General features: G+C 58.3%; 57 protein-coding genes, 1 tRNA gene and 1 pseudogene (1 of these 59 running past the window's edge). 26 read left to right on the top strand and 33 right to left on the bottom strand.

Going from position 1 to position 56,450, the window contains the following annotated elements:
• The 5 genes from GV827_RS16350 to GV827_RS16330 form a co-directional block, all read left to right on the top strand.
• On the top strand, positions 1-172 hold the 3' portion of the coding sequence (locus GV827_RS16350) for a hypothetical protein (RefSeq protein WP_204325936.1). It extends 35 nt beyond the left edge of the window; the window shows 172 of its 207 coding nt (coding positions 36-207); its start codon lies beyond the left edge, outside the window; its stop codon occupies positions 170-172.
• Positions 120-839, top strand: coding sequence for a helix-turn-helix transcriptional regulator (locus tag GV827_RS16345; RefSeq protein WP_164354886.1), 720 nt, complete (start codon positions 120-122; stop codon positions 837-839). The genes GV827_RS16350 and GV827_RS16345 overlap by 53 nt, the downstream gene beginning before the upstream one ends.
• A 169-nt stretch (positions 840-1,008) precedes the next feature.
• A complete protein-coding gene (locus GV827_RS16340; RefSeq protein WP_164354885.1) occupies positions 1,009-1,644 on the top strand; it encodes an acyl-homoserine-lactone synthase in 636 nt (211 codons plus the stop codon).
• A 51-nt stretch (positions 1,645-1,695) separates the two neighbouring features.
• Positions 1,696-3,231 (top strand): ATP-dependent DNA helicase, encoded by a 1,536-nt coding sequence (locus GV827_RS16335; RefSeq protein ID WP_164354884.1) that lies wholly within the window; start codon positions 1,696-1,698, stop codon positions 3,229-3,231.
• On the top strand, positions 3,228-3,926 hold the full coding sequence (locus GV827_RS16330; RefSeq protein ID WP_164354883.1) for an SDR family oxidoreductase: 699 nt from the start codon (positions 3,228-3,230) through the stop codon (positions 3,924-3,926). The genes GV827_RS16335 and GV827_RS16330 overlap by 4 nt, the downstream gene beginning before the upstream one ends.
• 92 nt (positions 3,927-4,018) lie before the next feature.
• Here the strand turns inward: GV827_RS16330 and GV827_RS16325 are convergent, their stop codons facing one another.
• The 12 genes from GV827_RS16325 to GV827_RS16270 all read right to left on the bottom strand — a co-directional run bounded on the left by GV827_RS16325 (position 4,019) and on the right by GV827_RS16270 (position 14,240).
• The gene (locus GV827_RS16325; RefSeq protein WP_164354882.1) at positions 4,019-4,777 is read right to left on the bottom strand and encodes a TIGR02186 family protein; all 759 of its coding nucleotides are present in this window, start codon (positions 4,775-4,777) and stop codon (positions 4,019-4,021) included.
• Complete coding sequence (locus GV827_RS16320; protein ID WP_164354881.1) at positions 4,777-5,691, bottom strand: sulfite exporter TauE/SafE family protein; 915 nt, start codon at positions 5,689-5,691, stop codon at positions 4,777-4,779. The genes GV827_RS16325 and GV827_RS16320 overlap by 1 nt, the downstream gene beginning before the upstream one ends.
• A 133-nt stretch (positions 5,692-5,824) precedes the next feature.
• The gene (locus GV827_RS16315) at positions 5,825-6,793 is read right to left on the bottom strand and encodes an ABC transporter permease (protein WP_164354880.1); all 969 of its coding nucleotides are present in this window, start codon (positions 6,791-6,793) and stop codon (positions 5,825-5,827) included.
• Complete coding sequence (locus tag GV827_RS16310; protein WP_164354879.1) at positions 6,793-7,923, bottom strand: ABC transporter permease; 1,131 nt, start codon at positions 7,921-7,923, stop codon at positions 6,793-6,795. The genes GV827_RS16315 and GV827_RS16310 overlap by 1 nt, the downstream gene beginning before the upstream one ends.
• Before the next feature lie 39 nt (positions 7,924-7,962).
• Positions 7,963-9,600, bottom strand: coding sequence for an ABC transporter ATP-binding protein (locus GV827_RS16305; RefSeq protein ID WP_164354878.1), 1,638 nt, complete (start codon positions 9,598-9,600; stop codon positions 7,963-7,965).
• Positions 9,601-10,599: a BMP family lipoprotein gene (locus tag GV827_RS16300; protein ID WP_164354877.1), complete on the bottom strand. Its 999-nt coding sequence runs from the start codon at positions 10,597-10,599 to the stop codon at positions 9,601-9,603.
• 101 nt (positions 10,600-10,700) lie between these two features.
• Complete coding sequence (locus GV827_RS16295; RefSeq protein ID WP_164354876.1) at positions 10,701-11,156, bottom strand: GNAT family N-acetyltransferase; 456 nt, start codon at positions 11,154-11,156, stop codon at positions 10,701-10,703.
• Positions 11,153-11,863, bottom strand: coding sequence for a tRNA (adenosine(37)-N6)-threonylcarbamoyltransferase complex dimerization subunit type 1 TsaB (tsaB, locus tag GV827_RS16290; protein ID WP_164354875.1), 711 nt, complete (start codon positions 11,861-11,863; stop codon positions 11,153-11,155). The genes GV827_RS16295 and tsaB overlap by 4 nt, the downstream gene beginning before the upstream one ends.
• A complete protein-coding gene (locus tag GV827_RS16285; protein ID WP_164354874.1) occupies positions 11,856-12,416 on the bottom strand; it encodes a NifU family protein in 561 nt (186 codons plus the stop codon). Before GV827_RS16285 ends, tsaB begins: the two co-directional genes overlap by 8 nt.
• Positions 12,417-12,526: 110 nt before the next feature.
• The gene (locus GV827_RS16280) at positions 12,527-12,985 is read right to left on the bottom strand and encodes a universal stress protein (protein ID WP_164354873.1); all 459 of its coding nucleotides are present in this window, start codon (positions 12,983-12,985) and stop codon (positions 12,527-12,529) included.
• A 131-nt stretch (positions 12,986-13,116) separates the two neighbouring features.
• Positions 13,117-13,992 (bottom strand): branched-chain amino acid aminotransferase, encoded by an 876-nt coding sequence (locus tag GV827_RS16275; protein WP_164354872.1) that lies wholly within the window; start codon positions 13,990-13,992, stop codon positions 13,117-13,119.
• Between the two features lie 8 nt (positions 13,993-14,000).
• Positions 14,001-14,240 carry a hypothetical protein gene (locus GV827_RS16270; RefSeq protein WP_164354871.1) on the bottom strand — a complete coding sequence of 80 codons (240 nt, stop codon included), beginning with the start codon at positions 14,238-14,240 and terminating at the stop codon, positions 14,001-14,003.
• 126 nt (positions 14,241-14,366) lie between these two features.
• Between GV827_RS16270 and GV827_RS16265 the strand changes: the two genes are divergently transcribed.
• A complete protein-coding gene (locus GV827_RS16265; protein WP_164354870.1) occupies positions 14,367-15,083 on the top strand; it encodes a M48 family metallopeptidase in 717 nt (238 codons plus the stop codon).
• Between the two features lie 8 nt (positions 15,084-15,091).
• Here GV827_RS16265 and GV827_RS16260 read toward each other — a convergent pair whose 3' ends face one another.
• A complete protein-coding gene (locus tag GV827_RS16260; protein ID WP_164354869.1) occupies positions 15,092-15,367 on the bottom strand; it encodes a CBU_0592 family membrane protein in 276 nt (91 codons plus the stop codon).
• Positions 15,368-15,485: 118 nt separating this feature from the next.
• On the opposite strand from GV827_RS16260, the gene lfb1 reads away from it, so the two are divergent.
• Positions 15,486-15,845 carry an LIC10280 family protein gene (gene lfb1, locus GV827_RS16255; RefSeq protein WP_164354868.1) on the top strand — a complete coding sequence of 120 codons (360 nt, stop codon included), beginning with the start codon at positions 15,486-15,488 and terminating at the stop codon, positions 15,843-15,845.
• A 3-nt stretch (positions 15,846-15,848) separates the two neighbouring features.
• Positions 15,849-16,235: a YigZ family protein gene (locus tag GV827_RS16250; RefSeq protein WP_204325935.1), complete on the top strand. Its 387-nt coding sequence runs from the start codon at positions 15,849-15,851 to the stop codon at positions 16,233-16,235.
• Here GV827_RS16250 and trhA read toward each other — a convergent pair.
• From trhA to rimO, 5 genes are all read right to left on the bottom strand, one after another.
• Complete coding sequence (gene trhA, locus GV827_RS16245) at positions 16,197-16,820, bottom strand: PAQR family membrane homeostasis protein TrhA (RefSeq protein ID WP_164354867.1); 624 nt, start codon at positions 16,818-16,820, stop codon at positions 16,197-16,199. The two genes, GV827_RS16250 and trhA, sit on opposite strands and share 39 nt — an antisense overlap.
• Before the next feature lie 47 nt (positions 16,821-16,867).
• Positions 16,868-17,239 (bottom strand): thiol-disulfide oxidoreductase DCC family protein, encoded by a 372-nt coding sequence (locus GV827_RS16240; protein ID WP_164354866.1) that lies wholly within the window; start codon positions 17,237-17,239, stop codon positions 16,868-16,870.
• Between the two features lie 38 nt (positions 17,240-17,277).
• Positions 17,278-17,646 carry a hypothetical protein gene (locus GV827_RS16235; RefSeq protein WP_235930404.1) on the bottom strand — a complete coding sequence of 123 codons (369 nt, stop codon included), beginning with the start codon at positions 17,644-17,646 and terminating at the stop codon, positions 17,278-17,280.
• 275 nt (positions 17,647-17,921) lie between these two features.
• Complete coding sequence (locus tag GV827_RS16230) at positions 17,922-18,698, bottom strand: hypothetical protein (protein ID WP_164354865.1); 777 nt, start codon at positions 18,696-18,698, stop codon at positions 17,922-17,924.
• The gene (rimO, locus tag GV827_RS16225; protein ID WP_164354864.1) at positions 18,695-20,068 is read right to left on the bottom strand and encodes a 30S ribosomal protein S12 methylthiotransferase RimO; all 1,374 of its coding nucleotides are present in this window, start codon (positions 20,066-20,068) and stop codon (positions 18,695-18,697) included. Before rimO ends, GV827_RS16230 begins: the two co-directional genes overlap by 4 nt.
• A gap of 56 nt (positions 20,069-20,124) precedes the next feature.
• Between rimO and GV827_RS16220 the strand changes: the two genes are divergently transcribed.
• From GV827_RS16220 to GV827_RS16200, 5 genes are all read left to right on the top strand, one after another.
• Positions 20,125-22,059 carry an AsmA family protein gene (locus GV827_RS16220; RefSeq protein ID WP_164354863.1) on the top strand — a complete coding sequence of 645 codons (1,935 nt, stop codon included), beginning with the start codon at positions 20,125-20,127 and terminating at the stop codon, positions 22,057-22,059.
• Between the two features lie 380 nt (positions 22,060-22,439).
• Entirely contained in the window at positions 22,440-23,672 is a 1,233-nt protein-coding gene (gene trpB, locus GV827_RS16215) for a tryptophan synthase subunit beta (protein ID WP_164354862.1), read from the top strand.
• A gap of 213 nt (positions 23,673-23,885) precedes the next feature.
• Positions 23,886-24,629 (top strand): hypothetical protein, encoded by a 744-nt coding sequence (locus GV827_RS16210; RefSeq protein ID WP_204325934.1) that lies wholly within the window; start codon positions 23,886-23,888, stop codon positions 24,627-24,629.
• 75 nt (positions 24,630-24,704) lie between these two features.
• Positions 24,705-25,301, top strand: a complete 597-nt coding sequence (locus tag GV827_RS23430; RefSeq protein WP_204325933.1) for a hypothetical protein — start codon at positions 24,705-24,707, stop codon at positions 25,299-25,301.
• 30 nt (positions 25,302-25,331) lie between these two features.
• Positions 25,332-25,865 (top strand): helix-turn-helix transcriptional regulator, encoded by a 534-nt coding sequence (locus GV827_RS16200; protein WP_164354861.1) that lies wholly within the window; start codon positions 25,332-25,334, stop codon positions 25,863-25,865.
• Here GV827_RS16200 and GV827_RS16195 read toward each other — a convergent pair.
• The 4 genes from GV827_RS16195 to pth all read right to left on the bottom strand — a co-directional run bounded on the left by GV827_RS16195 (position 25,856) and on the right by pth (position 29,207).
• Positions 25,856-26,230, bottom strand: a complete 375-nt coding sequence (locus GV827_RS16195) for a DUF2237 family protein (RefSeq protein ID WP_164354860.1) — start codon at positions 26,228-26,230, stop codon at positions 25,856-25,858. The genes GV827_RS16200 and GV827_RS16195 overlap by 10 nt on opposite strands.
• 6 nt (positions 26,231-26,236) lie before the next feature.
• Positions 26,237-27,400, bottom strand: coding sequence for a serine hydrolase domain-containing protein (locus GV827_RS16190; RefSeq protein ID WP_164354859.1), 1,164 nt, complete (start codon positions 27,398-27,400; stop codon positions 26,237-26,239).
• Positions 27,401-27,468: 68 nt separating this feature from the next.
• Positions 27,469-28,509: a DUF2332 domain-containing protein gene (locus GV827_RS16185; protein ID WP_164354858.1), complete on the bottom strand. Its 1,041-nt coding sequence runs from the start codon at positions 28,507-28,509 to the stop codon at positions 27,469-27,471.
• The gene (gene pth / locus GV827_RS16180) at positions 28,506-29,207 is read right to left on the bottom strand and encodes an aminoacyl-tRNA hydrolase (protein WP_164354857.1); all 702 of its coding nucleotides are present in this window, start codon (positions 29,205-29,207) and stop codon (positions 28,506-28,508) included. The genes GV827_RS16185 and pth overlap by 4 nt, the downstream gene beginning before the upstream one ends.
• A gap of 248 nt (positions 29,208-29,455) precedes the next feature.
• Between pth and GV827_RS24010 the strand changes: the two genes are divergently transcribed.
• Positions 29,456-30,826 (top strand): DUF4214 domain-containing protein, encoded by a 1,371-nt coding sequence (locus GV827_RS24010; RefSeq protein WP_164354856.1) that lies wholly within the window; start codon positions 29,456-29,458, stop codon positions 30,824-30,826.
• A gap of 77 nt (positions 30,827-30,903) precedes the next feature.
• Here the strand turns inward: GV827_RS24010 and GV827_RS16170 are convergent, their stop codons facing one another.
• Positions 30,904-31,575 carry a 50S ribosomal protein L25/general stress protein Ctc gene (locus tag GV827_RS16170; RefSeq protein ID WP_164354855.1) on the bottom strand — a complete coding sequence of 224 codons (672 nt, stop codon included), beginning with the start codon at positions 31,573-31,575 and terminating at the stop codon, positions 30,904-30,906.
• A 148-nt stretch (positions 31,576-31,723) separates the two neighbouring features.
• Between GV827_RS16170 and GV827_RS16165 the strand changes: the two genes are divergently transcribed.
• Positions 31,724-32,866, top strand: coding sequence for an MFS transporter (locus GV827_RS16165; protein ID WP_164354854.1), 1,143 nt, complete (start codon positions 31,724-31,726; stop codon positions 32,864-32,866).
• Here GV827_RS16165 and GV827_RS16160 read toward each other — a convergent pair.
• The 3 genes from GV827_RS16160 to trpA form a co-directional block, all read right to left on the bottom strand.
• Entirely contained in the window at positions 32,863-33,483 is a 621-nt protein-coding gene (locus GV827_RS16160; protein ID WP_164354853.1) for a hypothetical protein, read from the bottom strand. The genes GV827_RS16165 and GV827_RS16160 overlap by 4 nt on opposite strands.
• 23 nt (positions 33,484-33,506) lie before the next feature.
• Positions 33,507-34,673, bottom strand: a complete 1,167-nt coding sequence (locus GV827_RS16155; RefSeq protein ID WP_164354852.1) for an alpha-hydroxy acid oxidase — start codon at positions 34,671-34,673, stop codon at positions 33,507-33,509.
• 222 nt (positions 34,674-34,895) lie between these two features.
• Entirely contained in the window at positions 34,896-35,687 is a 792-nt protein-coding gene (trpA, locus tag GV827_RS16150) for a tryptophan synthase subunit alpha (RefSeq protein ID WP_164354851.1), read from the bottom strand.
• Positions 35,688-35,902: 215 nt separating this feature from the next.
• On the opposite strand from trpA, the gene ychF reads away from it, so the two are divergent.
• The gene (gene ychF / locus GV827_RS16145; RefSeq protein WP_164354850.1) at positions 35,903-37,000 is read left to right on the top strand and encodes a redox-regulated ATPase YchF; all 1,098 of its coding nucleotides are present in this window, start codon (positions 35,903-35,905) and stop codon (positions 36,998-37,000) included.
• Between the two features lie 314 nt (positions 37,001-37,314).
• Here the strand turns inward: ychF and GV827_RS16140 are convergent, their stop codons facing one another.
• Positions 37,315-37,611, bottom strand: a complete 297-nt coding sequence (locus GV827_RS16140) for a hypothetical protein (protein ID WP_164354849.1) — start codon at positions 37,609-37,611, stop codon at positions 37,315-37,317.
• Positions 37,612-38,249: 638 nt separating this feature from the next.
• Between GV827_RS16140 and GV827_RS16135 the strand changes: the two genes are divergently transcribed.
• Positions 38,250-38,339: transfer RNA gene (locus GV827_RS16135), tRNA-Ser, on the top strand.
• A 352-nt stretch (positions 38,340-38,691) separates the two neighbouring features.
• On the opposite strand, the gene GV827_RS16130 is transcribed toward GV827_RS16135, so the two are convergent.
• Together GV827_RS16130 and GV827_RS16125 are read right to left on the bottom strand one after the other, a co-directional pair.
• Positions 38,692-40,392: a recombinase family protein gene (locus GV827_RS16130; protein ID WP_328823171.1), complete on the bottom strand. Its 1,701-nt coding sequence runs from the start codon at positions 40,390-40,392 to the stop codon at positions 38,692-38,694.
• Positions 40,389-40,793: a DUF2924 domain-containing protein gene (locus GV827_RS16125; protein ID WP_164354847.1), complete on the bottom strand. Its 405-nt coding sequence runs from the start codon at positions 40,791-40,793 to the stop codon at positions 40,389-40,391. Before GV827_RS16125 ends, GV827_RS16130 begins: the two co-directional genes overlap by 4 nt.
• 412 nt (positions 40,794-41,205) lie before the next feature.
• On the opposite strand from GV827_RS16125, the gene GV827_RS16120 reads away from it, so the two are divergent.
• The 6 genes from GV827_RS16120 to GV827_RS16095 all read left to right on the top strand — a co-directional run bounded on the left by GV827_RS16120 (position 41,206) and on the right by GV827_RS16095 (position 49,054).
• Complete coding sequence (locus GV827_RS16120) at positions 41,206-42,519, top strand: site-specific DNA-methyltransferase (RefSeq protein WP_164354846.1); 1,314 nt, start codon at positions 41,206-41,208, stop codon at positions 42,517-42,519.
• On the top strand, positions 42,516-42,941 hold the full coding sequence (locus GV827_RS16115) for a DUF5681 domain-containing protein (protein WP_164354845.1): 426 nt from the start codon (positions 42,516-42,518) through the stop codon (positions 42,939-42,941). Before GV827_RS16120 ends, GV827_RS16115 begins: the two co-directional genes overlap by 4 nt.
• Positions 42,931-44,346 carry a phage terminase large subunit gene (terL, locus tag GV827_RS16110; RefSeq protein WP_204325932.1) on the top strand — a complete coding sequence of 472 codons (1,416 nt, stop codon included), beginning with the start codon at positions 42,931-42,933 and terminating at the stop codon, positions 44,344-44,346. Before GV827_RS16115 ends, terL begins: the two co-directional genes overlap by 11 nt.
• A 574-nt stretch (positions 44,347-44,920) precedes the next feature.
• Positions 44,921-46,357: an alginate export family protein gene (locus tag GV827_RS16105; RefSeq protein ID WP_235930403.1), complete on the top strand. Its 1,437-nt coding sequence runs from the start codon at positions 44,921-44,923 to the stop codon at positions 46,355-46,357.
• The gene (locus GV827_RS16100) at positions 46,338-47,678 is read left to right on the top strand and encodes a serine hydrolase domain-containing protein (protein ID WP_164354843.1); all 1,341 of its coding nucleotides are present in this window, start codon (positions 46,338-46,340) and stop codon (positions 47,676-47,678) included. Before GV827_RS16105 ends, GV827_RS16100 begins: the two co-directional genes overlap by 20 nt.
• Positions 47,678-49,054, top strand: a complete 1,377-nt coding sequence (locus GV827_RS16095) for a mechanosensitive ion channel family protein (protein ID WP_164354842.1) — start codon at positions 47,678-47,680, stop codon at positions 49,052-49,054. Before GV827_RS16100 ends, GV827_RS16095 begins: the two co-directional genes overlap by 1 nt.
• A gap of 247 nt (positions 49,055-49,301) precedes the next feature.
• Here the strand turns inward: GV827_RS16095 and GV827_RS24115 are convergent, their stop codons facing one another.
• Positions 49,302-49,550, bottom strand: coding sequence for an META domain-containing protein (locus tag GV827_RS24115; protein WP_386332114.1), 249 nt, complete (start codon positions 49,548-49,550; stop codon positions 49,302-49,304).
• Positions 49,551-49,564: 14 nt separating this feature from the next.
• On the opposite strand from GV827_RS24115, the pseudogene GV827_RS16085 reads away from it, so the two are divergent.
• Positions 49,565-50,014: pseudogene (locus GV827_RS16085) on the top strand (transposase); the annotation flags it as partial.
• Between the two features lie 205 nt (positions 50,015-50,219).
• On the opposite strand, the gene GV827_RS24110 reads toward GV827_RS16085, so the two are convergent.
• The 3 genes from GV827_RS24110 to thpR form a co-directional block, all read right to left on the bottom strand.
• Positions 50,220-50,423, bottom strand: a complete 204-nt coding sequence (locus GV827_RS24110) for a LysR family transcriptional regulator (RefSeq protein WP_164354840.1) — start codon at positions 50,421-50,423, stop codon at positions 50,220-50,222.
• A gap of 156 nt (positions 50,424-50,579) precedes the next feature.
• Positions 50,580-54,038, bottom strand: coding sequence for an adenylate/guanylate cyclase domain-containing protein (locus tag GV827_RS16075; RefSeq protein ID WP_164354839.1), 3,459 nt, complete (start codon positions 54,036-54,038; stop codon positions 50,580-50,582).
• 339 nt (positions 54,039-54,377) lie between these two features.
• Entirely contained in the window at positions 54,378-54,926 is a 549-nt protein-coding gene (thpR, locus tag GV827_RS16070) for an RNA 2',3'-cyclic phosphodiesterase (protein ID WP_164354838.1), read from the bottom strand.
• 418 nt (positions 54,927-55,344) lie between these two features.
• Here thpR and GV827_RS16065 point away from each other — a divergent pair, with 418 nt between their 5' ends.
• Positions 55,345-56,217, top strand: coding sequence for a tyrosine-type recombinase/integrase (locus tag GV827_RS16065; RefSeq protein WP_164354837.1), 873 nt, complete (start codon positions 55,345-55,347; stop codon positions 56,215-56,217).
• A 12-nt stretch (positions 56,218-56,229) separates the two neighbouring features.
• Positions 56,230-56,450 (top strand): transposase zinc-binding domain-containing protein (locus GV827_RS16060; protein ID WP_204325931.1); only part of this gene is annotated, 221 nt, incomplete at its 3' end.

Raw genomic sequence — 56,450 nt, 5'->3', positions numbered from 1 at the left:
TTTGAAAACTTTTGCCTTGTCCATCGACCTGCCGGTTTTGGCCGAGCAGCTGGATGACACAGCAATCGTTGCCCTGGCCGAGATCGCCTCACGCGAAGAGAGGATGCAAGCGCAGGCGCATGGGAACGACAGGTCGATTGGACTGCATTCTGGAGAGCTTGGAGCAAGCTAATACGCTCGACGGATTGCAGACCGCAAGCCTGTCGCTGCGCGACCATCTGAGGGTTGAACATATTGCGTACCACTGGGTCGATTCTGCCGGGGACCAATACGGCTGCGGGACCTATTCGCTTGCGTGGCAGGAACGCTATATCTCTCAAAATTATCAACGTATTGATCCGGTCGTTATCGGATGCTTCCAACGCTTTCACCCCGTAGACTGGAAACAGCTCGACTGGTCCTCCAAGGCAGCGCGCGCATTTCAGCTGGAGGCGATTGAACATGGGATCGGCAATCAGGGTTTTTCAATGCCGGTGCGTGGGCCCAACGGCCAGTTTGCCCTCTTTACGGCGAACGATAGCTGTGATGACAACACATGGGCGACCTTCACTGAACGGCACCGGCACGAATTGGTACTAATCGCGCATTATCTGAACGAAAAGGCGCTTGAGATTGAACCGGGCCGGACGCCTGAGATCGCACCAGCACTTTCCCCGCGCGAGGTAGATGCAATGACCCTTCTGGCCATTGGCTATAGCCGGGCACAGGTGGCTGAGCAGCTATCAATCTCGGAACACACCCTGAGGGTCTACATTGAAAGCGCCCGGTTCAAATTGGGCGCGCTTAACACGACCCATGCAGTCGCAAGGGCATTAAGCAGAGGACTGATCGTCGTCTGACGGCGGCAATGACTTTCATCTCCGAAATTCTGGATCAGCAAGCGCGCAAACGTCGCAGGCAACGTTTGCTGTTGCGCGCCAGCAGGCAGGGCCGCGCGATGGTTTTTGGCGGCGTTAACGGGCGGAGAGGTAACCACTTGGTCATACCTTTCCCAGCCCGGAGACCTGCATGCTGCGCTATCTTTACGCCGACCAACTGCACCGCCACCCTCTGCTTGCCCGTCAAATGTTTCGCGACCGTGCCGACCAGTTCAAGACGCGGCTTGGCTGGGCGGTGGAAGTGGACAGCAATGGCGAGGAGCGCGACTGCTACGATGCGATGAACCCGCTCTACGTGATCTGGGAAAACGTTGATGGGAGCCATGGCGGTTCCATGCGGTTCCTGCCAACGACGGGGCCTGTGATGGTGAACGACCATTTTGGGCATTTGATCCAAGGTCCAGTGCGCAGTCCTTTGATCTGGGAATGCACTCGTTTTTGTCTCAAACGCCGGGCAGGCGCGCATGTCGCGGCCGCTTTGATGCTGGGTGGGGGGGAGATCATGCAAGGGTTTGGCGTCAAACACTTTGTTGGGGTCTTCGATGCGCGCATGGTGCGAATATACCGGATGATTGGGTCGTCGCCAGAAGTGCTGGGCAGTAGCGGGACGGGCCGCGACCAGATCTCTGTTGGTCTATGGGACTTCAGCCCCGAAGCACAGTCACAGGTCGCCGCGCGCGCGGGGGTCACGCCGGAACAATCGCGTTTTTGGTTCGATCAGGCGATGGGCGGTCTGCGTCATCACCCTGGGGCGAAAACCGCCTGAACGGACGCAATCGCGCTGGCCCCGGCACCGGCCTTTCCTTAGACAGGGGGCATGACCACCGCGCTTACCTACTCCGACGATCAGGCCACCGCATATGACCGCGTGGCCGAGATGCTGCGTGGCGCGGGAATTGATCTGGAAGACAGCCTGCTGATGCCGCCCCCCGGCGGGGCGGATCAAGTAATGGCAGTCACGGGGAAGGCCGGATCAGGAAAGACGCTGCTGTTGGCGGAACTCTACAAGGCGCTTGAAAACGCGGGCGTTGAAGTGGTCTCAGGCGACTATGAGAGCCGCAAGCGCAAAGACAAACGCACTCTGGCGATCCTTGCCCCAACGAACAAGGCGGCGAGCGTGCTGCGCCTGCGCGGGGTGCCTGCAACAACAATCCACCGCATTCTTTACACACCGGTTTATGACCCTGAATACGAACGCATTGCCGAATGGCTGGCAGGCAGCGGAGAGCGGCCCGAGATCGAAGGGCTGACCGATCAGTCACTGGACCGCGCTGCCGCGTTTTATGCAGGCAACAAGTCCATTCCGGGCGCGTTGGCGGCGGCTGGCCTGCGGGGGTCGGACTTTATCACCGGTTGGAAACGGCGGGAGGAACCGCTGGACATCGGCTTTGTCGACGAAGCCTCGATGTTGGATGACAAGCAGTTCGAAGATCTCAAGGAAATCTTTCCCACGTTGCTGCTTTTTGGTGACCCGGCGCAGTTGGCCCCGGTGAACCAGTCCGGCACGATGGTCTTCGAGAAGCTGCCAGAGAAGCGGGTGCTGAACCTCAACCGCATTTTCCGGCAGGACGCCGACAATCCTATCCTTGATCTGGCCCATGCCCTGTCAGACCCGGATCTGAGCTTTGAGCAGTTTGAACGCATGATCGAAGACAAGGCGCGTCAGGACGACCGTGTGGTCTGGGGGCAGCGTGTTGAGGTCGACTTGATGGCGCGCTCACCCGTGCTGGTTTGGCGGAACGCCACGCGGATCAGATTGATCAACGCCTTCCGGTCAGTTCACGGCGCACCGGAGGATGCGTTGCTTTCCGGTGAGCCGCTCATCTGTGACGGGATCGAGCTGCCGCTGAAGCACCGCAAGAAACGGCTGGATCTGGAGGCGCGCGGCCTGATCAAGGGCGCGCAGGTGATCTTTCTGGGAGACGGGCGCAAACCCGGCTTCAGCCGCTTGCACGTCATGGGGGCGGAAGATCCGCAGGTCAGCGCCGCGTCGATCGTCAAGATCGAAAAGCCGGATGAGGAAGAACCCTTCATCCCTTTTGCTGCACGCATGGGGGCGACATTCCTGCATGGGGCCGCAGTCACGATCCACAAGGCACAGGGGAGCCAATGGGAGACCGTGCAGGTCTTTGCCCCTGACCTATATGCCGCCGCCCGTATGGGGCGCATGGAGGCGGGCCAGCCCTTGTGGAAGCGGCTGGCGTACGTCGCAATCACCCGCGCGCAAGAACGGCTTATCTGGGTGGTGCGCAATCGGTTGTCCAAGCCAACGGGGCCGCTGGTGATTGATGACCTGAGGGCGGTGCCTGCCGCACCCCTGACACTGGATACAACAACGGAGGACGTGGGATGAAATCGATCTTGATCACCGGGGCAAGTGCCGGCATTGGCCGTGCGACGGCAGAGCTGTTTCTGGCGGAAGGCTGGCGCGTCGGATTGGTTGCGCGCAGTGCCGAAGCGCTGGAAGAGATGGCGGCGGCGCACGCGCATGCGGTGGCGCTGCCCGCCGACGTGACGGATGCGTCAGCACTGGAAGCCGCATTTGATACCTTCGGTGATCTCGACGTGCTCTTCAACAACGCGGGCATGTTCGGCCCTTCGGCCCCGATTGACGAGATTGCGATTGCGGATTGGGAGCAGGTGATGATGGTCAACCTGCATGGTATGTTCCTTGCCGCGCGGCTGGCCTTTGCCCGGATGCGCGCGCAGGGCCGGGGCGGCAGGATCATCAATAACGGATCGATCTCTGCCCATACCCCGCGTCCAGGGTCTGTCTGCTATACCACGACGAAACACGCGATCACCGGGCTGACGAAATCACTCTCTCTGGATGGTCGGGATCTGGACATCGCCTGTGGTCAGATCGATATCGGCAACGCCGAAACGGACATGGTCGCGAACCTTAAAAAGATGAACCCGGACACGCAGACGATGCGGGTGGAGAACGCGGCGAAATCAGTCCTGCATATGGCCGACATGCCAAGGGGTGCCAACGTGTTGTTTATGACTGTAATGGCGAACAAAATGCCATTCGTCGGGCGCGGATGAAGCGCCGGACGCGCACAGGATCAGCGCCGAGCAAAAGCACAGTGGTTGCTGATTCTATGAAACTTGGCAGGAAAATGAGCGGGTCAGGCTTGTTATCGCCGGAACACGCTGAAGACGGCCGAAGCGGCCCAGCCCGCCGCGATTGCGATGGCGAGCGACATCAAGCCATACAAGAACGCATTCTCGCGTGACAGATTAAACAGCCAGCGCTCCATCCCCACCTTGCGGACAAAGATGCTCGTCTCGTATTTCGACACAACTTCGCCGCCACGCGTCAGAAAGATGCGTGTCTGGTAATCGCCTTCAGTCAGTGCGGCAGGCAGCTTGATCGCGGTGCGAAACAGGGTCTGTTCATCGACGCTGACCGTACCTTCGTTCAACTGATACTGCCCAGAGTTCATCTTGATACGGATCAGCGCCTCAGAGAAGCTTTCGCTGTCCGTGATGTTCATCGGTGCCCCGACAGACCGGATGGCGCGGGGTATTGAGACCTTATGGCGGATGTCTTCCGTTTCGGTCAGGGACAGACCCAAAAGTGTGCTGGTGGAAATGGCATAGAAGCTTGGCGCGCGGTCCACCTCGACGGCATCGGTGTTTACCCAGATGCCCAAACGCTTTTCCTTGCGCCGCACCGTGACCCGTTCGGACGGACCCGATACGGTGACGATGACCTGCAGGCGGGGTTCATCGGGAATTCTTTCCTCGCGCTTGACCGCGCCAAAGATCAGGATTTCCGACCCATCGAAGTTGGTGTTGATGGATACCGTGTCCTTGGACAGTCCCAGCACGATCTGTTCTGCCATGGCGGGCAATGTCATCAGAAATGCGAAGACGAGGATGAGGGCCCGCATCAATGCCCCCCTGCCGCACCAAGCGAATACAACTCAGTCGGTTGCAGCAGCAGATCGAGCGCAAGCTTTCCACAGACCGCCAGCACCATGATGGCCAACAGGATGCGCAGCTGTTCTGCTTTCATCTTGACCCCGATCCGTGTCCCGATCTGGGCGCCGATCACACCGCCGACCAACAGCAGGACCGCCAGAACCACATCCACGGTATAGTTGGTCGTGGCGTGCAGCATCGTTGTGAAGGCGGTGACAAAAATAATCTGGAAGAGCGATGTGCCCACGACGACCTTGGTCGGCATACCAAGCAGATAAATCATCGCAGGGACCATGATAAAGCCGCCGCCTACACCCATGATCGCCGCAAGGATACCAACGGTCACGCCAACAATCAGGGGGGGGATTACAGAGATATAGAGCCCGGAGACACGAAATCGCATCTTGAGCGGAAGACCGTGAATCCAATTGTGCTTCTTACGCGCTGGCGCTTTGCCCTTTTTGACGTTTCGGATCGCGCGCAGTGATTCCAGAAACATCAGCCCGCCGATCACGCCCAGGAAAACGACATAGCAAAGCTTGACCAGCAGATCGACCTGACCCAGCGACTTGAGGTAGTTGAACACCATCACACCAAGTGCCGCACCGATCAGACCCCCGATAAGCAACACCGTGCCCATCCTGAGATCCACCGTTTTTCGTTTGAAATGGGCTAAAACGCCGGAAAAAGAGGAGGCAACGATCTGGTTCGCCTCGGTCGCCACGGCCACGGCCGGAGGGATGCCGATGAAGAACAAAAGGGGCGTCATCAAGAAACCGCCGCCCACGCCGAACATACCCGAAAGCACGCCCACAAGCCCGCCAAGTCCTAACAAAAGGAACGCATTGACCGATACTTCGGCGATGGGCAGGTAGATTTGCATGGGATCCCTTAGCGCGGTGTGCGTATCAAATCAACGGCTCTCCCCGTATTGACATGCGGAGGACTGATCTGCGGGCTGAAACTGGTCTTATCCGCAGCATAATTAGGCGGTGGTATCCGGCGTGCCCTTTGGGTCAGCGCTCCTTCACATAGGGCTCTCCGCCCGCACGGGGCGGAATTGCCTTGCCAACGAAGCCGGCAAGAATGATCACTGTCATCACATAAGGCAGTGCGCCCAGCAGCTGCCCCTGAACTTTCATACCGATCACGGCCTCAATCACATCGGGCCGTGTTTCAAGCGCCCCGAAAAGACCGAAAAGGAGGGTCGCCCAAAGCGCGTACCACGGACGCCACTTTGCAAAGATCAGCGCGGCCAAGGCGATAAAGCCGCGCCCGGCGGACATGTCTTTGACAAAACCCGCCTGAAGCGCGGTGCTCAGATACGCTCCGGCGATACCGCAAAGCACGCCGCAGATGCCGACAGCTGCAAAGCGCAGGCCAATGACAGAAACGCCCGCTGTGTCGACGGCGGCAGGGTTTTCCCCGACCGCGCGCAGGCGTAGGCCAAAACGCGTGCGGTAAAGCACCCACCACGTCAGTGGCACGGCGGCAAGAGCCATGTAGACCAGGATGGAATGGCCCGAGATCAGTTCGGAGTAGAGCGGGCCAATGATGGGGACATCAGCGATAGCATCGGCGAAGGGCAGGGTGATCCCCTCAAACCGCGCGCCCCCCATCAAGGATGGTGTGCGGCCGCCCTGTTTAAACCAGTCCTGCGCAATGAGGACGGTCATCCCGGCGGCGAGGAAATTGATCGCCACGCCAGAAATCAGCTGATTGCCACGAAAGGTAATCGAGGCGATGCCGTGAAGCGCGGACAGTGCGACAGACGCACCGATGCCCGCCAAAAGGCCAATCCAGACCGAACCGGAAAGAGATGCAACAGCAGCAGAGAAAAATGCGGCGGCCAGCATCTTGCCTTCAAGGCCGATATCGAAGATGCCAGCCCGCTCACTGAACAACCCCGCAAGGCAGGCCAGCAAAAGGGGCGTGGCAAGACGCACGGTAGAATCGAGCAATTGGATAAGTGTGGCGTAGTCCATTATTCAGCCGACTCCACCGGTTTACGTTCGGGTTTCGGAGCCCGCGCGCGCCGAACGGCGAGAAAGATTTTCTCCAAGGGCATCCGAACCATGTTGTCGAGCGCGCCAGTGAACAGGATCACCAGCGCCTGAATGACAATGATCAGCTCGCGCGGGATCGAGGTCCAAAGGGCAAGCTCTGCCCCGCCTTGATAGAGAAATCCAAAGAGGATGGCGGCGAGGAACACACCAACAGGATGAGAGCGACCCATAAGCGCCACGGCAATGCCGATGAAACCCGCACCTTCGGTTGAGTTAAGCACCAGTCGCTCTGCCTCACCCATGACGTTGTTGATGGCCATCATGCCTGCCAGCGCACCAGAGATGATCATCGTGATCATGGTGATTTTGACCGGGGAAATGCCAGCGTATTTCGCCGCTGACTCTGAGTGACCATAAGCGCGGATTTCGTAGCCCAGCCGCGTGCGCCAGATCAGCAACCACAGCACGAAGCATGCCGCGATCGCGACAACGAAGGATACATTGGCTGGCGCGGCCTTGGAAAACGCGATCCCGAAGGGGGCCAGAATATCGTGCAACGTCGGCAGGTTCGTTGCCTCGGGGAAGCGCGCGGTTGCCGGGTCCATCTGTCCCTTTGGGCGTAACAGATTGACCAGCACATAGTTCAGCAGCGCTGCTGCGATGAAGTTGAACATGATCGTCGTGATCACGATATGGCTGCCTCGTTTGGCCTGCAGCCACGCCGGAACAGCAGCCCAGGCAGCGCCCAACAGCCCGGCCATCACCGCCGCGCCGATCAGCGCCAGTGACCAGTGGGGCCACGGGATAAACAGGCACGCGATAGCGACACCAAGGCCGCCCAGCATGGCCTGACCTTCACCACCGATGTTGAACAGCCGTGCATGAAACGCAATTGCGACGGCCAGCCCGGTAAAGATGAAGTTCGTCGCATAATAAAGCGTATAGCCCCAGCCGTAGGTGGAGCCCAATGCACCTGTGATCATCAGCTTCACCGCCGCAACAGGGTCTTCGCCAATGGCAAGGATCACCAGCGCCGAGATAACTGCGGCAAGCAAGAGCGAAATCAGCGGGACGAGGACCACCTCGGCCCATTTGGGCATCACGTCCATGGGTCGCCTTCCGACCTGTGTATGGTTGGATCATCCATATCAGATCTCCTTATGCGGATCGCCGTGGGTATGGGCGAGGTTTTCTTCGATCTCCTCAACCGAATGCGGTGTGTCGGTGTCGGTGATCCCGGCCATCAACAGGCCCAGTTCTTTTTCGTCTGTCTTATCAGGCAGGCGTTCGCCCATGATCTTACCATCAAACATCACCGCAATTCGGTCACTCAGGGCAAGGATCTCTTCCAGTTCGACCGAGACAAGCAGGATGGCCTTGCCCTGATCGCGCAGTGCCACGATCTGCTGATGGATGAATTCAATTGCGCCGATGTCCACGCCGCGGGTCGGCTGACCAATCAGCAGCAGATCTGGGTTCCGCTCGATCTCGCGGGCCAGTACGATCTTTTGCTGGTTGCCGCCGGAAAAATTCTTGGCCGCCAGCTTGGGATTCGGTGGGCGGACATCGAACCGTTCCATTTTCTCTGCCGTGTCTTCCCGGATCGCGGCGTTGTTCATGAGGATCCCGGCGCGGTAATGAGGGTCGTGGTGATAACCAAAGGCGGTGTTTTCCCACGCCTGATAGTCCATGATCAGCCCTTCACGCTGCCGGTCCTCTGGCACATGGGCAATGCCGCGATTTCGCCGCGACTTCCCGTCAGAGTGGCGTCCTGTAAGGTCAAGTGGCTTTCCGTTCAGCGTGACGGTACCAATGCCATCGGCATAGCCGCCCAAGACTTCAAGCAACTCTGACTGTCCGTTTCCAGCCACCCCTGCGATGCCCACGATTTCACCTGCGCGCACTTGCAGATCAATGCCGCGCAGCCGCTCGACGCCTTTGTCGTCGACAACCTTCAGCCCTTTGATATCCAACACCACGTCACCCGGTGTCGCGGGCTTTTTGTCCACACGCAACAACACTTTACGACCCACCATAAGCTCCGCCAGTTCGGGCGGAGAGGTCTCGGATGTCTTGACCGTCGCAGTCATTTCGCCGCGCCGCATGACGCTGACGGTGTCGGTGATCTCCATGATCTCGCGCAGCTTGTGGGTGATCAGGATGATCGTCTTTCCTTCTGACCGGAGCCGTCCCAGAATTCGGAAAAGCTGGTCGGCCTCGGCGGGGGTGAGCACGCCTGTCGGCTCATCCAGAATAAGGATATCTGCCTGCCGGTAGAGCGCCTTGAGGATCTCCACACGCTGTTGCATCCCCACGCCAATGTCCTGCACCAGTGCGTCAGGCTCTACGTTCAGCCCATAGTCTTCGGCCAGTTCAATCAAGGACCGCCGTGCTTTGGCCAATGACGGCTTGAGCAACCGCCCGTCTTCAGCGCCGAGAATTATATTCTCAAGCACTGTGAAATTCTCAACCAGTTTGAAGTGCTGGAACACCATCCCGATGCCCGCTGCAATCGCCGCCTGGCTGTCGGGGATTTCAGTCTTTGTACCGTTGATCCAGATCTCGCCCTTATCGGCCTTGTAGAAGCCGTAGAGGATCGACATCAGCGTCGATTTGCCCGCACCGTTTTCACCGATGATCCCATGGATCGTGCCGGGCATGACGCGGATCGAAATGTCCTTGTTGGCCTGCACGGGGCCGAAGGATTTGGAGATGCCCTTCAGCTCGATCGCAGGCGCAACAGGAGCGGCAGTTGCCTGCCGCTCCAATGTCGCTTCATTGCTCACTTAGAAGTCCAGTGCAGGGCAGCTGTCGTTCGCGTAGTAGCTGACGACTTCCAGCTCACCGTCGATGATCTTCTGACGTGCATCATCCACGGCCGCTTTCATCTCATCCGAGATCAGCGGCTGATTGTTCTCATCCAGCGCATAACCGACGCCTTCTTCGGCCAGACCAAGGGTGAAGACACCTGTTTCAAGCTCATCACCTGCCGCCAGCGCGTCATAGACAGCCACGTCCACACGCTTGAGCATGGAGGTCAGGACCTTGCCGGGGTGCAGGTAGTTCTGATTGCTGTCGACACCGATCGAGAGAATGCCCTCGTCCGCAGCGGTTTGCAGCACGCCTACACCGGTGCCACCCGCAGCAGCATAGACCACGTCAGCGCCCTGAGAGATTTGCGCCTTGGTCAACTCGGAGCCCTTTACCGGGTCGTTCCATGCTGCCGGCGTTGTGCCGGTCATGTTGGCGATCACAGTGGCGTCCGGCTTTACCGCCTTGACGCCCTGCGCATAGCCGCAGCCGAAGTGACGGATCAGGGGGATGTCCATCCCGCCGATAAACCCGACAGTGTTGCTCTCTGAGGCCATCGCGGCCAGCATACCGACAAGGTAGGAACCTTCGTGTTCGGCAAAACCGATCTGGCGAATGTTGGGGATATCGAGCCATGTCACGTCGATGGCGACGAAATTGGTGTCCGGATAGTCAGGAGCGACAGACGACAGCGGATCGGCCATTGCGAAACCCATAGTGATGACCGGATTCGCACCGGCTTCGGCAAAGCGGCGGAGGGCCTGTTCGCGCTGTGCTTCTGACTGAAGCTCGATCTCGCGATATGTGAGGCCGGTTTCGTCGAGCCAGCGCTGTGCGCCGTTGTGTGCGGCTTCGTTGAACGACTTGTCGAACTTGCCGCCCAGATCGTAGATCAGTGCAGGCTCGGCCAGCGCAGTACCGGCGCTGAGCGCCATGGCAGCCGCGGCGCCCATGAATTTGGTCATAAGGGTCATGTGGTATCTCCCAGTTTTTGCATTTGGGGCGATGCCAGCAGCGGTCATTCGCCCAAGATCAGGTGATCAGCGCCAATTTAGGGGCCAGCAGGGGGGCAGGGTCAACCGATTTCTGGGGTTTGGGTGTTGGTTTCACCGCTATGACCAAAGGTCAGGCGGCGCTGCATGAGGATGGCGTTTGCCGCGGGCGCTCCAGCGCGGGCATAATAGCCCTTGCGCAGGCCGCATGGCGCAAAGCCCATGACCCGGTAAAGCGCCAGCGCAGGCTCATTATCCGACGCCACCTCAAGAAACGCGATATCGGCTTTGCCTTCGCAGTGCTTCAACCAGTCGAGCATCAGCCCGCGTCCGATCCCGTGCCCCTGATGGGCCGGATCGACGGCGAGCGTGAGCAGTTCGGAGTCACCGGCGACCGTGCGGCAAAGCGCAAATCCATGGGGCCGGTCAAAGAGTGTCACGAGCGGGCTCTCGAGCAGCGTCTCGAACTCTCGCGCCGTCCAGGGGCGTTCCCGCCCGAAAGCGGCGCGGTGAATCGCGGAGAGTGCGCGCGGGGTCACGGCAGAATGGCGGGCGCCTGGTCGCGCGCGGGGGCAGCATCCGGTGGCTTGATGTAATCGGGTACGGGCCTTGGTGGGAAAGCATCGGCCTCACAGTATTTCTGTTCGATCAACTCGGCCATGCGCGCCGCATCGGGTGCGTAGTGTTCGTCGATGCCCCGCGCCCCCGCGTGCGCCGCGATTTCGCGCGCGCGATGTCCGTGGACCCGCATGCCTGCGGACAGCTCGAGCTTGGGGGGAGGGGCGCCGGGGTCGATCAGCAGCCCGGTCCCGCAGGCCTGTTGCCCGCCTGCACCGAAACCGCGCACATAGGCCATATTTCGTGGAGCCGGGATCGAAACCAGCGTGCCGGGGTCAACCGGTATCGTGCCGTAGGCCAGCTCGAACTGGCTGATCCCGAACACGGGAATGCCAAGGGCAAGGCCCAGGCCACGTGCGGCGGAAACGCCGATACGGATGCCAGTGAAATTGCCCGGACCCACGGCCACGCCGATCACATCGACCTCCGACCAAGTCCAACCACAAGATGCGAGCGTGTCCTCGATGGCCGGAAGCAGGGCTTCGGCCTGACCGCGCGGCATGTTCAGCACATTGCCGCCTGAGTAGCTCTCGAAAGCCCACCCCACAGACACGAATGGCCCGGAGGTGTCGAAGGCGACGACCTTGGGCCATTTCTTGCGGTTTTCGGGGTAGACCTTGTCAGGCAACAGGGCGGACTTCGGTCACTTCGGGGATGTAGTGCCGCAGCAGATTCTCGATCCCCATCTTCAGCGTCAGCGTGGACGAGGGGCAGCCCGCGCAGGCACCTTGCATGTGCAAATAGACGACGCCGCGGTCAAAGCCATGAAAGGTGATGTCTCCGCCGTCCTGCGCCACGGCAGGGCGCACGCGGCTGTCGAGCAGTTCCTTGATCTGGCCCACGATCTCGCCGTCCTCGCCATCGTGATCGGCGTGGCCTGAGCTGGCTTTGTGGTCCTCGCCCATCACGGGCTGGCCGGACTGGTAATGTTCCATGATCGCGCCCAGCAGCGCGGGTTTGATATGATCCCACTCAATGGCTTCTGCCTTGGTGACAGTGACAAAGTCCGTGCCAAAAAACACGCCTGTGACACCGTCCACGCCAAACAGACGCTGTGCCAGCGGGGAGCCGCCTGCGGCATCTGCGGTGGGAAAGTCGGCAGTCCCCATTTCGAGAACGGACTGGCCCGGCAGGAACTTTAGCGTGGCGGGGTTCGGCGTAGATTCGGTTTGAATAAACATGGCAGGTCCTTTGTCTGGCTCAGGCAGATATGCGGATCGGCAATCCGGCTTTCAAGTCTTGGAACCATTCTAAACTGCTTGGGCGGATGGGTCCAGCCGTCAACGTCGGGCTACGTGATGGCTTCAAGGCGTTCCTTGCTCAGATCACCAGGCACGATGGTCACAGGTACCGGCAGCGACCCCGATGCGCGGGTCATCTGGGTGACCAGCGGTCCGGGCCCCTTATTCTTGTCAGAGGACGCTCCCAGTACCAGAACGCCAATATCGGGATCATCCGCGATCTGTGCGATGATTTCGTCCACAGGGACCCCTTCACGGATCACCAGCTCTGGGTCCACGCCTTGCTTGTCGCGCATCCATTTCGCGAAAACCTCGAAATGAACCTCGATCCGCTCGCGGGCTTCTTCGCGCATAATGTCGCCTACGCCGATCCAGTGATTGAATTCATCTGGCGGAATCACGGCCAAGACTTCAACGCCGCCACCCGTATGATTGGCCCTCAAAGCTGCAAATCGCATCGCATTCAGGCATTCGGTGCTGTCGTCCAGCACAACGAGGAACTTACGCATCTTGGGTCTCCCTATCGGACGGGATCATGGCGCGAACGCATCGTCCGCGCAATCTCAATTCTACCGATCCGCATATCGGAGATGCCAAGGCGCTTGAGGCTGGACAGCCCGGAGTGCCACACGGTGCCACATCACCGTTCCGAGGCGGCCCAGTCCCAATACATTTCGCGCACCCGGCGGGTGACTGGATTGGCGTTGGCACCAATCTCGTACGTGGTGTCATCGAATGCGGCGACGGGGGTGACCTTCATCATGTTGCCGGACAGGAAAACCTCGTCCGCATCATGGAAATCATCGAACGACAGCACGGTTTCATGGATCTGCAGCCCGTCAGCGTTCATGTTGATCATGTGCCGTTCGCGCGTAATACCCGCAAGGAAGGTCCCATTTGGAATCGGGGTGAAAACCTCGCCATCCTTCACCATGAAAACATTTGCCGACGCGCTTTCTGCAACATTTCCCATCGCGTCAGCCACCAGCGCATTGCCAAAGCCCTTGGCGCGGGCCTCGGCCATCATGCGGGCGTTGTTGGGATAGAGACAGCCCGCCTTGGCGTTCACGACGTTGTCCTCAAGCACCGGGCGGCGAAACCGGGTACGCGTGAGCGTCGTCGCGGCCTCTGGCGGGGCCATGGGAATTTCCTCAAGGCATACGGCAAAGCCAGTCGCACCGGCGCGCGGCACGATTCCCAGCTCATCGCCGGCAAGCGCCCAGTACATGGGCCGGATATAGACCGGTTGATCACGGCCATAGCTTTCCAGCCCTTCGCTGATGATGTCGATCATATCCTCTGTGGTCACGGTCGGTGTGATCATCAGCGCCTCGGCAGAGCGGTTGATGCGCGCGCAATGCTTGTCGAGGTCCGGTGACAGCCCATCAAAAAGCCGGGCCCCGTCAAAGACGGTCGTACCAAGCCAAGACCCATGATCTGCCGCCCGCATGATCATCTGGTCGCCGTCGTGCCATGTGCCCTCGTAGAAGGTCTTGATATTCGTTCCGGTGGCCATTGGTGATCCTATTTCTTTTGCGGCGCGCTGCGGTAAATACCTTCGGGCAGGTTCAGCGCTGCTGTCAGGTCCCTGAGCTGTTCTGGAGAGAGCGTGATCTTCGACACTGTGTCCGTGCGAGGATCCCATTGCTCGAAAGTGATTTCGGTGTCGAAGGCCGAAACCGTGACGTCCTCGCGCAGCGGGGTCTCACCTTCATCGACGAGGGTGATCACGGAGGCATCGAATTCGTGTTCTATGGTAAACATGAAACAGAACCTGAGCCTTTCGGCGGATCTTTGCAAGAGGAGCGCGGCAAAGTGATGTGTTCTGACTGGCTCCTCCGGTCCCTTGTGCTAAATTACCGGGGTGCGTGCAGATCTGAAGGACGTGACATGATCAAGAATACCCTTTGCGCTTTTGTCGCGATGGCAACGCTGACAGCCTGCGATGTGGCTCCGGTCGGCCAAACCCCATCCGCACCGGCGACCCCGGCGTCCGCCAGCACGCCAACCCTGTCGGCCAGTCAGGCCGCGCGCAGCTTTGTCCGCGTGGTCCGCACCGTTGAACCCGTGGCAGAAAGGGAATGCCGCGCGCGGACGCAGGGCGTCAATTGCGATTTTCACATCGTCGTGGATGACAGGCCGGGCCAGCCTGCGAACGCATTCCAAACCATTGACCGGCAGGGGCGGCCTGTTGTGGCATTCACCCTTGCCCTGATCGGGGATGCACGGAATGAGGATGAACTGGCCTTTGTTCTGGGGCACGAGACAGCGCACCACATCGCAGGCCATATCGAGCGCCAGCAGCAGAACGCCGTGGCGGGGGCTGTGATCTTCTCAGGTCTGGCGACGCTCGCTGGCGGCGGGTCCGAGGCCGTACGCACAGCGCAGCGTCTGGGCGCCGAAGTGGGCGCACGTAGCTATTCCAAGGATTTCGAGCTTGAAGCGGATGCGCTGGGTACGATCATCACGGCGCGGGCGGGGTTCAACCCGCTGCGCGGGGCCGAATTCTTTACCCGCATTCCCGATCCGGGCGACAAGTTTCTTGGCACCCATCCGCCAAACGCGTCGAGGATTGATGTAGTTCGGCGGACGGTGAACGGACTCTGAGGCTTGCGTCAGTATCGGCGTCGCATTGGGTGAAAGACCTGCAATGTGATACCGACCACAGACATGATCACCCAGAACGTCTGAATAAGCGCTGCTGCAAGGTTGAAACTGACCGTCAGCCCGATCAGCACGCAACTCGACGCGGTCAGGTTCAGGACAAAGTATGGCACCGATGCTGAAGAAAGGACACGCAGCGTCAGCATCGTGTAGGTTGAGACATAGAGGAAGAACCCAAGAACACCGATCAGTTCAGCAAGGCCATAGGGGATTGGCAGTGGGGGCATGGGACGCATCCAAAAAGTAAATGAAGAAATGGCAGATAAATATGCAATTCTTCTACGACGCTGGCTTTGATGCGCCAATGGCGGTATTCCTTACCCAAGGGAAACAGGGGGCCACCGCATGTCAGCTGCTCGACACGTCACGCGCCGGGTGATGCTTGGCGCCTTCGGGGCGCTCCTCCTTGCCGCGCCACTTCCAGCCCAACAGGTCAGTATCAGTGGTCTCTACGAGGCTCAGGGGCGTAATCCCGACGGCTCTGCATACACGGGGCAAGCGGTCATTTCTGAGGCGAACGGAGCGGTGCAGGTGAACTGGACCGTGGGAAATCAAAGTTATTCCGGCACCGGTGTCCGCGATGGACAGGTCGTCGTGGTCAACTGGGGGCAGCCTGCGCCCGTCATCTACGTGGTGATGTCAAACGGCGATCTCTACGGGACATGGGAAAACGGCACTGCGCTTGAGCGTCTGGTGCGCCAGTAAAGAATGGCGCAGGGCTTGGTCAAACTCGGAGTGGTCCTGACGGACCGCGGCTCAAAATACGCGGTCTCGGGTGCGCCGGTCTCTGACAGGGCGGACGTGGACGCAGTTCTTAAATCGCTGAAAAGGGACAAGGCATACGCCAAGGCCACGCACAATACATGGGGCGTGCTGCTGCCGGATGGCACACCGCTGAAAGGCGATGATGGTGAAGCCGGGGCCGGGATGGTGATCCTGCGCATGCTTGAGCGCGAGGCGCTGTCCGGTCACGCGATCATCGTCACAAGGTGGTATGGGGGCAAACATCTGGGTGGCGACCGTTTTCGCCATGTACAGACCTGCGTCAGCGCCTATCTAGACGCTCAGCGCGATGGCGCCAAAAAGACAGGTTGAGGCGACCAGCACAAAGCTGTGCCAGATCGCATTCTGGTAACGCATTCCGGGATGCGCATAGACGTATGTCCCGACGGAATAGATCACGCCACCAACGACTATCAATAACAGTGCCCAGCCGCTGAGTGTCTGCCACATGGGCCAGATCAGAAGGACAGACAGCCATCCCATGCCAAGATAGAGCGCCAGAGACCATTTCGCGTCGGTTCCCGAAAACGACAGCTTTGCAATCGCGCCAACCGCGGCCAGCGCCCAGACAATTCCGAGAACGGCATAAGCGAACCCGGTGCCGATCAAAGCGACGATCGGTGCGTAGGTGCCTGCAATTTTGAAGTAAATCGCTGCGTGATCAATGCGGTGCAGCATTGGCCGAATATGGTCGGCAGGTGTCATATGGTATATCGCTGAGGCCGTAAACGCGAGCAGCAGGGAGCAGACATAGACAATGGTGGTTGTGGTCAGCGCGTCTTGGCCACCGTCGGTTTGCCAGATCAGCAGCAGCGACGCCGGAATCGCGCAGATCAGGCCCGTCGCATGGACAGCGCCGTCCGCAATTGTCTCTGATCTTGAGTAAGGATACGCCATGCTAATTGGTTAACACAGAAATATGAAGAAAACGTGCCGGTAGCGTGTCACCCGCGTGCCTGTCGTCTCAGATGCAAATGATAAAGCAGAGGAGCCGCGATGTGATCGTAGACCTTGTTGGCGATCCAATGAATTCCCGGCACGCTAATCAGTTTTGCCAGCCATCGTGTCTGCGGGATGTCCTGCCATAACACGATAAAAGCCGGAATCCCCGCATAAGTCTGCCCCGCTTTGCGCACGTGAAAGCGCTTGGCCGCGTCTTCGGCGGTGATGCCCCAGTCTCTCAATTTTGATGGGTCGCCCAGATCATCAAACCGCATAGGGACGGCTGCTTTTTCACTCAGCTTTGCGTAATGGTCCACCTCCCGGCTGCAAATCGGGCAGGACGCATTGTAAAGAACTTCGGTTTCATCGCGCATGAGACGAATTTAGGCCGCTTGGGGCTGCGATCCAAGGTTCAGCGCGGTTTATTGCTGTCAATCCAGCGCGACATAAGGGCGCGATCCCGAAAGCATTCGGGCGGCACCGGATTGCGCTTGAGCCGCGCGATGCGCTCGGCAAAGGCCACCTGCTTGGAGGAGGGGTAATCAGAAAACCTGCCCTGCGGTGCCGGGGCTTTGTGCGCGTCGATCCATTTGGACAGCGCCGCCCGGTCAGCGGTGATCCCCTGTGGCAACTTGGTATCGTGGCGCTGGGCGAGGGTGGTCGCATAGGCGATCTGCTTCTCCGTCGCAGGCTGCTTGGCCGCGAGGGGCAGGTCGGGTTGCACGGGTTCAGCCCCCTTGGCAGGGGTGAAGAGGTCGGGGAAGGACGGTTGGAAGGACATGGGATGTTCCTCGATGTTCCGGGGGTCTTAACCTTTGATTAATATATAGAACATAGGGGGAACATTTTCAAGTGTTCGCTGCAAAAGGGGTAGAAAGCCTTCGTCTGCTGACGCGCCGGATGTGCTGAGCAGTGCCAGACGGCGGGGTCACTACGTCTTTGATCAGTGGATACTCGGACGAGCTCGCGAAACCGACGAGCAGAAAGCGATGACATTCTGTGAATGTGAAGAAACACGGTGATTTGACTTGCTGATAGTTTTCTGACGTAGCCGTTTCAAAGCCATTCAATGCGTAGGCCTTCAAAGGAAGGCATTTCAGAGAATGACAAACTGTAGTTTTTGGATAAATAGCTAATGTCATTTGCTCTACCACAAAGCCAAAGGAGAGCGCGATCTAAGAAGTGGCTGGAAAGCTCCGGTCTATTCCCCTCAGCAAGCCTATCTGCCACCTGTGCGATTGTCGTTTCGTCAACAAGATTAGCCCCAGATGTGATCCAGCTCACAAGCGCCGGCTGAGTATCCAGCTGAAGAAGTTTTTTGTGATGGTTGCCAAGCAGATTTACCACGATGACATGTTCAAATTCTGAACCATACTTCGTGTAGTGCATATCGTTCGCAAGCTGCTCGGCTTTGTGAAGCGTAGCGTAAATACGTCCTTTGTCACGGTCTCTGTATTCCTCGCAGAGTTCCCAAAAGCGCATTTTATTGAATGGTATTCCTCGATTAGAAGCGTACATTTCTATACGAGAATGTAACCGCTTCTCTCTGTCAGTTGAACGTAGTGGCTTTAGGCCGTCCCTTTCAATTGCTTGAGCATCAGCTAAAGTGAGGCGCGTTCCATGAAAGACTCTGAAGCTGCTATTCGCCAGGGCCAAATTTAGTTCGGTGTAGAGGGCTACGAGATCGATTGAACTAGAAATGCAGCTAATAGCGTCATCGATGTAACGCGGATCTATTTTCGTCAGGCTCTCATAGTCAGCTGCGGACAAGGTTGTTTGGAGAACCTTATCAACAGTGCGGATGTAAGTCTCCGGTTTATCTGCCTGGATCAAGATACAACCCGACCCCACAAGTCATACTCACCGGCTTCCTCCACCTCGACCGTGACAACATCGCCAACCGACAGCCCCTCAAACCCCTCGTCGATAAACAAATTGCCGTCGATCTCTGGCGCATCCGCCTTGGTCCGGCAGGTCGCGGCCTCATCGTCCAGCTCATCCACGATCACCTCCAAGCGCCGCCCAACTTTCGCCGCCAGCTTCGCCTCCGAGATCGCCTGCGCGCGCTCCATGAACCGCTCCCAGCGCTCCTGCTTGACCGCCGCATCTACGTGATCCGGCAGCGCGTTTGACCGCGCCCCTTCGACGTTTTCGTACTGAAAGCATCCCACGCGGTCCAATTGCGCCTCGTCCAGCCAGTCCAGCAGGGTCTGGAACTCTGCTTCCGTCTCGCCTGGATAGCCGACGATGAAGGTGGACCGCAGGGTGATGTCAGGGCAGACCGCCCGCCAGGCGGCAATCTCATCCAGTGTCTTGGACGCAGCCGCAGGACGTGCCATGCGTTTCAGGACATCCGGATGCGCGTGCTGGAACGGGATATCGAGGTAGGGCAGCACCAGCCCTTCGGCCATCAGCGGGATCAGCTGGCGCACATGCGGGTAGGGATAGACGTAGTGCAGGCGCACCCATGCCCCCAGTGACCCCAGATCGCGGGCCAGATCGGTGATATGCGCGCGATGCCCCCTGTCCTCGGCATGTTTGATATCCACGCCATAGGCAGAGGTGTCCTGAGAGATCACCAGCAATTCCTTCACGCCGTTCTCCACCAGACGCTCTGCCTCGCGCATCACCGCGTGGGCGGGGCGCGATTGCAGGCGGCCGCGCATGTCGGGGATGATGCAGAACTTGCACTTGTGGTTACAGCCCTCTGAAATCTTCAGATAGCTGTAGTGGCGCGGGGTGAGCGAGACCTGCTGCGCGGGCAGCAGATCGACAAAGGGATCGGGGCTGGGCGGCACGGCGGCATGCACCGCATCCAGCACCTGTTCGTATTGGTGCGGCCCCGTCACGGCAAGGATACGGGGATGGTGTTCGCGGATATACTCTGGTTCGGCACCCAGACATCCTGTCACGATCACCCGGCCATTCTCGGTCAGCGCCTCGCCAATCGCCTCAAGGCTTTCAGCCTTGGCGGAATCGAGGAAGCCGCAGGTGTTCACGATCACCGCATCGGCACCGGCATAATCGGGCGACACGCCGTATCCTTCCGCGCGCAGCCTCGTCAAAATCCGTTCGGAATCAACTAGTGCTTTGGGGCAACCAAGGGAGACCATGCCGATGGTCGGCTGGCCGGGACGCGCCGGATCAGAAATTTTCGCCTTTGGCGCAAGATCGGGACGCAGATTTGGTGGGTTTGTGCTCATGACGCGGCTATAGTCGATGCAAAGCGGCTGGGAAAGCCCGTGTGGAGGAGTGAGCGATGAAGTGGATCATGAGGATCATCGGTGTACTGGTGTTGATCGCCGTGCTGGTCGTGGGTGGCGTGCTGATGCTGCCTGCCGACCGGATCGCCAAGATCGCCACCGATCAGTTAAGCAAGATCACCGGGCGCAACGTCAGTGTGAGCGGCGATGTGTCGATGACCTTCTGGCCCGTCTTGGGCGTCAGTGCCGAGGGGCTTGAGGTCGGCAATGCATCCTGGGCCAAGGAGGGCGCCATGCTGAGCACTGCGCAGGCGGCTATCGGCGTCGATGCAGGCGCTTTGTTGCGGGGCGAGATCAGGATTACCAACATCGAGGCGCAAAGCCCGACGATCCGGCTGGAAAGCCGCAAGGATGGCCGCGCAAGCTGGCAGTTCACGGACGGCGGTGGGGCGGCACAGATCGAGACGGAAACGACGCCCGCCGCTGCCCCGCGTGCCGTTACGATCGAACGGCTGGTGATTATGGACGCGACACTGATCTATGACGCAGAAGGGGCTGATCTGGTGTCCTACGAAGGTGTCGACCTGACGCTTGACTGGCCGGATCCGGCGGGCCGCGCTGACATTACCGCAGCGGTGCGCCCAGCCGGCGAGCGCGTCGCGGTTGACGCGACGATTGAGCGGTTCGCAGGATTTCTGGGCGGGGACGTGCAGCCTGTGGACGTGCGCCTCAGCACAAAGGGCGGCGAGATGCGCCTGAACGGGCGGGCGTCATTGCAGGGCGCTGTGGCGGGCAGGCTCGACCTCGATCTCAAGAGCACGAGCGCGTTCCTTGCGTCCCTCGGGCTGGGTTCGGTTGAGCTGCCAAAAGGGTTGGGCCGCAGTGCCAATGTGAAAGCGGACCTGACACTCACGCCAGACCGCCGACTGGCCCTGCGGGAAATGACCGCCGATCTGGGCGGTAACCGATTGACTGGCGCTGCGGACATTGACCTGAACGGCGTGCCGAACGTGAACGCGCAACTGAACGCAGGCGCGCTTGATCTCAAGCCGCTAACGGGAGCTTCAGAAGGCGATACAACTTCAACCGGTGCATCTTCCGGATGGCCCAAAGACACCATAGATGCCTCGGGCCTTGCTGCTTTCAACGGGGCGGTTTCCTTACGGGCCGATAGCATTGATCTTGGTGCGCTGCAGTTGGGCGCTACGCGCACGCTCCTGACCAATGATCGATCCCGGATGGTATTCGAACTGAGGGAAGTTTCGGCCTACGGCGGACAGTTTACGGGCGAGTTTGTGATGAACAACCGCAACGGCCTGTCGGTGGGCGGCAAGCTGCGCGCCGCTGGCGTTCAAATGAAGTCTTTGCTGACCGACTTGGCAGGTTTAACGCGGTTCAGCGGGCAGGGCGATGCGGAGGTCTCCTTTCTTGGGGTCGGACAGAACATTGATGCTATCATGCGGTCGCTGTCTGGGCAGGGCGCAATCAACGTGGGCCGCGGCGCGATAGAAGGCATCGACCTTGATAACCTTTTGGGATCCTTCGATACGCAAGGCGGGACGACAGTATTTGATGCGCTGACCGGGACTTTCACCATGAACAAAGGCGTGCTGCGCAATGACGATCTGCGCATGCTCTTGCCGAACTTCGACGCAGCTGGCGCGGGGCAGGTCGATCTTGGGCGGCAAACACTGGATTACACGGTGACACCTCGTGCGCTGCGGGTGAACAAGGATCGGGGGCTGGCCGTACCGGTCCGGATCTATGGGCCATGGGCGAACCCCAAAAGTCAGCCGGACTTGAAAGCAGCAATCGATTTGAACTTTAGCGAGGAACGAGAGCGTGCCGAGGAGCGCGTCAAACAGAAGGTCGAGGAAAAGCTAGAAGAGGAACTTGGGATCGTTCGGGAAGAAGGCCAGTCGGTAGAAGACGCGGTCAAGGACCGGCTGGAGGACAAGCTGAAAAAAGAACTGTTCAAGATTTTTGACTAGGCATTGTACGTTCTAGACCACGCCAAGGCGGCTTTGGCCCATACCTCCCGTCGCCGAATTGATCAGTGCCAGGCCATGGATGCGGCATCGCTTTTCGATGAAGGTTGCTTGTGGCGCCGCGCGGTGCGGCGAAAGGTCCGGAATGGGCAACGGTGCTCCGGCTGATTGTACCGCGAGGATTTGAGCGGACGCGTGGCAACCGGGCGGGACAGGACGACCAGCAATACATAGTGTTTTGTAGGCAGGAGAGCTTTTGCTCCATCGGGTGATAGCCAACTCTCTGGTGACGGGGCTTCCGAGAAGAATGCAATCGTCTTGGGGTTTCGCGTCCTGATGGCCTGCGCTAAAAGAGCGTCTGACCGCGCGACAGGAGACGCACCATGGCCAACGATCTTTTCAACAGCTTCATGACCGGCCCGGATGAAAACGGCCGCTTCGGTGATTTCGGTGGACGTTTCGTCTCCGAAACGCTGATGCCGCTGATTCTCGAGCTGGAGGAGCAATACGAAAAGGCCAAGACGGACGATAGTTTCTGGGCCGAGATGCATGATCTTTGGACGCACTACGTCGGCCGCCCCAGCCCGCTTTATCTTGCAGAGCGCCTGACCGACCAGCTGGGCGGTGCCAAAGTCTACATGAAGCGCGACGAGCTGAACCACACGGGTGCGCACAAGATCAACAATGTGCTGGGGCAGATCATCCTTGCGCGCCGCATGGGCAAAAAACGCATCATCGCCGAAACTGGCGCGGGCCAGCACGGGGTCGCCACCGCGACGGTCTGTGCCAAGTTCGGCCTGAAATGCGTGGTCTACATGGGCGCGCATGACGTGCAGCGTCAGGCACCCAACGTGTTCCGCATGCGTCTGCTGGGGGCCGAGATCGTCCCGGTCACATCCGGTCGTGGCACACTGAAGGACGCCATGAACGATGCGCTGCGCGACTGGGTGACCAACGTGCGCGATACGTTCTACTGCATCGGCACGGTTGCCGGGCCGCACCCCTATCCAGCCATGGTCCGCGATTTCCAAAGCATCATCGGCCAGGAAGTCCGCGAGCAGATGACAGCCGCGGAAGGGCGCCTGCCCGATACCGTGATCGCGGCCATCGGTGGCGGGTCCAATGCCATGGGCCTGTTCTATCCCTTCCTTGATGACAAGGAGGTGGGCATCATCGGCGTCGAAGCTGGTGGCAAGGGCGTGAACGAGAAGATGGAGCACTGCGCCTCGCTCACTGGTGGCCGTCCGGGCGTGCTGCATGGGAACCGTACCTATCTGTTGCAGGACGACGACGGACAAATCCTCGAAGGTTTCTCGATCTCGGCGGGTCTTGATTATCCCGGCATCGGACCCGAGCACGCATGGCTGCATGACATCGGTCGCGCGCAGTATGTGTCGATCACGGACAAGGAAGCGCTCGCCGCATTCCAGGTCTGTTGTGAGCTTGAGGGGATCATCCCCGCGCTTGAGCCTTCTCACGCGTTGGCACATGTGATGAAGATCGCACCCGATCTGCCCAAGGACCATATCATCTGCATGAACATGTGTGGCCGCGGAGACAAGGATATCTTTACCGTAGCCAAAGCGCTTGGGTTCGAGATGGGTGAATTCGCCTGACCTTTTACAGGAATATCTAGTAACAAAACGCCCCGTCGCCTTGCGCCGGGGCGTTTTATTCTGCGCTCTAAACTCAGGTTTATTGCCGTCCATCTGCGGTTTAGGGCCTGCTGAATAAACCCGCTGCCAATAGCCGCCCCATGTTTCGATGATCCAACTTAGACCAGCGAGGCCGCATATCGTGGTCTCCGACACTAGGCAAAGGAACATGACATGAAACGCAACACGATGATGTTTTTGGGTGCATCACTTCTGGCGGCATCGCCTTCGTTCGCGCAGAGCTTTGGTGAGCGGGTGGCGCAGCAATTGGCTGCGGATGGCTTTCGGACGCTTGAAGTGAAGAACGGGCCTACCGAGACCAAGGTCGAGGCGGTCCGTAACGGCACGAAGCTTGAGGTGGTCTATGACCGTGCGACCGGCCAGATCGTTGAGCAGGAGACCGAGCGATTTGTCGGCACCATCGCGGCAAATCAGGGCATTGAGGTTTCCAATCGGGACCGTGATTTCTCGGACCGTGCACGCGGGGACGATGACGACAATGATCGTGAACGCGACCGTGATCGTGAGAGAGACAGGGACGATGACGATGACTCCAGCTCTGATCGTGATCGCGACAGGGACCGCGACCGTGATCGTGATGATGATGAAGATTCCGACGGTGACCATGACCGCGATCATGACCGTGACCACGATCGGGACGATAGTGACAGCAGCGGTTCATCTGGCAGCAACGGATCAGGTCAAGGGTCTGACAACGACAATGACGATGGCCACCATGGCAGCGACGACGACGGCGATGATGGCGACGAAAGCGGTTCATCCGGGAGCAACGGATCAGGCCACGGGTCTGACAACGACAATGACGATGGCCACCATGGCGGCGACGATGACGGCGACGATGGTGACGACAGCGGCAGCGACGGAGACGATGGCGACTCCGATAGCAGCGACGACTAGGTAAGTGCGAACCTGCATGTTAGAAAAATCAGAAAGGCGCGCCCCTGTGTGGGCCTTTCTTAACCAGAGGAACATATGAAACGTCGTTTGATCATGGCCACGCTGATGTGTGCATTGGCTCTCCCGCTTCAGGCAGGTCCGGCCGAAGACAGTATCATCCGGCAACTGCGCGATCAAGGGTTCGGCAATATCGACACCAAGCGCACGCTTCTTGGCAGGCTCCGCATTACCGCGCAAAGCCGCACGCTCGACCGCGAGATTATCTTGAACCCGGCCACTGGAGAAATCTTGAGAGACTACTGGGAAGAGCGCGACGGTCCTTCTGTGCGGGGCGGGATCTTTGACCCGTCACAGTCAGCCAGCAAGCCGGGTCAAGGCTACGACGATCAAGATGATGATGATCGTGATGACGACCGTGACGATGACAACAGTGGTCGCGGCAATGCATCGGATCGTGGTGATGATGACGGGGAAAGCGACAACGACAACGATAGCGACTCCGGCGGTAACAGTGGCTCCGGCGGAAATAGTGGCTCCGGTGGCAATAGTGGTTCCGGAGGCAACAGCGGTCCCGGCGGCGGAGATGACGGCGACGGAGATGGCGACGGGGACGGAGACGGAGACGGTGATGGGGACGGGGACGGAGACGGAGACGGTGATGGGGACGACTAACTCGGCCCGCGGGCGCGGCACGTGAGCCGGATGCGGCTGATAATCGTTTTATTCGTGGTGCAGGTCATCTGCGCCCTTGTTTTTGTGTCCGATATCCTTGCCACGGTTCTCGGCCTGCCCTTCGGACCACTCGACTGGCAATTGCGCGAACTCATGGAACTGGGGGCCGCACTGGGCCTGATCCTTGGCGGATGTCTTGGCGCTGTTCTGCTGCGGGCCTCTTACCGTCGGTCCCAGCATGTCGAAAGCCAACTTCGCGCCGCTTCTGGCGCGTTTCTTGACCTGCTGGAGGACCGTTTCGAGGAATGGAACCTGACGCCAGCAGAACGTGACGTCGCGCTGTTTTCGATTAAGGGTCTGAGCATTCAGGACATCGCCGCCCTCAGAAACGTCTCAGAAGGCACCATCAAGGCGCAAACCAATGCGATTTACCGCAAGGCAGGCGTTTCAGGACGGCCTCAGTTGCTGAGCCTGTTCATCGACGACCTGATGGGAGGACCGCTTGACGGTCCCGCACGGGTCTCGTCAGAGATCAATATCGCCCCGCAGGGCACTCAAGTCTGAGCGGCATGCGCGCGCAGAATGTCGAGCGGCACAACCTCGGTCGCACGTTTGTGCGTGGCCTCAAGATGCACTTTCGGCGCGCAGCCTTCATCGGCGGCCTGCAAAAACCGACCAGCGCACAGGCACCATGGATCGCCGGGCTTCAGGCCCGCAAAATTGAACTCTGGCCGCGGCGTTGACAGGTCGTTTCCAACGTATTTGGAATAGGCCAGAAATTCTGCCGTCATCACGGCACAGACCGTATGACTTCCCTGATCCGCAGCGCATGTGTTGCAATAGCCATCCCGGAAGAAACCCGTCACCGGGTCGGTCCCGCAGATCACAAGCGGGCCGTCCAGAACGTTTATACTCTCATCAGGTTCCATAGGTCCTCACAGGCTTTTTGCAATTGTACGGAACATCTCGATGTTCTGGGCATCAATTCCATTATCCCGGAACTGACGATCAGCGGCGTTGGTCACGATCACAACCTGTCTTGCAGGATCGACATAGATATACTGACCATAGATGCCACGCGCCATATATTCGCCCGGTTGGCCGCTCTTCGGGATCCACCACTGATATCCATAATCATAGCGACCCTCAGTGACCGGCGCGCTGGGCACAGTTGAGGCGGCGACCCAATCCGCAGGCACAATCTGTTTGCCCTCCCATGTGCCGCCCTGCAGATACATCTGACCAAAGCGTGCGTAGTCCCGCGTTGTCATGTTAAGCCCACCCAGAACAAATGCCGTGCCGACGCCGTCGGTCAGGTAATAGGGCGCATATTCAAGGCCGAGGGGGGCAATTACCTTTTCGCCCAGCAATTCGGTCACCGAACGCCCGGTCGCCCCGCGCACCACCATGCCGACCACATGCGTATCGATAGAGGTGTATTTCCACGTCTCGCCGGGCTTTGCGAAAGTTTCGGTCAGGGCTGCTGCGAAATCGTCCATTTCGCCGCCCAATGCCAGCACCCGACCCATCCGGTTGATATCGGAATTCTGATCAAGGTAGTCCTCGTCAAAGACCACGCCGCTGGCCATGTTCAACACCTGCCGCAGCGTCGCACCTTCATAGGCACCGCCTTTCAGCGCAGGCGCATACTTGATCACCGGTTCATCAATAGACGCGATCTGGCCCTCGTCCAACAGGATGCCAACCAGTGCCGAGAGATAGCTTTTAGCCAATGACCAGCTGATCCGGCGATCCTCTGGCCCGGTGCCCAGGAAATAGTCCTCAAAGACAATCTCCCCGTCCTTGAGAACAAGCAAAGCCGTGACATCGCGGTCTTTGACCCAGCGGTCGACGTCTTCGGGCAAGCTGGTTTCTGGTCCATAGGGCAGCGCGCTTGTCGGACTATTGCCGCGCGGCACGGGGATCGAGAGGAATGCCGCGTTCATATTGCTGAAGTTCCGGACGATCTTTCCCTCGGAGAAAAGCGAATTTACCGCCAATAGGCGCGTGATCTCTTCACGTTTCCACAGGCCTATGACAACGGCCGCCAGGATGAGTGCCAGCAAGCCGCGCCCAAGCCATTTTCCGAAACTACGCATATGTGATCCTCTGAAGCCCTGTCGCAGTCAAACATAACTGACCCGGAGGGGCCAGAGGCCGAACAGATCTAACTGCCGTATGTCCAGTTGATCCAGCGGCCATGAAAATCTGCGCGGCCCAGCTCCAATGTGATATCGCCCGGCCAAAGCCGCAGTGTCAGCGCAGCGCCCACTTTGCCAGTTGTATCCCCGTCGGTTTCCATCGACAGCCACGCCAGCGGCCTGTTCGGCGTTGCCTGCGCGCCCGCGGCCTCGATCAGGGCACGGCCCCGTGCCTGTGCCTCAGCTGGAAAGTACTGCCATGCGACGGTGTGCTGAATAAGATGCAGATGCCCTTGTGGAGCACTTGCCAGACGCGGGCCAAGCCACTCGATGGCATCCCCTTGCACCGGGCGAGTCGTCGCAACAGATGCAGCCGCCCGTGTCATATTCAGCCTCTCTGGCTGGTCCGGCCAAAGATAGGCTGTCATGCGCAGCAGATGATCGCCTCGGGACGGATCAAGCGGGTTCAAATCCACGCCTGCACGGTCGGCAATCACCGGGCGTGCGTTGGGCGGCGGCGCGCCATCCCAGTCCGGGGTGAACAGCACTGCCGGCACATTTGAACCAAACCGGCCGCCCTCGATCTCAAGCGCGTAGTGATCCCACATCATGTTCAAGCCACCGCTGGCGCCTAGTTCGGACAGGTGAATGGGCAGATCGAAGTATTGCAAAGCCACGTGAGCCCCCGCGATCAGGGCCGCTGAACGGCGCACCTCGTTCGTCTGTGGCGCGCTATCGGTCCACTCGAGCAGGAAATCCTCGTGCGTGCTCAAGGCATCCAGCACCCCTTTTGTCAGAAGGTCGTCTGAAACCTGATGCGGTGGGTATAGTGCTGCCAATTCAGGTGCCGCGTTGCTCGGCACAAGGGCGTGCAACCCGCCCGCGATACGAAGCGGCAGGGAATGACCGCTGGGGCCAATGTCGCCTTCGAACGACGCGAACTTCTGGCCCAACGCAGTGTCTTCGGGCCAGTGCGCCGCGAGGATTGACAACAGTTGGCCCATAAAGGGCGAACCCATGCGCGTGCAGGTTTCGGCCTGCGATCTAAAGGCAACATTCAGGCTCATCGAAAGCGCTCCATCAGTTTCTGTAACGGTGACTTTGGGGCAGCTTCTGCGGGCGCCTGCGCGCTTTTGCGTTCAGTCTCAACCGGGTTTTGCTTTTTGGCCGGGCCTTTCGTTCCGGTGCCAGATCGGGGCGGATTCACACGCAGTGCCACTGCGTTCATGAATTTGGCAGTGTCGCCAGCCACAAGATAAGGCACGCCGTCGCTGATCCCGCGCAGAACGTCATCCAGCCACACGTCGTCCGCTTTTGGAAAATCTCGCAGCACATACCCCGGCACAGCATCCTTGTGGCCGGGATGGCCAACGCCTAGCCGCACGCGTTCATAGTCAGGACCGATATGGGCGTGCACAGACCTCAAACCATTGTGTCCGGCATGACCGCCGCCGGTTTTGCATTTAACCTTGCCGGGGGCGAGGTCGATCTCATCGTGAAAGACGATCACGTCTTCGGACGCGATCTTGTAGAACTTCATCGCGGCCTGAACCGATTGGCCAGAGTTGTTCATGAACGTCTCGGGCTTTAGCAGGACCGCACGGTCCGAACCAAAACGCCCCTCGCTGACGGACCCCTGGTGTTTGGATTTCCAAGCGCCGAACCCGTGGTCCACGGCAATCTGATCCAGCGCCATAAATCCGATATTATGCCGGTTCCGGGCGTATTTCGCACCGGGATTCCCAAGGCCGACGATCAATTTCATGGGGCTGCTCCTGCCTGTTCGCGCCGCAGTCTACCCCGCTTTGTGGCGGATTAAAATGTCGCGCGGGCCAGCAATCAAGCGGCAAGCGTCATACAACCGACGCTCTGAACAACGGTATTGCAATACACTTGCAATTGCAGTTTTTTTGCCATGATAGTGCCGCAGTCGTCTGGCTTTTAGGCTCCCTGTGGCGAGAGGGGCGAGCAGTTCCCAGATTGCCGTTCCGAGAAACCGAAAGGTGGTCCTACGTGCCGACATATACCCTTCCTGCCTACGTCATCACGGCAGACAGCAACAGCGTTCCCACGAATGCGTTCACCAGTGAAATGGAGATCGTTGCGGCCAATGCCGCGCCGACATTCAGCTATGACGTCATCCGCGTTGAGGATTTTGACGGGTTGGGCGATACCAATGTCGTCTCCCTGAACCAGAGCGTTTTTTCAAAGACCGTGAACGACGGCGCAATTATTGTCCCTGAGACCAATTATCATGCGGTCTTTGAGGTCGTCTGGGGAGGTGGCAACCGAAGCATTGTCATGTTGGCCTCTGCCAACGAAACCACGCGGGTGGGCATCGTTCTGGATGGCGACCCCTTTCCGGCCATTACCTCATTGCAGTCCTACTATGACTGGGTAGACACTTTCAGCAGTCTGTCACCGGTAACCAGTGGTCCATATGCATCGGGCCAGCAGATCAGCTTTTCCGATTTTCCTGGCGTAACTCAAACTGAAAACTTTGGAACACTTGGCACACCCGGCGACGACTACCTCGAAGGCGGGCCGGACAACGACGCATTCGATGGTTTGGGTGGAACGGATACCGCCTTCTTCGAAGGTGCACAGAGCAATTACACGCTTGAGATTTCGCAGTCTGGTTTCGTGATCGAAGATCACCGGTCCAGTGGTCAGGGGCGGGATACGCTTGCCAATGTCGAATTCCTTGATTTCGGTACCGAGATTTCGTTGCTGGGCGGCGGGCCACTTGAGCTGGCCAGATATGATGGTGCCCTCAATCTGGAAGAAAGCGAATTTCAGCAGATCATTGAGCTGTATATCGCGTATTTCAACCGTGCGCCTGATGCGGTCGGTCTTCTGTTCTGGGCCAACGCCGCGTCCGATGGATTGAGCCTGCCGGCGATGGCCGCGCTCTTTATCGATCAGGATGAGACCCGCGCCGCCTATCCAAGCAGCCTGTCTAACAGTGATATCGCGACAGTTGTCTATGATAATGTGCTGGGCCGTGTGCCTGACCAAGAAGGCTTCGATTTTTGGGTGAACGCGCTGAACAGCGGTGGGGTCAGCCGCGACCAGTTCATACTTTCGGTACTCGAAGGGGCAAAGGCGGCACCGCCATCCGGCGCATCGCAGTCCTTTATCGACCAGCAGTTGGCGGATCGTGCCTATCTGTCGAACAAGTCAGACATTGGCCAATACTTCGCTGTGAACCGCGGTATGTCCGATGTCGATAATGCAGCGGCGGTGATGGCGCTGTTCGACGGGTCAGCCTCAAGCATCACCGCTGCCGTGAATGCAACCAACCAGTATTTCGACGAAGCTCAATCAGCCGCAGATGGCGAATTCCTGATGCCGCTGATTGGTGTGCTGGACAGTCCGTTCTGATCCTGACCAAACGCAACACAAAAAAACGGGGTCGCCAATGGCGACCCCGTTCCTATTCGATCACGCTGAGCGTTGGATCAATCGTTGGACTTGTCACCGTCTGATGCACCCATTTCTGTTGTGGGCACTTCGTCTGCTGCTGTCTCATCTTCGTCTTCATCATCGGACTGAGACGCCAAACCGGAAGGTGCAGAGACCTGCGCGATCACAAAGTCACGGTCGATCGTTGGCTTGGCGCCTTCTGGCAGGTTCACATTGGAAATCGTGGCGCTATCGCCGATTTCCAGACCAGAGATGTCAACCGTGATGCTTTCAGGGATATCCGCCGCAGTCACGACCAGTTCAACTTCCGGACGGACCAGCGTCAGAACGCCACCCTTTTTCAGGCCGGGGCACTCTTCTTCGCCGGAAACTTCGACGTTGATGTAGAGGTTGATCTTGGTGGTGCGCTTGAGGCGCATGAAATCCACATGCGTCGGCAGGTCCTTGACCACGTGACGCTGCACGTCGCGGCAGATGACGCGGACGTCATCATGGCCGTCTACCTTCATGTTGAACAGGGTCGACTTGAACCGGCCCTTGCGCAGCATTGTCAGCAGTTTGTTGAACGGGATGTTGATCGGCAGCGGGTCTGTGTCGCCACCAAAAACAATCCCCGGTACCATGCCATCACGGCGTGCCTGACGAGCGGCGCCCTTGCCTGTCCCCGTCCGTACCTGGGCTTCAAGATCTGGAATCTCTCCGGCCATTTTATTTCTCCAATAGGTTAGGGCGGGACTCCTCCAAGGCTGTAGTCCCGCGTGAAGCCGTGCCTATAGACGGCTTTATGGTCCATGAAAAGGGCAAATCAGCCGCCCCGCCCTTGGCAAGGTCTGTGACCCGTGGCAAGGCCACAACATGAATGTGGTCCGTGCCTTTTACCTGTCGCGCAAGCCGGTCGCGGGCTTTTTTGCCATCGGGGCCGCATGGGCGGTGTATTTCGCCCAGATGCCGGTGATCAAGGCTAATGTGGGGGCCTCTGACGGGGCCTATGGTGCGGCGCTGTTGTTTGCGGCTTTTGGGGCTTTTGCCGCCATGTGGCTTGCCCCGGCCTGTCGCCGGTTGGCAGGGGGGATGGCAATGCCGTTTGGAATCGCTGTTCTGGCGGTCGGCATGTTCTGGGCAAGCGCCTCCACCAGTCTTCTGATGCTCACCTTCGCGATGTTGCTGGCCTCTATCGGCTCTGGCGTGATCGACGTGCTGGTCAATGCGCGGGTCTCTGAAATCGAAGAAGCAGAGGGCGTCAAACTGATGAACCTCAACCATGCGCTTTATGCCTTTGCCTACGGCGGCGGCGCGCTGCTGACCGCCGCCCTGCGCAGTGCCGAGGTGCCGCCGGTGCCTATCTTCGCCGGATTGCTGATCGTCCTGCTGGCGCTGGCGTGGTGGTCTTATGACATCCCTCCCCGGATCGATGGTGAAAACGATCCGCAGGCAGAGGGCCTTTCGGCCAAACTGGTCATCATTACAGGGCTGATCGTCCTGATGGCGTTTCTGGCAGAAGCATCGACCGAAGGCTGGTCAGCGTTGCACATCGAACGCACGTTGCAGGGCTCTGCGGGGCAGGGCGCGCTTGGCCCGGCGGTGCTGGGATTGATGATGGGCGTTGGGCGGATGGCCGGGCATTGGCTGTCCCAAAGGGTGAGAGACACCAGCCTGATGCTGAGCGCGACTATCCTGTCCGCTATTGGAATTGCGTTGGCGGGGGCAGCCCAAAGTGTGCAGATGGCCTTGATCGGTTTTGCCATCGGCGGGTTGGGTATCTCGGTGGTCGCTCCTTTGGCGCTGTCGCTGATCGGGCGATTGGTGCCTGCCTCACAGCGGCTTGCTGCGATCAGCCGGGCCTCTGTTATCGGCTATGGCGCATTCTTTTTCGGACCCCCGCTGATGGGGCTGATCTCCGAAGGTTTCGGGCTGCGGACATCTTTCATTGCCGTGGCGTTCCTGCTTGCGATTACCGCCGTTGCCCTGATCCCGGCCCTCGCGCGCCGTGCGCACTAGTCTTGCGGCGTGTGCAGATGGCCGCCCTGCGCCACCACCTCATCATAAAGCATGAAATCCGCTGCCCGGACCTCGCGTAACTTTGCGAGTATCGCTGCGTCCAAGGGGGCATCGACCTTGGGAGAGACGTTCTTGGGCGCGATCTCTACGGGATGCTGCAGGTGTTCCGAAATGAACATCAGAAATCCCTCCTGATGCGAATAGGCAAAGATATGATCCGCCATCACGCGCGTCTTGCCATCCGTCAGGAAATTGAACTGTCGCCCGATCTGGGCCCGTTCGGGCGGATCGTTACTGATCACCTCCAGCACGAACTGATCAAATGTGATGCCCTTGGTGCTTTGCTTGGTCCCGTCAAGCCGATCCTGACTGCGGTACTTGTACCAGCTTCTGATCTGCGCCACCGGTTCCCGCATCACCGCGACAGAGGCCGGGCGCACGCCAAAGGTATCCTCCAGAAAAGGAGCGATCTTGTTGGCATAGCGCGCTGCCGTGATGTGCTTGCGGCTCTTCGAGAAAACAATCTCGGCGCGCGGCTTCAGTGCCATCTCAACGGCGGTCGTCCCGGTCTTGGGAGTGGCAAGGAAGGTCAGCTTATGGCGCAGAAAGACTAACATGCGTCCGTCCTACCAAAGCATGCTCAGTCCTGCCAGCGTCCTCCGAAATCTTCGGGGATCAACAGGTTGTGTCGACCCAGGTCCGTGACCTTGGTCTCACCGCACAGAGCCATGGTCGTGTCCAGTTCCTTGTGGATGACCTCAAGGGCTGTTGTCACGCCTTTCTCGCCCATCGCGCCCAATCCATAGACGAACGCGCGGCCGATGTAGGTGCCTTTTGCACCCATCGCCAGTGCCTTCAGCACGTCCTGTCCAGACCGGATACCGCTGTCCAGATGCACCTCAACCTGATCGCCCACCGCATCCAGAATGGAGGGTAGGGCGCTGATGGAACTGACTGCCCCGTCCAACTGTCGCCCGCCGTGGTTTGAAACGACAATTGCATCCGCCCCGACCTTAAGCGCCATCTTGGCGTCTTCGGCGTCCAGAATGCCCTTCAGGATTACTTTGCCGCCCCATTCTTCCTTGAGCTTGGCAATCTTGTTCCAGTCAAGCGACGGATCGAACTGTTCCGCCGTCCATGCCCCAAGGCTGGAGGCGTCGGAAATGCCTTCGACATGCCCCACGATGTTGCCAAACTCGCGTCGCTTGGCCTGTAGCATTTCAATGCCCCACGCCCATTTGGTCATCAGGTTCGCAATGGTCTTGGGCGTTAGCTTGGGTGGGGCAGACAGGCCGTTCTTGATGTCCTTGTGTCGCTGACCAAGGATTTGCAGATCCAGCGTAATGACCAAGGCCGAGCAATTGGCGTCCTTGGCGCGCTGGATCAGGCGGCTGACGTAATCCTGATCGCGCATGGTATAAAGCTGAAACCAGAACGGAGCGCCTGTCGCCTCGGCGACGTCCTCGATGGAGTTGATCGACATCGTGGACAGCGTGAAGGGTACGCCAAAGGCTTTCGCTGCTTTCGCCGCCTTGATCTCACCATCCGCGTGCTGCATGCCAGTCAGCCCCACTGGCGCAAGGGCCACCGGCATCGCCACATCCTGACCGATCATCTTGGACGCGGTTGTGCGCCCTGACATGTCAACGGCGACCCGCTGGCGCAGGCGCAGCTTGTCAAAGTCCGAGGTGTTCTCGCGGAAAGTCTGCTCGGTCCAACTGCCGGATTCACAATAGTCATAGAACATGCGCGGGACGCGACGTTCATAAATGCGCTTGAGGTCGTAGATGTTTGTGATGGCAGGCATGGGATTCTTCCAAAATTGGTCACGTTTTCTTACCGATTGAAGGCGGCAAAAGCAAACCAAAGATAATCTCACACGCTGCCAGAGATCGCCGCGCCATCCACGGGGATCTTCCTCTGACATAGGTCATCAGGATGCCTGCGGCATATGCCTCAGACCATGCCGCCAAATTCGTTGTCGTCTGAAAAAGGGGTCAGTCGCTCGCCCCCTGCGTCAGGCCTGTGGCTACGCCGCGTGCGCCCCGTCTGACAGGGTCTTAACGAAGGCCAGTACATCGGCAACGCTGTCGCCCTTCGCAATCCGCGATACGATGGCAGAGCCTACAACCACACCGTCCGCCACTTCGGCAATCGCCTTGGACTTCTCAGGTGTGTTCACGCCAAAGCCAACGATGACAGGCAGACCGCTGGCCTTTTGGATGCGTGCCACTTCGGGCGCGACATCGCCTGCGTCTGCCTCGGCCGATCCGGTGATCCCCGTGATCGAGACGTAATAGACAAAGCCGGAGGTGTTCTGCACGACACGTGGCAGACGCTTGTCATCGGTCGTCGGTGTTGCAAGGCGAATGAAGTTCAATCCGGCTGCCTGTGCGGGCAGGCAAAGTTCACTGTCCTCTTCGGGCGGCAGATCGACAATGATCAGCCCGTCGATGCCTGCTTTCTTTGCCGCAACCAAAAATGTCTCAACACCCATGGAATAAATCGGGTTGTAATAGCCCATCAACACAATCGGCGTCGTATCGTCACCTTCGCGAAAGGTCGCTGCCATCTGAAGCGTTTTCTTCAGCGTCATGCCACCATCCAGTGCCCGCTGACCGGCCAGCTGGATCGTCGGACCATCAGCCATCGGGTCCGTGAATGGCAAGCCAAGCTCGATCACATCGACACCGGCCTCTGGCAGGCCGCGCATGACATCAAGTGCCGTGTCGTAATCGGGATCGCCCGCCATGATATAGGAAACGAATGCCTTTTTGCCTTGCGCTTTGAGGTCAGCGAATTTTGCGTCGATACGGGTCATGTCGGTGCCTTTTACTTTGCTGTCCAGTGCAATGCCCAACCTTTCAGCGGAAATCAATGTGTGACCTGCGCAGTGGGGGGGCGAATGTGGCAAATACCCGAGCTAAAATCCGAATTTTACGCGCATGAGTGGCAAGGCAGTACACCACACCCTTGCACCATGCGTGACCAAGCCCTAGGAGGGCGCCAATCAAGCAATGCGGAAAGGACGCCGTCATGGGTTTCAAAATGGGTATCGTGGGTCTGCCGAACGTCGGTAAATCGACCCTTTTCAACGCGCTCACCCGTACGGCTGCGGCGCAGGCCGCAAACTTTCCTTTCTGCACAATTGAGCCCAACGTCGGCGAGGTTGCCGTTCCGGACGCCCGCCTTGATCAGCTGGCCGAGATCGCGAAGTCCAAACAAATCATCCCCACGCGCATGACCTTCGTGGACATTGCGGGTCTGGTGAAGGGCGCGTCCAAGGGCGAAGGGCTTGGCAACCAGTTCCTTGCCAATATCCGCGAAGTGGATGCCATCGCGCATGTGCTGCGTTGCTTTGAAGATGGTGACGTCACCCATGTCGAGGGCCGCGTGGACCCAGTGGCCGACGCCGAAACAATCGATACCGAACTGATGCTGGCCGACATCGAAAGCATCGAGAAGCGTCTGCAAAACATCGTTCGCAAAGTCCGCGGCGGCGACAAGGAAGCTGTCCAGCAAGAGCGTCTGATGAAGATGGCGCTGGAAGCCTTGGAGCAGGGCAATCCTGCCCGCGTGGTCGAGGTCGATGAAGAAGACGCCAAGGCATGGCGTATGTTGCAACTGCTGACGACAAAGCCGGTTCTTTACGTCTGCAACGTAGGTGAGGCGGACGCGGCAACAGGCAATGAACATTCGACCAAGGTGGCGGAAATGGCAGCCGCGCAGGGCAATGCTCACGTTATCATCTCGGCCCAGATTGAAGAAGAAATCAGCCAGCTGGAACCTGAAGAAGCTGAGATGTTCCTAGAAGAGATGGGCCTTAAGGAAGCAGGCCTCGATCGTCTGATCCGTGCAGGCTATGAACTGCTGCACTTGGAGACCTATTTTACCGTCGGCCCCAAGGAGGCCCGCGCCTGGACAATCAAATCAGGCACCACCGCCCCCAAGGCGGCGGGTGTGATCCACGGTGATTTCGAAAAGGGATTCATCCGCGCCGAGACAATCGCGTTTGATGATTTTGTCAGCCTGGGCGGTGAGGGCCCTGCAAAAGAGGCAGGCAAAATGCGCGCAGAGGGAAAAAGCTATGTGGTCAAGGACGGGGATGTGTTGCACTTCCTGTTCAACACCTAAGGCCGCAGGCAAGAACACTTAGTCTGAAGTCACGACTTTTTCAGGGGCAACGATAGGATTTGCCACATGTTCCGTTCTCAGCTGAAAATTTTGACAGTTGGAACTGACTAAGAGCATGCCGGAAATCTGGTAGTCTGCGGATAAGTACATCGGAGTGCCGACCCGATTGCGCGAATACGCGAATACTGAATGTTCTTCCTGACCGTCCATTTGTCATAAGATCTGCTGTTTGGCGCTAACCTCAAAGGGCTAGTCTCAGATCGTGCAAAAGGCCCGGTCAGTCGACCGGGCCTCTACGCTAAGCTAATTATGATTTAGCGGCTGTCGTTGCCTTCACCATAACCACCATAGACATAGCCTTCACCGGTGGTGCGGATGGCGCTCCGCGTGGAAAAGGTTACGTCGGCATCAAAGCTGTCATCAGCGGTCGAACCGATCTGGTCACGGCCACGCTGGGCACCGTCCATATCCGTGCTGCGCACCTCATCAGAATAGACGTTTTCTGCATTCTTGCTCGTGTCAAGACGCAGGTCGTTGTACTTGGTCGATTCCGCTGCGAAAGCGGCGGTGCTGATCAGGGTAGCGGCGGCTGCTGTGATAATGAGTTTCATGTGTCGTATCCTTTCATTTCGTTGCTTTCCAAGACCAAGGCAGCGTGCCCCGTCTCGTTGTCTGCCTCCTCAACACTGCACCTGCAGAAAAAGTTTCCGCGAAATTTTGGTTGGATTTGATTTTGCGCACTGAGGATGCCCGGAAGTGGGCGTGGAGCCCCTGAAAATATTATATAAATTAAAGGTTTACGTGCGGTTTTGGATTTGAGGGAGCGCGCCATCACAAAATATTCACGGGTTTGTTATTGGCAGAATAAGCACGGTGTCGCCCAGTTTATCGCTATCTTTCGTACCAGATATCTCGCTCTTGCAGCGCGCAATACATCCTGACGCGGGCCGCGAAACACATGAATGGCTCATGCTCAATCAACATCACCAGACGCTGCTTCCCAGCTCTTCAATTGTCAGGTGCCGACTCTCCGGGCGTCGCTGATCCGAAATCTCAATCCATCCCCATCATTCTGATGATCGCGTCCTGCGCAAAGGAAAAGGTCTCAAAAATCGTTCATACCAAGTTGACCGATCCGCCAGAACGACCGCAACATGCCTTCGCACAAAGCATACCGCGCATTGCTTTTTTACATTTCTGTCGGTTTTGCCCTTGTTCAGGGGCAAATGCCCCCTGTATAGCGGTCAGCGGAGACGTGGCCGAGTGGTCGAAGGCGCTCCCCTGCTAAGGGAGTAGGCCCGGAAGGGTCTCGAGGGTTCGAATCCCTTCGTCTCCGCCACCCACATAACATATTGTTTTATAGTGACAATTCGCGCTGAATTCTGCGCGGAATTCAGGGCTTTTGCTGCGGCCTGAGTCCCAAGAGACACCTTTCTAGGGAGGATTTCAGAGGGATTCTGGGTCTGTCTCTGTTGAGCGTGGTTCGGGGTTCGGTTTTCCCTGTTAAGCAGGGAATTTACAGGGAATTTTTTAGATTTCGTGCGGATAGGGGCTTTTGCGGTCGATTTCTACCATGATTTCTGATGCTGTAAGAGTGGGTTAGAGACCAATTCCCTGCTCGGGATGGAACAGGGAATTTTCAGGTCGGAACAGGGAATTTCTTTGGTGGAACAGGGAATTTGCGGGTCGGATCAGGGAAGCGAGCCTGCTGGCGTAAATCCAAAGCAGATGGCCTGGGCATTCCAGTCCAGAGGGAGGGGCCGGGAGAGGATCGATTTGACGGTGAGTTCCTGAGGCTGCTGGCCATTTAGAATGGCTTTTTGGAGCGCGGGAGAGAGGAAGGCCAGTTGGGCGCGGGTCCGCAGGTAGGATGGTGAAACCTTCTCCTGTTGGGCGAGCTCGGTAAGGGGCGTTCCATTGCGCAAGGACTCGGTCCAGCGATGCGCTTTGTGGAGTGTGCTGATCAGAACGGGGTCAGGGCAGGGCTCAGTCTCGCCTGCCACGATCTTCATCTCAATACCACGTCGGCGCAGGGCGAAGGGTGATGTGATATTCAAGGCCTCGCTGCTGATCGCGTCCGCTGGGACATCCAGATGCTGAGCCAGCTGCGTAGCCCCCAGTTCGATGTGGAGCTTACCTGTCTCCAGATGTCCCGAAGAGATCATGTTTGGCAGGACCTTCTCGGGTGCGGACCTGAGGGTATCGATGAGGGTCGCAACTGACGTCGCAACCCGGTCCGCTGCCCGGATGTCTGGCGCGGCGAGGAGGCTGTGTCTTTGGACGCAATGTTGCAGATACGCTGCCACCATCTTTGTCACAGTGGCTTCGAAGGCCGGGGCGGGCAGGCGCCAGCCGGCGGGGTCGGGTCCTGCGGAGATCAGGCGATTGGAGACGTAATAGCGCAGCCGTCTGTCATGACGTTTCGTGTGGGTAGGTGTGAGAATATCTCCCGTCTCATCGCGTATCTTGCCAGCCAGAAGAGAAGGCGCTGCGGGGTTCCCACCCCGGGCTTTTGCGGTGGACGCGCCTCGCGGTCTGGCGCTTGCGGCTTGTAGCTTCCTCTGAACCCTGGCCCAGAGAGACTCTTCGATGACTGCGGCGTGCTGCCCGGGGAAAGTTTTGTCCTTGTGTCGTATCTTTCCGAGATAGGTTGGGTTGCGCAGCAGGTAGTAAATCTGGCCGCGGGAGAAGGGGTTGCCGCCTCGTTTACGCCCGCTGCCGTATACCCGGCGTTTGGAGCGTAGCCCAAGCCGCGCAGCTTCGGCCGTCACCTTCCTGAGGCACCCAAACCTGTCATAGAGCTGGAAGAGCTTTTTGACCGTCTCGGCTTCCCTGGCATTCACGACCAGCTGCCGCATTCCAAGATTAGGATGACGGTCATATCCAAGCGGCACGGTTCCGCCCATCCAGAGTCCTTTCTTTTTGGAGGCTGCGATCTTGTCGCGTATCCGTTCGGCCGTGACTTCCCGTTCGAACTGGGCAAAGGAGAGCAGCATATTGAGCGTGAGGCGCCCCATGCTCGTGGCCGTATTGAAGGACTGAGTGACCGATACAAAGGAGCAGCCAGCAGCATCGAGCCGATCGACAATCTTTGAGAAGTCCGAGAGCGAGCGGGTGAGGCGGTCGATCTTGTAGACGACGATCCGGTCAATGCGGCCTGCATCGACATCGCTTAGCAGGCGTTGCAGGGCAGGGCGGTCGAGGGTGCCACCGGAAAGGCCTCCATCATCATATCGGGTGGACAGGAGGGTCCAGCCTTCCTGGCGCTGGCTTGCAACGAATGCCGCACAGGCTTCAAACTGGGCATCGAGAGAGTTGAAGTCCTGGTCGAGGCCTTCCTCGGAGGACTTGCGGGTATAGACCGCGCAGCGGGTTTTGGGGCGCGGGGTCACGAACGGGACCTCCGGCTCAAGCCAAAGAAGCGCGGACCGGACCAGCGGGCACCGGTGATCTCGCGGGCGATGGCGGACAGCGACCGATGGGTCTGTCCTTTCCATCGAAACCCCTCCTGGGTGACTTCGACGACGTGGGTGACGCCGTGCCACTCTCTCAGCAAGCGCCCGCCGGGCTTGAGTGAGGAGGATGGTCTTGTCGTCTGACCGCCAGTTGCGCGCGCGAGCTTGCGGCGGAAGTCTTTTGGCAGGCCGGGCTGGCGTCTCGATTGCAGCTCAAATGCGATGAAGCGGCGGAGGAAAGGGCTGCTCAGCCCTTTGGGCGGTGGGTGGCCAAACAGTTGTCGCCAGGTGTTCAGGAGCGTGTCACGTCGTTCCTGGTCGAGGGTGTCGATCTCCATAGGTCTCTCTTGCGTTGTTTTGTACCAACACTGACGCTCGTTTCCGCGCCACAGTCCAGTCCTGTGTGAGGGCGGATATTGTGGTCTTTGGACGTCAATCAGCCCTACATGCCGAAATGCCCGAAATAAGGTGGTCGGAGCAGGTTTCTCGCCTAAATGTAGAAAAATGTTTGACATAGGGCCTATACCTTGACATGTTTGCGACGAACCCCTTTGCGCCCGGCGTCGAGGGGTTTTGTATTTCCCCCAGGATAACTCTCTTCACGGACGTCCCGCTGGGGACGCTTGCCCGGTCCTTGTCCGGGTAGACGAACGACGGCGTCTTTTATCTTAAACCTCACATGCAATCGCCCGCCCGGCAGCTCTGCCTGGCGGGCTTTTTTATGTGCCTAGAAAAAAGGAGGAGTTGGCTATGAGCGCTGACTTCGAAACGATAGCTTTGCGCGATATCACTCCCGCATCCCGCAATGCGCGCACCCACAGCAAGAAGCAAATCCGCCAGATTGCGAAAAGCATCCGGCAATTTGGATTTACCAACCCGGTGCTGGTCGACGAACGCACCGTGCTGATTGCCGGGCATGGGCGGCTGGAAGCGGCCCGCCTGTTGGGCCTGACAACCGTTCCGGCGATCAGGGTCACCCATCTCTCGGCAGAAGAAAAACGCGCTCTGATGTTGGCGGACAACAAGATTGCGGAGAACGCGGGATGGGATTTAGAAATCCTCGCCACCGAACTCGCCGATCTCTCCGAGGCGGTCTTGGACTTCGACCTCGAGATCACCGCATTTGAGATCGGCGAGATCGACGTGATCCTTAGAGACCACAGCAGCACGACAGAGGCCGCGCCAGAGACAGCGCCGATCCCGGATGACGGAGTGCACGCGATCACGCGACGCGGCGATCTGTGGCACCTGGACCGGCACCGCGTGCTGTGTGGGGATGCGCGCGATGTCTTGGACTATGCGGCGCTCATGGGCGACAAGAAAGCCAGCATGGGCATCACCGATCCCCCGTACAATGTTCCGATCGCGGGTCATGTCTGCGGTAACGGACGTGTTCAGCACCGCGAGTTTGTTGAGGCCTCTGGCGAGATGAGCCCAGACACCTTCGAGGCCTTCCTCACCCAAGCCCTCCAACTCGGGGCCACCTACAGCGAGGACGGTGCGGTTTGGTTTGCCTTCATGGACTGGCGGCACCTTGGGGAGATGCACCGTGCTGGCACCACGGCTTTTGACGCAATGATCAATCTCTGTGTTTGGGCCAAGACCAATGCTGGGATGGGGTCCCTCTATCGGTCGCAACACGAGCTCGTGCTCGTGTTCCGCAAAGGGCGGAAGCAACACCGCAACAATGTGCAGTTGGGCAAGTTCGGGCGCCATCGTAGCAATCTGTGGACCTATCCCGGTGTGAATACCTTCCGCCCTGGACGCATGACAGAGCTTGAGGCGCATCCTACGCCTAAACCTGTCGCGCTGATCCGGGAGGCAATCCTTGACGTGTCGAAGCGCGGCGACATTGTGCTTGATCCGTTCTTGGGCGGGGGCGCGACCGTGATTGCTGCCGAAGAGGTGGGGCGGGTGGCCTATGGGTTGGAAATCGATCCTCTTTACGTGGATGTGATCCTCCGTCGCTGGCGCGTGGAAACGGGTCGGGAGCCGGTTCGAGCGTCTGATGGTTGGACGCTTGGGGCCCTTGAGCGCGAAGCGGGCCAGGAGGGCGGCGAATGACCGATCGCGACAACGATGAAAGGGTTGGCTATGGTCGACCGCCGAAGAAGCATCGCTTCCGTAAAGGTCAATCGGGCAATCCGGAAGGTCGCCCAAGGGGGAGCCGCAACTTCGACACGGAGATCCTTGAAGCTTTACGCAATACGGTGCGGATGAAAGAGCAGGGCAAGATCCGCAATGTCTCTAGCCAGAAAGCAATCCTGCGGCGCCTCATCGAAAAGGCACTTAATGGCGACATCCGCGCGATCGCGTTGGTCATGTCTTATGCCAAGCAAGTCTCTGACGAACGGGAAGGAGAGACCAGTGAGCGCCGTTTAACTGAAGCTGAATTTGAAATACTGAATCGCGTGCTTGGGACGGATGGCACGGAGCCCGAGTATCCAGAAGAGGATGGCGAAGGGGAGGGGTCAGATGTCGTATGAACCAGATCAGGCAGCACTCTTTGAAGCCTTGATGCGCCGCGACCTCTCCAGCTTCATTCAGCGCAGCTTTCTAACGGTTGACCCTGGCAGTCAGTATCTGCACGGCTGGCACGTTGATGCCATCGCGCACAAGCTGCAACAGGTCGCTGCCGGTCAGATCAAACGGCTGGTGATCACCATGCCGCCCCGGAGCCTTAAATCGATTGCTGCGTCGGTGGCGTTTCCAGCCTGGTTGCTGGGACGCGACCCACGGCTTCGGGTGTTGGCAGTCTCTTACGGAGAGGGACTGTCAGAGAAGCTGGCTATGGACTGTATGAAGGTCATCGAAGCGCCTTGGTATCGCGCTTGCTTTCCCCGCACCCGGATTGCAAGGGGGCGAGGGGCTCGCAGCGACTTCGAAACGACCAGGGGCGGGGGGCGGTTCTCGACCTCCGTCGGGGGCACCCTAACGGGGCGTGGCGGCGATATCATCCTGATTGACGATCCCCACAAGCCTGAGGAGGCGGCATCAGAAGCAAAGCGCCTGGCCGTGAAGGATTGGTTCAAGTCCACGTTGCTGAGCCGCCTCAATGATCCGCGAGAGAGCCCCATCGTGTTGATCCAGCAACGGGTGCATGAAGATGACCTGGCAGGAATGGTCCTGGAGCAAGGGAATTGGCAGCACCTAAATTTGCCTGCGATCGCCGAAGAGGTTGAAGAGATCGCGTTGGGCCGTGGACGGGTCATGAACCGTGATATTGGCGATCTTCTTCACCCTGAGCGCTTACCACGTGACCTGTTGGCCCGCCTGCAAAAGGACCTCGGCTCCTATGTGTTTGCGGCACAGTATCAACAAAGGCCCGCACCCCTTGGTGGGGGGTTGGTGAAGTGGAATTGGTTCCAGACCTATGACAGGCCGCCCGACCGAACTCTGGAAGACCGGATCATACAAAGCTGGGATACGGCGTCTAAAGCAGAAGAGGTGAACGACCATTCCGTCTGTACCACCTGGTTGGTGCGTGGCAGTTCTGCGTGGTTATTGGAGGTGTTCCGCGCTCAGCTCGAGTTCCCGGAGTTGCGCAGGGCGATTGAAGCAAGGGCGCACGCGCACTCGGCCAGCCTGATCCTGATTGAAGAAGCTGGCTCCGGGGTCCAGCTCATCCAGGATCTTAGGCGCTCTGGTGGACTGAATATCCGCGGCATCATTCCAAAGGGGGACAAGCAGACACGTCTACTGGGTGTTACGCCTTTGATTGAAAGCGGGAAGGTCGCGATCCCAAAAAACGCCCCGTGGCTCGCAACCTTCCAGCACGAGGTCATCTTGTTTCCGAAAGGAAAACACGACGATCAGGTCGATAGCCTTTCCCAGTTCCTGATTTGGCTAGGCGAGCCAGTTGCAACAGCCATGTCTGGAACGGTTATTTGACTAGCACAGACGACTGAATGGCCGCTTTGGTGTGCCAAAGAAGCCATTGAAGTAGCACGCGGCGAATGGCTGGAGAGAGCCCAAAGCCGCTGGATCAAAATCCCGTCCTTCGCAAGTGCAGCAACAAAATCGACTGAAGCCATCAGCTGCATCGCAGCAAGAAAAGCGGCCGTTGGTGCAATCCGCAGCGAATTTCAGGGGGCCTATGACGGAGTTGCGGACTAAGCGGTCGGCCGAAGCATGCAGACCAAAGGTTCGTAAATTGGGAAAGCTGACCTTTGAAAACAACTGCTCAGCTCCGAACCATCGCGAGTTCATCGCGGCGGCACAAAGGTTCAGCGGTCTTTCCTACATGTCCAAATGGAGTTTGCTTACCGAACTAGCAGTGCCGTCGGTTTGTGCCCCAAAACCTTGCCTTGGTATCGGTAACGCATTGAGTGCCATATGACTTACGCTATGGTGTTTGGGGAGTAGGACTTTTTTGCGGGAGCATTTCACAAATATGGAACTGAACCCTTCGCGTAAGACTAGCGCCCAAAACCAACGACGAGGATCGTGCGCTTCTGGCCCGTCGTTGCAGAAGAAATGGAACAAAGCTCAACTTCTAGTGGGTGTTCTGGTGTGGTCGCTAGCTGCGGGATCAGTCGCAGCGGAAGATCGTGATCCGATGCTGATCTACGATGCAAACGGTCTGAAAATCCGCGGACATCTGCAGTTCGGTCTGAACGCGGTTAGCGAAAGCAACCTCTTCTGGGACCTCGCTGCGACAACCGCCCCGGGCAGCGGCTTCGATCCTGATACAGAGTGGCTTGAGGGCTACATCAAGCCCGGCGTCAGCTTTGAATATCAGCTCGATACCGGGGCCGTCCTCTACGGGAAGCTTTCCGCGGTGTCTTCCTACACATGGGGCACGGATGCTTTTGATACTGGTGACAACGGTGCAACTACGTTGGAAGAGGCCTATCTTGCGATCCGGGGCAGTTCAGGGCCTGCTCTTTCCTACGACCTTTCTCTAGGTGCACGAGAACTAACACTCGGCACAGGTATGTTGATCGCGAACGGCGCTACCAGCGGTTTTGAGAGAGGCGCACTGAAGTTCGGCCCACGCAAGGCTTGGGAGATGGCTGCGATCGGACGTCTCTCATATGGAAACCTTACAGGGACGGCGTTCTATCTTGACCCGAACGAATTGCCCTCCACAGATGGGGGCAACGAATTGGCCGGTTTCGATCTGCGTTTCGATGATCCCAATGGTGGTTATTTTGGCGCGACTTATGTCGATGTGCTGAGTTCCAACTCGTCTTACCCGCAAGCAGCAGCGGGCGGGGTCGGCGCTCCAACGGTGACACCGGGCGCGCGTGAAGGAACCCGTACCCTTGGCCTCTACGGCAAGACAAATCCCTTTGAGGGTGGCTTGGAGAATTGGACCTTTACGGGTGAGGTTGCGTATCAGTGGAATGACAGGATTGACCTCGAAGCCTGGGCTGGCCGGGTGACCGCTGGCTATGCTTTCACCAGAATGCCTTGGTCACCGTCCCTGACTCTCGGATACCAGACCTTCTCCGGAGACAACCCCGGTACGACCAAGTTGGAGCGCTTCGATCCGCTCTACTATCAAGGCAGCCCAAGCGCCTGGGCAACAGGTTCAAAATCTGCTTCGACCTTCATCAATTCGAACGTGAATGCGCTGACGCTGGCCCTCCGAGTTCAGCCAACCAAGCGTGATACCATTACTTTACGTTATGCGCACATTCGAGCGAATGAGCTGAGCAGCCCAGTGCAATTCGGTCAAGCAACCCGAGTAGATGTGAACGGGAACGTAGTGTCTGGTGTCGATGATGAGCACCTCGCGGACGATCTGTTCCTAGAATACAGCCGGATCATCAACCGCAACACTTTTCTCACAGCAGGCCTTTCCGTGTCCTTTCCAGGCACGGGCATCGACAAAGTCATTGGTGGGAAAGCCGACCCATGGACAGGAGGATTCATCAATGTCGTCTTCAATTTCTAAGCTCTTGCCGCTGGTCGCCGCTGCGGGCCTCGCACTGAGCGGCGCGTCATTTGCCACAGCCCAGACGGCCCCGCTGTCTGCGCAGGAATCCGATCCGCGCGTCATGGGCTGGATGCAGGGTTTCCCGCCGCCGCCCGACAAGCTGATCACCCAGCCCGACAGCAACTACTTCAGCTTCCCCAAGCTGCGCTGGTCCGTCTGCCACCTGCGCGAATTCCTCCCCACCGAGGAAATCAGCCGCGGCCTCGGCGCGCCTTCGCCGCTCGACTATCCCACACCCGCCGCCTTCGCCGAGCTGCGCCAGCAGATCGACGCGCTGACCTTCACCCCGATGAACAGCGACACCCCGATGACTTGGGAAGACTCGCTCTATGCCAATTACACCGACGGCATGCTGATCCTGCACGAGGGCGAGGTCGTCTACGAGCGGTACTTCGGCTGCCTCGAAGAGGAGGGCAAACACGCGATAATGTCGATGACCAAGTCGATCACCGGCCTTCTGGGCGAAATCCTCGTGGCCGAGGGCACGCTCGACGACAGCCTGCTGGTGCGCGACGTGATCCCAGAGATCGGCGACAGCGCCTTTGCAAGTGCTACGGTGCGCGAGGTCATGGATATGACGACCGGCGTCCAGTATTCCGAGAACTATTCGGACCCCAACGCCGACATCTGGGTCTATTCCCGCGCCGCCAGCCCCCTGCCCAAGCCCGAGGGCTATGACGGGCCGGACGGCTACTGGGAGTACCTCCAGCAGGTCAAACCCGAGGGCAACCACGGCGATGCCTTCCACTACAAGACCATTAACTCCGACATGCTGGGCTGGATGATCAGCCGTGTGACCGGCAAGGCCGTGACCGATCTCGCTTCCGAACGGCTCTGGCGTCCCATGGGGGCCGAACAGGACGCCTACCAGACCGTCGACGGCAAGGGCGTGCCTTTTGCGGGCGGCGGTGTGACGGCGGGCCTGCGCGACCTTGGCCGTCTCGGTATGCTGATGCTGAACGAGGGCAAGGCGGGCGATACGCCGGTTTTCCCGGCCGAGGTCGTCCGCAAGATCGCCGCGGGCGGCGACCCCGCCAAGTTCAGCGGTTTCGCCACGATCCCGAACGGCAGCTATACCAGCCAGTGGTGGGTCTTCCACAACGACCACGGCGCCTATGCCGCGCGCGGCGTGCACGGCCAGACGATCTACGTCGATCCGACCGCGCGCATGGTGCTGGCGCGCCTTGCGTCTTACCCCCGCGCCCAGAACGGTTTCATCGACCCGACCTCGCTGCCTGCCTATCAGGCCGTGGCCGAGTTCCTAATGTCGAGGGACTGATGTTTTCTGGTGAGATCTTCAATCAAGCGCCGCGAGTTGCGGTTTCAAAATTCAGTGCGATTCTTTTTGGTTCGCTTGCACTGGTTCTGGCTGTCTTGTTCTCCCTTCCCAGCCCTGCATTCTCAGAGGAAGCTAAGCCGGAGGCAGCCGTTCAATCTCCCTCTGCGGCACTGGTCGATCCTGGGATCACGACCGAGGAGTTGGCCCACAGGCTGATCCCACTCACGAAAGATGACCTTGGCCCACTTGCAAAGGCCTGGCTGGAGATTGTCCGGTCCAAAACCGCGGCGATTTCCGAGCGTCAGGTTGATTTGCTCAATGATCCATCCGCAGCGACAGATGCGGCTTATCAAGCTATTGCCCGAATGGTTGAAGACCGGGCCAGGCTGTTCGAGCGCTTCTCAATGGTTGTGACGAGTCTGGAAAGCAAAGGTGGCGACGCGGCGCTTGTGGCCGAATTACGTGCGTATAGGGATTCTGTGCTGTTCAGTGAGACCGTCCTCGCTAGTCCTAAAGCCATTGCGATTGCCCTCTTTACATGGCTAACGCGTCCCGATGGTGGGCTCGCTATCGCGAAGGATTTCGGCGTCGTCATTCTTGCCTTCGTGGTTCTGTTATTCGTTTCGCGGGCTGCGCGGGGACTTACGCGGCGATGGATCGGCCGTGTTCCCAACATATCAAAACTATTGGAAGCGTTTATTGTCGGTGCTGTCTTTTGGTTGGTCATCGCGTTGGGATTGTTGTTCGTGCTTGCCGCACTTGGCGTGAACGTCACGCCTTTGTTCGCGATGATTGGTGGCGCCTCATTCATCCTAGCGTTTGCCTTTCAAGACACACTTGGCAACCTCGCGAGCGGCTTGATGATCATGATCAATCGGCCCTTTGATGAAGGCGACTATGTTCTTGTCGGCGGCGTCGGAGGCACAGTCAGATCGGTGAGCATTGTGGCCACCACCGTGACAACTCCGGACAATCAGGTAATTGTCATTCCCAACAAGAACGTCTGGGGGAACGTCATTACCAACGTGACCGCGAGCGAAACGCGGCGCGTGGACCTAGTCTTCGGTATCTCATACGAGGACTCAATCCCAGAAGCTTTGCAGGTCATCCAAGAGACGGTGAATGCACATCCATTGGTCTTGAAAGAACCTGAGCCGGTCATCCGTGTCCATGAATTAGCTGCTAGCTCTGTGAACTTTGTGTGTCGGCCATGGACCAAAACATCCGACTACTGGACAGTCTATTGGGACCTGACACACCGCATGAAGGAAGCATTCGGAGAAGCCGGAATCTCAATTCCATACCCACAGCAAGACGTTCACATCAGGACGGAGGGCTCAGGATTACGTCAATCGAGCATGGTGTCCGGAGACTGACTTATAGAAGTTGAATTACATGTTATGTGACTGCTCGGACTTGCCGCCTTAAGAGCAATTGCCATATCATTAATATCCATCTGATAGCTGTCGCTTAGTCACTGTGCACGTGAATAGGCCTCTTTGGGGGGAAGCCGCCGCTTCTAATCAACCGATTAGAGCATCACTCTGCGACCCATTCCAGCCGCCTTGATGAAGGCTACCAAAACAGAAGCAATAGCCCTACCGCACGCTGGAGTGAGCAATGCTAATCGTGGCGTTCCACGAAGTGCAAAAGAGCCCCGCCGCTCCTGTCAGTCAATACAAGGCCTGTGCCGTACCTTACATAGCTGTGAACCCGTGCTAACGCATCCAGAAAGGCTCGTTCATGTCTTTCGACATCATCTGGGCACGCCATAAGCGTACCTGCGAAGCTTTCTGGGAAGGCGATTGTGCCCTCTGACAGAGCTAGATCGCCTATGAACCGATTGCACCCTCCAAAAATCGAAAAACGCATCTGATCATCGATCAAGAGTGTTGCAGGTTCTGAACGCGATGCCGAAGTCCGTTCAGGCCAAAGCAAAGGGTCATTTGCATGACATTTGGCAGGCCGAGACCCGCGTGGATGCCGAGGCGGCCTTTGATTTCTTCGTCGCAACCTACGGCGTGAAATATGATAAGGCTGTCGGAAAGCTGACCAAAGATCGCGACGTCCTCTTGGCTTTCTATGACTTCCCAGCCGAACACTGGAAGCACATCCGCACCACCAATCCAATCGAAAGCACCTTCGCCACGGTCCGACACCGCACTGGCAAAACCAAAGGCTGTCTCAGCCGCAAAACTGGTCTCGCTATGGCGTTCAAGTTGATGATGTCAGCCCAGACCAAATGGCGGAAGCTCGACGGCGCAAACCGCATGCCCGAGATCATCGAAGGGATTGCATTTAAGGACGGGATCAAACAACTTAACCAAGCCGCCTGATCACGCCGTCACCAACTTTTGAGCATAGCTCCTTCCCGACGGCTCATGCCGTCAACAAGAACAGCGTGACGAACGCGCCCATACAATTCCACGTGCTTCAATCCCGCCCTCCGCCAAAACGAAGAGCCTAACAGGACAGGCCAATCAGCCCATCTGCGACAAGACAATCTCGCCGCTCACGTGGTGCAGTATTCCACCGGCGTTCTCAACTGGTTTGTTCGCCCCCATCCTCGGTCAAGCTGATACCCCGAGACGAACGGTTAAAAAGACGAACTCCGAGATCGGCCTCCAACTCCGTGATCAGTCGGCTCACAGAGGGTGGAGAGCTGTTCATACGGCGTGCCGCCGCTGCAAAACCGCCCTGCGAAACGACCTCTTGAAACACTTTGATGGCTTTGAACCTATCCATCGGTCCACCAATCCAGAAACTGGAACACTGTGTTTCGACCTTAACGCATTCCATCGAAATCGCGAAAAGCAATACCCTGAAGGCAGACTTAGCTAAATCAAACGATGGAGCTAAGGTCTGTTGGTCTGGAAGAGCTATCTCTGCGCCTCTTCTAAGTCACTTCTGAACTTCTGTGAGCGGTTTGGTGGTGAAGTAGAATAGCAGTCCTGTTTGCTCCTCGATCACGTAGCGATGCCCCCACTTCATAGCCTCGCTGTCTGTAAGTTCGAAGTAGTATGAGCAGCCTCTTTCGTTGCAGGCCCGATCATCAAAGAAGGCCATCTGGGTTTCGAAGATCTGACCAAAAAGGTGGAAGTTCATCTTCGCGTCTGGATCTACTGTCCAGGTGAAATCATTTTGATTACCCGCCGGACTGACCATTACACCTTTCCCTGTGGTGGAGATGACCAGATCCTGGATTTCTTCGCCGCTAAGCTGGCGCTTGGCCTGCCCACCCACGAGCATCGCGTCTCTATATCTGGCACCTGCATTCTTGAGGTCCTCAAAAATCCTCTCTCGAACGGCAAGATCATGGGTGGCCCATTGAAAAATATGATTGGCAAAGAAAGGCGGCAGTCCGCTTCGTTTGTTGTTCCGCTCGATCGCGGCCAATGCCATCTCGGCATCCTCTAACCTTCCCAAGTGGCCATATGCCGCCGCCAGCAGCACCCAAGGAAAGTTCTTTGAGCTCCCATCTTTGACGGCAACTTCAAGGGCAATCACAGCCTCTTCGTAATTCCCGGCGACGATGTGGGCCAAACCGACAATGGCATGATAGTCCGGAGGCGTAACGGGATCGAGCCGGAGTGCTTTCTCGGTCATCCTCAGGGCTTCCTCGGATTGACCATAGAAGGCAAGTCGCCCAGCCAGTCCGACATAGGCCTCTGCAAAGCTGGGGTCGAGTTTGACGGCCAGGCGGGCTTCAGAAATTGCGCCTTCGCTGTCCCGGTTCATGTCGCTCAACCATTCCGAACGCACAAGATGCGCGACCGGCGTAGGCCTATCGCGTGTCATCTCCAGGTGGTGTTCGACCAGAAGAAAGGCTTCAGTCGTATTCTCAATTCCGATGTGAGACAACCAGCCGTGTTGCTGGCTCTCCCAATAGAGGAAGGCCAAGGCGGCATGGGCCTCGGCGTAGTCCGGGTCGATCTCAAGCGCATCATCAAGAAAGACTTTTGCGCGGGCGAATGCCTCGGGACGGCGCTGGCGTAATTCTGACATGCCCTTCAAATAGAGGTTGTAGGCTTCAAGATCTTTGGGCCCTTCTGCAGCGGTCCGAGGAAGGTCGCTTGCGTCAAGCTTCAGCTTCAGCGCTTCAGCGATTTCGGTAGTGACCTCGTCCTGCAGTTCAAAGAGCTCAGCGGTTTCCCGGTCGAACGTCTCGGCCCACACATTGCTATCTGACCCTGCGTCAACAAGCTGCGCATTAATACGCACGCGGCTGCCTTCTCTCCGCACACTCCCTTCAATCACGTACCGGACGTTTAGATCGCGACCGAGATCCTTAGCTCTTACGCTCTTGCCCTTGTAGGTAAAGGCTGTGTTGCGGCTGATTACGAACAACCCATCAACTTTGGCGAGGCGAACGATCAAGTCGTCTGTCATGCCGTCGGCGAAATACTCCTGGTCAGGATCACCACTTAGATTTTCGAAGGGTAAAACGGCTATGGATGGCTTGTTTGGTTGCGGATCGAGTGTCTCCTCCGGCTCAGCCTTGGACCTCTCGGGTAGGCCGCTTGCCTTCAAGGCCGGCGCAAACCTCTTTTGCGCCTCCTCCGGTATCCAGTTCGCGCTCGCAAGGAACTTGTCGACCGTGAAGTCAGGCGAGGTTTCGCGCAGGTCGTCGACAACATCACTTGCGTCCCCAATCCGACCACTGAGATAGAGAGCAACCGCCGTTCTTGCTTCGGTCAGCTTGCTTCGAACAGCCTCTTTTCGCAGTTGTTCCACAGCCTCTTCGTATCTGCCTACGATGATGTACAGCTCGCCAAGGCTTGCGTTGAGGTTTGCCTGTTGAGTTGGGTTAAGCCGCAGATTACGTTCAAGAATCTCAATTGATTTCTCATACTCACCGCGCGGGGTGAGCACGAACCGAGCGTAGTCTCGCTGCACCAGGATGTCGTTTTGGTTCAGTTCGAATGAGCGGGTTGCCCATGCTTTCGCAGCCTCGGCATCGCCAGCTCTCGAGCTGCAGTAAGCCCGAACCATGTAGGCCATGTAGTCATTCGGTGCCAAGCCGATTGCATGATCCGCTAACTCCGAGCATCGCTCAACAACTTCTGATTTGTCGTGCGGGAAGCCCACCCAGGCCTTGCCAAGGTGGTACCATGCCAGAGATAGGTATCCGCGCGGGTGATCAGGGTAGCGCGCAATCATTTCGTTTGAGAGCTGACCAGCTACCTCGTATTCGTCTTGCTTAAATCGAAGAAAGACCTCTGCGGCTTTTTCCCAAAGCTCTAGGATGGCAAGCTCATCATTCGGTATCTGGCCTACACGCTCCCGCTCCGCCTTGAAAATACCACCGCCAGCGCGCCCGCCGATTTCCAGTACCAAGTCTTTAATCAGATCATCCTGCAGAGCAATGAACTCGTTGGCTTCCCTGTCATAGCGCTTGGACCAAACCTGCTTGCCCTCGACCGCGTCCATCAGGCGGGCATTGATACGCAGGTTATCCCCCTGATGCTGGAAGCTTCCTTCGAGCAGGTACCTGACGCCAAGTTGCTCCGCGATCGTGGAATTGAGTAACTGCTTGTCTCTGAAGGAGAAGCTTGAGTTCTTGGCGATAACCACCAGGTCCTGAAGAGACATGAGCTCGGTGATCAGTGTGTCCACGAAACCATCGGCCATGTATTGATCATCAGACCGATCTGAGAGGTTCTCGAACGGCAGAACCGCGAGCGAGGGTTTATCGGGCAGCGCGAAGGCCAGCTCTTCGGGGTTAAGCGGTTCGAAGTCGGGCCTTTGCAGCCACCAGAACAGTCCGCCCAGCATGGCTAGGACCACTACAGCCGCCGCGACCCAGGGGACCCGCTTCGACGGGCGTGTAGCGGGCGCGATCGGTACCCCTTCCACCACCTGATAGACCCGCACGGGCGTCGCTATGTTCTTCAGTTGCTGCTCACCCAGGGACTTATAGGCGACATCCACGTTGGCCTTCAGCAGGTCGTAGGCCGTACCCGAGACGACCACGCCTCCGGGCGCTGCCAAGCCCTCCAGCCGGGCAGCCACGTTAACCCCGTCGCCGTAGACATCCCCATCGTCGAAGACCACGTCTCCGAGGTGGACCGCCACCCGATACTGGATCTTTTCATCATCGGTGAAGTCTTCCTCCCGCGCGGCCATCTCGGCCTGCACGGATACGGCGCACTGGACGGCTTCCACCACCGATGAGAACTCAGCGATGAGCCCGTCGCCAGTGAGCTTTACGATACGGCCGTTCTTGGCGGTGATCGTCGGTTCAATGAGTTCCTGGAGGTGACGTTTCTGACGCTTGAGTGTCCCTACCTCGTCCCGCTCAATGAGACGAGAAAAGCCCACCATGTCGGCGGCGAGGACAGCAGCAATCCGACGTTCCATGCGAAGACGTTATCACGAGGGTGTGAAATTCGAAGAAAAATGTCTCCGGGTCCAGCTCCAGGCGACTTATCGGACGAAGCTGTCTGAACCAAGGGAAGCCGAAGAAAGGTATCGAGAGGCAGGGTTTCCTACCGCCCCAGCCAAATTCACCTCATAAATTTCTGATATTATTATATTATCTTAGCGACGCCGCATCCATTCCCCACAATTTTTCCCACACTTGGAACGCGCTGCAAAACGTCCGTCTCCGGACGGCAACGGAACTCATCTGTCTTGATTTCCCGGGTTTGAGCTTCTTCGGGCCGTTTCATTCTCGGCCGACGAGCATTTGAAGCGCGCTTAGCTCCCCGCCAACTCGTAGCTCGCAAGCACCTCGTGCAGCGCGCCAGCGGGCGTCAGGGTCGATTGGTAGAGCTGGAAACTACTGACCTCAAAAGCTGACCCCTGGAAGGCCGAAACCCCCGCCAGTCGGCCTTGCAGGTTTGCTGTTTCGAAGCCCGAGATTGCCTTGGGCAGGCGCATGATCGTCACGTGCGGACGGAAACGCCGCTTCTGAAACCGAAGACCAGCGTTCCTGAGTGTCCGGGTTATCCGCTTTTCAAGCTCCATGAGTTCGGGGGATGGCGCCACATCCGCGTAGATCGCCTGAGGCGAGCGCTTACCGAAGCTTCCAACTCCGGCCAACCGCAGAGTGAATGAAGGGCTCTGAATACTTGATAGAGACTGGTGCACCTCTTCAACCGCCGCCTCAGGCTGTTCACCCAGGAAACAGAGTGTCAGGTGAAAATTCTCCTCGGGCACAGGTCGACCGACCGCCAGCTCGTTCTGCAGGTCTTGGAGCTCACCACGAACGAGGTCCGGAAGATCAATCGCTACAAAGGCGCGCATACTTGCCCTCCCAAGGCAGCCTGTGCCCTTTCTAATCTGTCCAGACAATCACGTCACCGAAGCGATTGGTCATCAAGTGTCCGGAAAGCGCGGCCAAGCAGTCATCTGACTGTTTTTCTCAGATGTCTCAGGAGAGCCCAGAGCCGCCGGATTGAAATCGCGCCCTTCGCTCATGCAGCAAAAAAGTTGCCTTGATTGATCCAAGCGCTGCGCTGCAACGCAGCCTTAAAAGCGGCCATTCGTTGTGGGCGCAGCAAAGCTTGGAGGGTCTATGACCGAGTTGCGGACATGGACGAAACCGCTCACGCGGTACTTGCGCGCGTGTCGGGTGGAGCGCGCTGACTGAGCCGTGGATTTGGTGGATAGGCGTGCCTGTCTGACGATTGGGACCTTCTCAATCTGATGACAGGAGGTTTCGATGTCAGACCAATATGTTCCCAAGCTACGCCAGCGATTTGTCGAAGATATGCAGATTAAGGGTCTGCAGCCGAAGACGCAGACGATGTATCTGCGTGCGATGCGTGACTTCACGCGGTTCCTTGGGCACGCGCCTGATAGCGCGACGCCGGAGGAATTGCGGGCGTTTCAGCTTGATATGAAGGAGCGGGGCGTTGGCGCGCCGACCTTCAACAACCGGCTGACCGTGCTGAGCTTCTTTTACGCGACCACGTGCCCGCGCCCCGAGATGAAGCGGCATATGCGGTATCAGCGCGCCGCCAAGAAGATCCCGGTGGTGCTCAGCGCTGAAGAGGTTGCGCGGATTTTGGAGGCGGCCCCCGGGCCTGGGCTGAGATACCGCGCTGCCTTCAGCGTGGCCTATGGCGGCGGATTGCGCGCCAGCGAGGTCACGCATTTGAAGGTCGGTGACATTGACAGCGACCGGATGCTGATCCGGATCGAGCAAGGTAAGGGTCGCAAGGACCGCCATGTGATGCTGTCGCCGAGCCTACTTGAACTTCTGCGCGACTACTATCGCGAGGCGCGTCCGTTTGGCTGGTTGTTCCCGGGCCGCAACCGGGTCGATCCGATCTCGACACGGCAGTTCAACCGCGCCTTCGGGGTGGCCTGCGACTTCGCTGAGATCAAGAAGACCGTCTCTCCCCACACATTGCGGCACAGCTTTGCCACGCACTTGCTGGAAGGCGGGACCGACATCCGGGTGATCCAGGTGCTGCTCGGCCATGCCAAGCTGGAGACGACGACGATCTACACCAAGGTAGCGACCAAGACGATCCGCGATGTGACCAGCCCGCTCGATCTGCTGGTGCGACAGGAGGCTGGCGCCGGATAATCCCCGGTTCCGATGCCCCGCCCCAAACTGGAGGTCGCGGATATCTTCCGCGCTCATGGCCCTGCCTATCGCAAAGCGCATGCGGGCCACCTGAACCTGCCGCAGCTGCAGGTGATGTCCGCGGTTGAGACGTGCCGGACCGCGGTACTCGGTGGCCATGTTGCCGCTTGCACCAAGTGTGATCATCAGCACATCGCCTACAACTCTTGTCGCAACCGGCATTGCCCGAAGTG

It is taken from the genome of Sulfitobacter sediminilitoris (assembly GCF_010667575.1).
Taxonomy (GTDB): domain Bacteria; phylum Pseudomonadota; class Alphaproteobacteria; order Rhodobacterales; family Rhodobacteraceae; genus Sulfitobacter; species Sulfitobacter sediminilitoris.
This window is presented reverse-complemented; position numbering and strand designations above follow the sequence as displayed.

Coding starts and splice junctions, on each gene's coding strand:
- GV827_RS16345 (WP_164354886.1), top strand. CDS start 120: ATGGGAACGACAGGTCGATTGGACTGCATTCTGGAGAGCTTGGAGCAA.
- GV827_RS16340 (WP_164354885.1), top strand. CDS start 1,009: ATGCTGCGCTATCTTTACGCCGACCAACTGCACCGCCACCCTCTGCTT.
- GV827_RS16335 (WP_164354884.1), top strand. CDS start 1,696: ATGACCACCGCGCTTACCTACTCCGACGATCAGGCCACCGCATATGAC.
- GV827_RS16330 (WP_164354883.1), top strand. CDS start 3,228: ATGAAATCGATCTTGATCACCGGGGCAAGTGCCGGCATTGGCCGTGCG.
- GV827_RS16325 (WP_164354882.1), bottom strand. CDS start 4,777: ATGCGGGCCCTCATCCTCGTCTTCGCATTTCTGATGACATTGCCCGCC.
- GV827_RS16320 (WP_164354881.1), bottom strand. CDS start 5,691: ATGCAAATCTACCTGCCCATCGCCGAAGTATCGGTCAATGCGTTCCTT.
- GV827_RS16315 (WP_164354880.1), bottom strand. CDS start 6,793: ATGGACTACGCCACACTTATCCAATTGCTCGATTCTACCGTGCGTCTT.
- GV827_RS16310 (WP_164354879.1), bottom strand. CDS start 7,923: ATGGACGTGATGCCCAAATGGGCCGAGGTGGTCCTCGTCCCGCTGATT.
- GV827_RS16300 (WP_164354877.1), bottom strand. CDS start 10,599: ATGACCCTTATGACCAAATTCATGGGCGCCGCGGCTGCCATGGCGCTC.
- GV827_RS16285 (WP_164354874.1), bottom strand. CDS start 12,416: ATGTTTATTCAAACCGAATCTACGCCGAACCCCGCCACGCTAAAGTTC.
- GV827_RS16280 (WP_164354873.1), bottom strand. CDS start 12,985: ATGCGTAAGTTCCTCGTTGTGCTGGACGACAGCACCGAATGCCTGAAT.
- GV827_RS16275 (WP_164354872.1), bottom strand. CDS start 13,992: ATGGCCACCGGAACGAATATCAAGACCTTCTACGAGGGCACATGGCAC.
- GV827_RS16270 (WP_164354871.1), bottom strand. CDS start 14,240: ATGTTTACCATAGAACACGAATTCGATGCCTCCGTGATCACCCTCGTC.
- GV827_RS16265 (WP_164354870.1), top strand. CDS start 14,367: ATGATCAAGAATACCCTTTGCGCTTTTGTCGCGATGGCAACGCTGACA.
- GV827_RS16260 (WP_164354869.1), bottom strand. CDS start 15,367: ATGCCCCCACTGCCAATCCCCTATGGCCTTGCTGAACTGATCGGTGTT.
- lfb1 (WP_164354868.1), top strand. CDS start 15,486: ATGTCAGCTGCTCGACACGTCACGCGCCGGGTGATGCTTGGCGCCTTC.
- GV827_RS16250 (WP_204325935.1), top strand. CDS start 15,849: ATGGCGCAGGGCTTGGTCAAACTCGGAGTGGTCCTGACGGACCGCGGC.
- trhA (WP_164354867.1), bottom strand. CDS start 16,820: ATGGCGTATCCTTACTCAAGATCAGAGACAATTGCGGACGGCGCTGTC.
- GV827_RS16240 (WP_164354866.1), bottom strand. CDS start 17,239: ATGCGCGATGAAACCGAAGTTCTTTACAATGCGTCCTGCCCGATTTGC.
- GV827_RS16235 (WP_235930404.1), bottom strand. CDS start 17,646: ATGTCCTTCCAACCGTCCTTCCCCGACCTCTTCACCCCTGCCAAGGGG.
- rimO (WP_164354864.1), bottom strand. CDS start 20,068: ATGAGCACAAACCCACCAAATCTGCGTCCCGATCTTGCGCCAAAGGCG.
- GV827_RS16220 (WP_164354863.1), top strand. CDS start 20,125: ATGAAGTGGATCATGAGGATCATCGGTGTACTGGTGTTGATCGCCGTG.
- trpB (WP_164354862.1), top strand. CDS start 22,440: ATGGCCAACGATCTTTTCAACAGCTTCATGACCGGCCCGGATGAAAAC.
- GV827_RS16210 (WP_204325934.1), top strand. CDS start 23,886: ATGAAACGCAACACGATGATGTTTTTGGGTGCATCACTTCTGGCGGCA.
- GV827_RS23430 (WP_204325933.1), top strand. CDS start 24,705: ATGAAACGTCGTTTGATCATGGCCACGCTGATGTGTGCATTGGCTCTC.
- GV827_RS16200 (WP_164354861.1), top strand. CDS start 25,332: ATGCGGCTGATAATCGTTTTATTCGTGGTGCAGGTCATCTGCGCCCTT.
- GV827_RS16195 (WP_164354860.1), bottom strand. CDS start 26,230: ATGGAACCTGATGAGAGTATAAACGTTCTGGACGGCCCGCTTGTGATC.
- GV827_RS16190 (WP_164354859.1), bottom strand. CDS start 27,400: ATGCGTAGTTTCGGAAAATGGCTTGGGCGCGGCTTGCTGGCACTCATC.
- GV827_RS16185 (WP_164354858.1), bottom strand. CDS start 28,509: ATGAGCCTGAATGTTGCCTTTAGATCGCAGGCCGAAACCTGCACGCGC.
- pth (WP_164354857.1), bottom strand. CDS start 29,207: ATGAAATTGATCGTCGGCCTTGGGAATCCCGGTGCGAAATACGCCCGG.
- GV827_RS16170 (WP_164354855.1), bottom strand. CDS start 31,575: ATGGCCGGAGAGATTCCAGATCTTGAAGCCCAGGTACGGACGGGGACA.
- GV827_RS16165 (WP_164354854.1), top strand. CDS start 31,724: ATGAATGTGGTCCGTGCCTTTTACCTGTCGCGCAAGCCGGTCGCGGGC.
- GV827_RS16160 (WP_164354853.1), bottom strand. CDS start 33,483: ATGTTAGTCTTTCTGCGCCATAAGCTGACCTTCCTTGCCACTCCCAAG.
- GV827_RS16155 (WP_164354852.1), bottom strand. CDS start 34,673: ATGCCTGCCATCACAAACATCTACGACCTCAAGCGCATTTATGAACGT.
- trpA (WP_164354851.1), bottom strand. CDS start 35,687: ATGACCCGTATCGACGCAAAATTCGCTGACCTCAAAGCGCAAGGCAAA.
- ychF (WP_164354850.1), top strand. CDS start 35,903: ATGGGTTTCAAAATGGGTATCGTGGGTCTGCCGAACGTCGGTAAATCG.
- GV827_RS16140 (WP_164354849.1), bottom strand. CDS start 37,611: ATGAAACTCATTATCACAGCAGCCGCCGCTACCCTGATCAGCACCGCC.
- GV827_RS16125 (WP_164354847.1), bottom strand. CDS start 40,793: ATGGAGATCGACACCCTCGACCAGGAACGACGTGACACGCTCCTGAAC.
- GV827_RS16120 (WP_164354846.1), top strand. CDS start 41,206: ATGAGCGCTGACTTCGAAACGATAGCTTTGCGCGATATCACTCCCGCA.
- GV827_RS16115 (WP_164354845.1), top strand. CDS start 42,516: ATGACCGATCGCGACAACGATGAAAGGGTTGGCTATGGTCGACCGCCG.
- terL (WP_204325932.1), top strand. CDS start 42,931: ATGTCGTATGAACCAGATCAGGCAGCACTCTTTGAAGCCTTGATGCGC.
- GV827_RS16100 (WP_164354843.1), top strand. CDS start 46,338: ATGTCGTCTTCAATTTCTAAGCTCTTGCCGCTGGTCGCCGCTGCGGGC.
- GV827_RS16095 (WP_164354842.1), top strand. CDS start 47,678: ATGTTTTCTGGTGAGATCTTCAATCAAGCGCCGCGAGTTGCGGTTTCA.
- GV827_RS24115 (WP_386332114.1), bottom strand. CDS start 49,550: ATGCGTTTTTCGATTTTTGGAGGGTGCAATCGGTTCATAGGCGATCTA.
- GV827_RS24110 (WP_164354840.1), bottom strand. CDS start 50,423: ATGGATAGGTTCAAAGCCATCAAAGTGTTTCAAGAGGTCGTTTCGCAG.
- GV827_RS16075 (WP_164354839.1), bottom strand. CDS start 54,038: ATGGAACGTCGGATTGCTGCTGTCCTCGCCGCCGACATGGTGGGCTTT.
- thpR (WP_164354838.1), bottom strand. CDS start 54,926: ATGCGCGCCTTTGTAGCGATTGATCTTCCGGACCTCGTTCGTGGTGAG.
- GV827_RS16065 (WP_164354837.1), top strand. CDS start 55,345: ATGTCAGACCAATATGTTCCCAAGCTACGCCAGCGATTTGTCGAAGAT.